Origin of the sequence: Microvirga sp. ACRRW (genome assembly GCF_022346925.1) — a bacterium.
Classification (GTDB): domain Bacteria; phylum Pseudomonadota; class Alphaproteobacteria; order Rhizobiales; family Beijerinckiaceae; genus Microvirga.
The window spans coordinates 54,904-112,327 of record NZ_JAKRNJ010000007.1; the positions used below are offsets into that span (position 1 = coordinate 54,904).

Sequence of the window (57,424 nt, forward strand, 5' to 3'; positions counted from 1 at the left end):
TGCAGGCTACTCGGCCTATGCGGATGCGGAAGAAGCTATTTCCGCACAGCAGCCCCGCCGCAAGAGCTTCTGGGCGAGCCTGTTCGGTCTGGAGGACGAGGAGGAGGATGCGGAGGAAATCCGCACCGCATCGCGTCCGAGCCGCACGATCATGGCATCGCGCAACAACTATGCGGACGATACCAACGCCACGCCTCTGGCAGCCCTGCAGCAATATGAGAACAGGAACGCGCCGGTTCAGCGCCAGGCTCCCGTGGCCGTGGCGCGTGCGCGGGTTGAGCAGCCTTCGCCGACCGTGGTGGCCGCCATGGCGCCTGCCCTGCGCGAGGATCTCTCGCCTCCTGCATCCGCGCCTCTGCCGCCGACGCGGATCAACGGCGCGCCTGGCACAGTCAACTCGCCGAGTGGCCCGACGCTCGCCTGGCAGCAGGGACCTGACGCGCAGGGCGACATGTCGATTGCCAGGGGCATGGCCTTCGCGCCGATGCCGCCGCGCCGTCCGGATGCGGAGGATGCGCCTGAGACCACCGCGCTCGCCTATGCTCCGCTGCCGCCCGCGCGCCCAGGCTCTCTCGCTGCGACGAACCCGATCCCAGTCCTGACCGAATTGCGCGGCGCTACGGACATCGTGGTGGCGAGCGCCGCTCCCCTGCCCCCGCCACGTCCCGACCGCGCCATCGTCGTGGCGTCCGCGAGCGCCGTCGACATTCCGGTCACGGGCTCAACGCCGAAGGCCCCCGAGAAGGACCTGCCGAAGGATGCCAAGCCGAAAACGGCAATTGCGCCCGAGGTAAAGTCTCCTCCAGCGAAGACCCCGCAGAAGCCCGCCACAGCGCTGAGCGCGCTGATGTCGGCGGAGCCCAGCGTCCATATGGGCTTCTCCAACAAACCTGTCGGCGATCTGGCCACGAACAAGTTCACAGGGCCGGCGGTGAAGCCGGTGCCGGTGGTGAGATAAGAAGAAGGGCCCCTCTCGGGGCCCTTTTCAATTTCAATCGCCGTGCCTGCGGCTGTAGCTGTTGCGCGGCGCCGGACTCCATCCTTCAGGCGCCGCCTTCGGCTTGTAGATCTCGACCAGCAACGGATGGCACATTGCCACATCGCTCGAATGCTCCGTGCTGCAATCGCCGCCGGGACAGGCCGAGAGAGCCCCAAGCAGGTCGATCTCCGCGAAGAACTCCAGATAATCGCCCGGCCGCACGGGGCTCGCCTTCATGAAATACTGACCCGTATCGCGGGTGAAGCCGGTGCACATGAAGACATTGAGCACATCATGCACCGCAGGCTCCACGGATTCGCGCGGGCGGTCGACATGCTCGGCGAGCGCGCGCGTGAGATTGGAGTGGCAGCAATGATGGTATTCGTGACCCGAGAGGAGCTTATGCGTGTAGGGATCGCAGCGCGTGCCGATCACATCGTGCACGGAACCCCCGAACTCGTCGAAGCCGTACCAGTCGAGCGTATCATGCGTGATCGTCGCCATGGGGCGCAGATAAGGCAGACATGACCAGAGCTGGTCGCCGGTGGAGAGATGCGTGCCGTGGAGCGCGCGGGTCTTGCCGGAGAAGAAGCGCTCGTTGAGGTCATCCGCCGCCCAGAGGTTCAGGTCTCCCACCTGAGGCCCTTCGATGCTCACGATGCGAAAGAAGGAACCGGCTGGCACCGAAAAAGTGCGCGCCTCGCGCGGCGGCACGACCACCTCATCCACCTTCTCCCAACCCTCGCGCGCCGCCTGGTAGGCGGCTAGGTTCGGACGCGGCAGCGTGTCGACGGGATAACAGATCACCGGACGGATCGCCCGGCGCGCCTCGGCATCCTGCGGTTCCGTGACTTCGTTACGCGCGCGCTTCATGTATCCCTCCAGCAAAACCGATATTCGCTGGTCCCGGTATAAGTGCGCGAGACAGGCGACGACAAGGCAGGAGTTCGAAGAAAGGCCTTTTGAAGAAGGGCCTTTTTCCGCCGCCATCAATGTTGTTTCATGGCGGATGTTCAAAGGACCGCATGATGCTCGACACGAATGCACAACGCGCTCTCGCCGCCTATCCTCACCGCACCTCCGCTGAGATCCGGTATGCCGATCTCGACCGGCAGGGTCATGTCAACAACGCCGTGTTCGCCACCTATTCGGAAATCGGACGGGTGGCCTTCATGTACGATCCCGAACGGCCCCTGGATCCCGAAGGCACGAGCTTTGTGATCGCGAGACTTCTGATCGACTTTAGGGCGGAGCTGTTCTGGCCCGGCACCGTCGATATCGGCACGGGCGTACTGAAAGTCGGCCGCAGCTCCTTCGCGCTTGCTCAGGGCATGTTCAACGATGGACGTCTGGTGGCGACGGCGGAGGCCACCATCGTCATGGTCGACAGGCAGACGCGCCGCTCAACGCCTCTTCCACCCGAAACAATGGCCATCCTGAACGGCCTCATGCTGCGTTGAGTGTGAGCCCGCATTACCTCGTCCGGGCCGTTTCCCGTCACGCATCCCTTTGGATAGCCTGCTTAAGGGCAGTCGCCTCGAAAAGGTTTCAACCGTTAGAAGTCACGCGGAATGCGTGGAGAAGGGCATGAACGACGAGGATGGCGACAGAGTTCTTGAAGTCCGGCCGCAATCGCCCGTGAACGACGATCTGGCGCGCGTGATGGATTGGGTCGGCCTGTCGGCAGCCATCGGCATGATCGCGGTCGCCGTCTTCCTCGCGTCGTGACCCGCGTTCGGGAAACCACATTCTCAGACGGCTTCTCGCATCACCGCTTCTCCGCCCGAGCCTCGAGCAATGCGGTGATATCCGATGCGTTCATGGGCTTCGCATAGAAATATCCCTGCGCACTGTGGCACCCCATTCTCCGCAACCTCTGCACCTGCCCTTCCGTTTCCACTCCTTCAGCGGTCACATGCAAGCCAAGACTGTGACCGAGGCCAATGACGGCCGCCACGATGGCGGCGTCGTCCTCATCCTGCTCCAGATCGGCGATGAAGCTGTGGTCGATCTTGATGTGGTCGACGGGGAAATGCTTGAGATGCGTCAGTGATGCGTAACCCGTTCCGAAATCATCCAGCGCAATCTGAACGCCCTGCCAGTGAAACTGCTCCAGCGTTTCCGCCACCAGGCCGAACTGCCCGTCGAGCAGCACCCGCTCCGTCACCTCGATCTCGAGATGCTTTGCAGGAACCTTCACGAGATTCAGAATACGCAGCACATCGTCCGCGAGGTTCGGCTGATTGAATTCCATAGATGAGAGATTGAACGCGACACGGCCGAAATCGTACCCGCCATCCAGCCAGCGGCGCATGTCGGATGCCATCCTGCCAATGAGTCTCTTCCCGAGCAGGGGGGCGAGTTCAGGATCGTCGAAGACCGCACCGAAGGTGGCGGGCGTGAGAATGCCTTTGTTCGGATGTTGCCATCGCGCAAGCGCCTCGAGGCCGACGATCCGGCCGGTCGCGAGACAGATCTTCGGCTGATAGAAGGGAACGAATTCGTTGCGCGAGATCGCCTCGCGCACATCTCGTCCCAGCGCGAGCCGCTGCTCGGTGACCTGCCTCATCTCCGGCGAATAGGTCACGACCCGTCCCCGCCCTTCCGCTTTGGCGCGGTACAAAGCGATGTCGGCATCCTTCAAAAGCTCCGCCGGCTCGGCGTCATGATCCGGGAAAGTCGCCACGCCGATGCTTGCCCGGCTCATGAGGGTTCGGCCCGCATACAGGAAAGGCTGACGCAATTTCTTGATGATGCTCTCGCCAAGGCCGACCGCATGATTCACCTTCGACGGCTCGACGAGCAGAACGGCGAACTCGTCTCCGCCGAGACGCACGACCGTATCCTGCTCGCGCATCATCTTCGTCAACCGGGCCGCCGTCTCTTTCAGAAGCATGTCGCCGGCATCATGCCCGAGCGTGTCGTTGACGTCCTTGAAGTCGTCGAGGTCGATCATCAGCAGGCTGACGCTGCCGCCGTTTCCTTTCGCATCCTTGAGGGCCTGCTCGAGACAGCGCTGAAACAAAACGCGGTTCGGCAGCCCCGTGAGAGCGTCGTGGTTTGCAGCGCGCCAGACCTCCTCTTCCGCCGCCTTGCGATCCGTGATGTCGAAGGTGACGCCGACCACTCGGTTCGGACCCGCGCTTTCACCGCGCGAGGCCAGCCACAGGGTCTTTCCGTTCTCAAGCCGATAACGGAACTCCATGGTGTCGCTGCCCGTCGCATGGATACGATCGATGAAACGGCCCCGCGCGATCTGGTCCTCGAGCGGAACTCTTTCGAAAAACTCGGGCAGAGGACCTGAATCGACGCCGAGCAATTCACGGGAATTGGCAGAGCGCGTAATATAATTCGTTTCGAGATCATGCTCCCAGGCGATCATGCGCCCCGCCTGCATGGCCAGCCGCAATCGCTCCTCGCTGGTCTTCAGTGCATCCTGCGCCTGTCGCCGATCATGAATGTCGGTGATCGTCCCGACCCACTCCCGAACCGATCCGTCGGCATTCGTCAGCGGGACAGCACGGGAGAGCACCCAGCGGTATTCGCCGTTTTTGTGCAGCACGCGGAACTCGGCTTCAATGGATCGTCCGGATGCCAGAGCCTCAGACCATATCTGCATGAGGGGCCCGCGATCCTCCATGTGTACAGCTTGCAGCCAACCATGCCCCTCATACTCTTCCGGCACCTGCCCGCTGAATTCCTCCCATCCCCAGCCTCTCTGGATCGATCCGTCGGGAGCGGCGCGCCAGACCATCTCCGTCATGGCTTTGACGAGCGCGCGATAACGCTGCTCGCTATCGGCGAGAGCCTGTTCGGCCTGCTTCCAGACATGAATATCGGTGTAGGTGCCGACCCAGCGCTCGACCTGGCCCTCCGCATCGCAGACCGGACTGGCGAGGCCCAGCACCCACCGATATTCGCCTGAACGATGAAGAAGCCGATGCTCTATCTTGCAGTCGGACCCGGCTTCGAGCGCATCCTTCCAGATCGCGAGAACCGTCTCCCGGTCGTCGGGGTGGACGAGATCGATCCACTCATCCCCCCTGCCCGAGTCCACGGCAATGCCGGTAAAGTCATGCCAGCGCTTGTTGTGATAATCGTTGTAGCCATCGGCGCGCGCGGACCACACCATCTGCGGCAGCGCATCGAGACCAATGTGAGGCGTGGCGCCGCTTTCGTGCGCAGCTGCATCGGCGCTCCCGCTCCGTTCTACGGGCATCGACGTGCGATCAGCATCGCCGCCTTCGGACGATGGTCCCGAGATCACGAAAAGCCCCCACGCAGAAAATAAAGCAACGTTATAAAAGCAGAAACCGTGTCCGCGAACTCGGACTTGTCACAGCTTCTTTTCAAAGTTGAAGCTCTTCTATGTCGAGCATGTCAACCTTGGCTGCAGAAAATACTTAAAAGCCTAATCGGTGAAGTAACCTCCTTACATTCGGCGGCGAATTGAACCATGAACTCTTGCTTGCCCTGCCGCAGGTCAAGACAACACCCCGCATGCAACATTAGGCGACGCTGAACCGCAGCCTGAGGTTTGCGCCCCTCCCACAGCCCAGAGGGAGAGTTGTCCCAAAATGCCAAGCCGCCGTCACGTCCGGTCAAGCGGCGATGAGGTATTTCTGTATGGTGGCTATCGATCGGTCTCCGCTGCGTACCGGGAATGATGCGCTCTTCGCTTCCGTACCTCGGAGCCTGCGGGACCACGAGCGTGACATTTCAAGAATGCGGTGCCGTCATGAAGGGCGAAGGGCTTCTGAAGAACGAGAGAGCCAGCATTGGCAAAGCAGTCGGCTCCGGCCGCCGGGAGAAAATGAAGCGGCAGGATTTCGAGGACGAGTTGAGACAGCTCCAGGTCGAGCTCGTTCGTCTGCAAAACTGGGTCAAGGCAACCGGAGCCAGGATCATCGTGATCTTCGAGGGCCGTGACACCGCGGGAAAGGGTGGGGTCATCAGCCGGATCACGCAACGCGTGAGCCCCCGGGTGTTCCGCCATGTTGCTCTGCCGGCGCCGACCGAGCGGGAGAAAAGCCAGCTCTATATCCAACGCTACATTGCGCACTTCCCCGCCGCCGGTGAGATCGTGCTGTTCGACCGCTCCTGGTACAACCGCGCCGGTGTCGAACGCGTGATGGGCTTCTGCACGGATGACGAGTACGAGCGGTTCATGCGCCTCGTGCCATCGTTCGAAAAAGAGATCGTCGACAACGGCATCATCCTGCTCAAGTATTTCCTCGACGTCAGCCAGGACGAGCAGCGCAAGCGTTTCGCCGACCGGATCGAGGATCCGATCAAGCATTGGAAGCTCAGCCCGATGGACACCGAATCCGTGCGCCGCTGGTGGGATTACACGCTGGCCTATCAAGACATGATGGAGGCCACGGATACGCCCGCCAATCCGTGGTTCATCGTGCCGTCCGACGACAAGCGCCGCGCGCGCCTGAACCTGATCGCGCATCTGCTCAATGCAATCCCTTACAAGAAGATCAAGGTCGATCTGCCGAAGGTACCCAAAGCCGAGCCGAAGCCCAAGGGTGTCAAGGACGGGCTACCGGCATCACACATCGTGCAGGCACCTTATTAAGACAAAGCCGATGAGGGTAACGCGATGGGCGTACGTGAGGCTGAAAGTCCCGCCGATCGAAACGGGATGTCAGTCGCCCGCATGACCCGCCATGAGATCGAATGGGTGCGCTGGGTTCCTGGATTCAACACGCTCCTTCGATATGAGATCGCATGGCTCGGTCATGATGTGATGGCCGGATTGGTGCTCGCGACCATGCTTGTCCCCGTCGGGATCGCCTATGCCGTAGCATCCGGCCTGCCAGGTATCTGCGGCCTTTACGCCACCATCGTCCCGCTGTTGGTCTATGCTGTGTTCGGGCCGAGCCGTATCCTCGTTCTCGGACCGGACTCCGCTCTTGCTGCCGTCATCCTGGGTGTCGTGCTCCCCTTGTCCGGCGGGGATCCGCAACGCGCTGTCGTCCTGGGCGGCATGATGGCGCTCGTGTCGGGTACGGTGCTGATCCTGGCCGGACTGGCGCGCCTAGGCTTCGTGACCGAGCTCCTGTCCAAGCCGATCCGCTACGGCTACATGAACGGCATCGCCCTAACTGTCCTGATCAGTCAGCTTCCCAAGCTCTTCGGCTTCTCGATCGAGGGTACGGGGCCATTGCGGGAACTGTGGTCGATCGGCGAAGCCGTCCTGGCAGGCAAGACGAATTGGGCGGCTCTTGCAATCGGCTTGGGAGCATTGGCGACCATTCTCTTGCTGCGAGGCAACAGGCGCGTGCCCGGCATCCTGGTCGCCGTCGTCGTCGCCGCTGTGCTTGTTGGCATGTTCGACCTCGCAGAGCGCCACGAGGTCTCGATCCTCGGTTCTCTTCCCCAAGGCCTGCCCCGTTTCGCGGTGCCATGGGTCGGAGCCGATGACGTCCTTCCCGTGCTGATCGGAGGCTGCGCCGTCGCCATGGTGTCCTTTGCCGACACCAGCGTGCTCTCCCGCGCATATGCCGCGCGAACGCGCACCTCGGTCGATCCCAACCAGGAGATGGTGGGACTCGGAGCCGCCAACTTTGCTGCCGGATTCTTTCAAGGCTTTCCGATCAGCAGCAGCAGTTCGCGCACGCCTGTAGCGGAGGCCGCAGGGGCCCGCACGCAACTGACCGGCATCGTCGGTGCTCTCGCCATCGTTCTCCTGCTGCTTCTGGCCCCCGATCTCCTGCAAAACCTGCCGACCTCCGCCCTCGCGGCTGTCGTCATCGCGTCGGCCATCGGGCTGTTTGAGTTTGCAGATCTCAAACGAATCTACCGGATCCAACGCTGGGAGTTTTGGCTCTCGATCGCCTGCTTCGTCGGAGTTGCGGTATTCGGCGCCATTCCGGGGATCGGGTTAGCGATCGTGATCGCCATCATCGAGTTCTTGTGGGACGGATGGCGTCCGTATTCCGCAATCCTTGGACGCCCAGCCGGCGTCGAGGGCTATCACGACATCACGCGTTATCCGGAGGCGCGTCGGATTCCCGGCCTTGTCCTGTTCCGTTGGGATGCGCCCCTGTTCTTCGCCAATGCGGAGCTGTTCCGCGAGCGCGTCCTCGCTGCGGTAGAGGAATCACCGACACCCGTGCGGTGTGTGATTGTCACGGCGGAACCCGTCACAAGCGTCGACGTGACCGCGGCCGATGCCCTCATGGAACTCGACGATGCTTTGCTGGCGCGCGGCATTGAATTGCGGTTCGCCGAACTGAAGGATCCGGTCAAGGACAAGCTGCGGCGCTTCGGATTGTTCGAGCGGTTCGATGAGACGCGGTTCTTCCCCACGATCGACTCAGCTGTCTCGCGCTATCTCGAAACGGCGTGAAGCTGCCTGGTTATCCTGGTCCGGCATTCACGATCCGCCCATGCGTTCATGACTGCGCACGGCCTGCCGCAGCACCTCGAAGATGACCGCCGTCGACCAGCCAAATAGCAATATGCCGTTCATGGCGGCCATCGGACCAAGCAAGCGCCAGCGCTCGACGGGAACAACGTCGCCGTAGCCGAGCGTCGTGTAGTTGACGAAAGCAAAGTACAGAACATCCGTCCCGCCAGGCACCACATCCAAGGCCGTATAGGCAAGCGACCAGGTCATCACCTCGGCGACATGCGCAACCATCAGCACCCCGACGGTTGCGACCATGACCGCGGCAAGCCAGGCCTGAGATCGCCTGCGATGCCACTTCAAGGCGTTACGAGCGGTTCCTACGACTGTCGTCATCACGATGGCATGAATGGCGATGTTGCCCAGGCTGACGATCCCGCCGAGAAGAAGCTGCCGCAACATTTTCAGCGTCCTAAGGCGTTGCCGGGATCAGGTAGAGAATGGCAGCGATGATGAGGTAGAGCGCGAGCAGTTGCGCCCCCCGGAACCAAGTGGAATGGCCCGTCGTGGTCACGGTCGCTCCGAGCAACACTGCCCCGAACAGCATCCACATCTCAGCCTGTGAGAAGGTCAGCTGGAATTGGGGTTGCCCCAGGATTGGCGCAACCAGCACAAGGATCGGCGCCACGAAAAGGGCGATCTGTACGCAGCTTCCCAGAGCGATGCCGATGCTGAGATCCGGACGGTTCGCTCGCCCCATGGCGATGGCCGATCCGGATTCGGCCGCGCCGCCGACGAGCGCGAGCACGATCACGCCCATGAACATCTGCGACATGCCGAGCGAATGCCCAGCCTGTTCGGCCACTCCGACGAGTAGTTCGCTCATCCAGGCTGCGCCGAGCGACGCGATCAGCAAGGTTGTGACGCCCCGTGCGAGGCTAGGATGCTCCTCGGCCTCTTCATGCGAAGCAGGCGCGTTCAGCTCAGTGAAGGTCTCCGGGTGGGTTCGCAGCGAGTAGAGCAGAAACAGCCCGTAGAGGCCCAACAGGACGACCGCCACGACCAGATCCAGGGTCGCGTGCACGCCGAGGTGGGGCTCCGTCTCAAGAGCGCGATGAAACGCGCTCGGAAGCGCCAGGCTGATCCACGCCAACACCATCGTCGAGGAATAGGTGCGGACGGCATTCGGGTTGTACTCCTGGCTGTGATAGCGCAGGCCGCCCAGCAAGAAGGACAGTCCGAGCGCCACCAGAAGATTGGCGAGCAGAGCCCCGACGATGGAGGCGCGCACCATCTCCAGCAGACCAGCCCGGAGGGCAGCCATGGCGATGATCAGCTCCGGCAGGTTCCCGAAGGTGGCGTTGAGCAGACCACCGATCGCGGAACCCGTGTGGGCCGCGACCTGCTCGGTTCCCTGGACGATGAGTTTTGCGAACGGCACGATCGCCAAGGCGGCACAGAAAAACACAACGCCGGCCGGGAGGGTGCCAATGCGGTCGAGAATAGCGGCAGCAGGCGCTAGAACCAGAAGCCACAGGAGAGACGGCCTGAACAGGGATGACCTGCCTAAAGGCGCCAAGGCCATGGATTGTCCGTTGGAATAGGGTTTTTGCGTCATGAGCCCATTATCCCCGTTCCAGCCTACGGCCAACAGATGCTCAACCCTAATCCGGCTTGGGCGCGGTGCTTGATCGGCGGGGACATTCCGTTGACGATTTGGGACACGCGCAACTTGACGCAATCCCGACACAGCCTCGATTCGTTCCCTGCACGAGCGGTGATCAACGATTAGCGGACTTTGATGAACTCAATGCGGTAGATGACATCTTCGCCCGTTGCAGGATCCTTCGATGGCGCGCCACTGATGATGAGATTGTCTCCGTCGAGTTTGAATGGGCGGTTCAGATCGGCTCCTGCCCAGGCTGGGTTCCATGCTGCATCGACATGATGGACAACCTTATCTCCTTCGAGAGTATAGGTCGCGGAATACGCCAGCATCGTATCGAAGAGCCTGATCTTTTCCTCGTCTGTCGGTGCGAGGCCCATGAGGGGCGGACGGTCGCGCTTCAGCACCAAGGCCATCATGCGACCATCGGCATGGTAGGCGATATAGCCGATCGGGTCAGATCCCATGGCGTCCGCGACTTCGCCCGTGGCGAGCACCTTCTTGCGCCAAGAGACCATCTGCCATGTGCCGAGCAGCGCCGAAGCCTCAGGCATAGTCGACCTCCCGGAATGCAGGCCCGATAGAATAGCAGATTTCTCATCACCCGCATTGCCCTAGTGGTCGATCGAGTTGCTCGCGCGAAGCTGTGCCGTCCTTGCGCGAGCGCGTTTCTTGGATTTCTACGGGTGAGATGCAGTCCTGCGCCACACCCTATGGCTACGTCTTCAGAGTTATTCAGTTTCGTCCGCAAGGATGTTAATCTTTGGAGACTGGACATTCCTATGGACGGAGTTTCAATGAAAAAGACGTATACCCACAGTGGGCAAGGATGGGTGCGGAGAGAGGCAGAAAAACATACGAATCCGATCAGTATTCGAAAACGAATTGCTCAGGAGCAAGAGCATCTTCGCGTCTTAACGGGAATGAGTCTCAGCGAAAACGTGGAGAGAGCTTTGCAGGCTCATGCCGAGTTGATTCATGTCCTATCCAAGCGATTGCACCTGCATGAATCTGCTGCCTTAAGGAATATAGCCTCCCACGCATCGACAGCTTGACGGACGTTGGAAGATGGTGGCGCTCCCCTAAGCGGGTTGTCGTTGCGGAGTAAAAAGGAAAGCCGAGAAAGAGGAGAGAAAACGCGAAGGCTCACACAGTTCATGGATAAACTGATCAGGTCGTTATCCGCCGTGAGCCAATCTCCATATTTTATGGTCTAGCGGCAATGGTTTTGCATCGAGGACTGACGAGATGGAAAAGATCATAGCGCTCTCAATTGTTCCGCTCATGATATCCGCATCATGTCTTGCAACCCCAGGCGTCACCACGAGCAGCGTCAATTTTCGCTCAGGGCCGGGCACGCAATTCTCCTCTCTTCGTACGCTTCCAGCCGGCACCGCCATCGACATCGGCGATTGCGAGGATGCTGGAAGCTGGTGTGCCGTCACCGTCGACGGACGCAACGGCTTCGTCAGTGGGCGCTACCTCCAGGAAAACAAGAATTCCGAGGATTGGCCGCGATCCTACGAAACCGGAAAAGGCCGCATGATCCTCTACCAACCGCAATTCACCGAGTGGACCGATTTCAAATCAATCGAGGCGCTGGCGGCGGCTCAGTTCCTGAAAACGCCAGAGGCTACTCCGGTTTTCGGCGTGATCGGGTTGAAGGGGACAACTTCCTATGACGAGGATTCGGACGAGGTCGTGATCACGAATATCACCGTGACCGATCTGAACTTCTCCGGTCTCGGCCGGGAGGATCTGACGACCCTGTCGGTCGAGACAGGAAAGCTTCTGCCGACAGGCCCGATTAAGGTGTCGGAGGCGCGCATAACGGCAAGTCTCGCAGAACAGAAGCGCATGACCGACGTGCAGGGTCTCAAGGCCGATGCTCCGCCGATTTTCGTGTCGACATCTCCCGCACTTCTTTTGCAGACCGATGGCGATCCTGCCTATGCTCCGGTCAAAGGTAAGTCCGGTCTTTCGTTCGTGGTCAATACGAACTGGGATCTCTTCCGTGTCGATGAGGGAGGCGCGCTCTATCTGCGCGATGATACGCATTGGCTGACGGCAGCTGCAATCACGGGACCCTGGACATCGGTATCCCAACTCCCTGACTTGCTGAAGGAGCTGCCTGACGACGGCAACTGGTCGGATGCACGCAGCGCCATGCCGCCCGAGCCCTATGCCGCTGACACCATGCCGAAAGTCATCACCGCGAATAAGCCCTCAGAGCTGATCCTGTTCAACGGCAAGGCTGCGCTCCAGGACGTTCCCGGGACGGCGCTCCAATGGGCATCGAACAGTGAGTCCGATGTCTTTTTCGACAAGAGCGGAAAGCACTGGTACGTGCTCCTGTCCGGGCGCTGGTTCCGCGCTACAACGCTTGATGGCCCATGGACATTCGCCACGCCGGATCTACCTGCGGATTTCCGCAACATCCCTGAAGATGCGCCCTATTATGCCGTGCGCTCATCCGTGCCGGGAACATCTGAGAGCGCCGAGGCGCGGCTGAAAGCCAGCATTCCCACAACGGCGCGTGTCGAGAACGGCTCGATCACTCCAACGATCGCCTATACCGGCGATGCTCAGTTCGCGTCGATCGAGACGACCGATCTTTCCTATGCGACGAACACGACCGAGACCGTAATCAAGGTCGGCGAGCGATACTTCCTGCTGCAGGATGGCGTTTGGTTCGTGGCAGACAATCCAAATGGCCCATGGCAGCTTTCTCGCGAGGTACCGGAAGCGATCTATCAGATCCCGCCATCCTCGCCCGTCTACAACGCCACCTATGTGCGCGTATACGACACCGAACCCGATGCGGTCTGGTACAGCTACACCATGGGTTATCTTTATGGTTTCCCTGCCTGGGGCACCTATGTGTACGGAACAGGCTGGCTCTATCCGCCCTATTGGTACAACTGGGCTGGCTACAATTATCCGATCTATTATCCGCGCCCCTTCACCTGGGGACTTGGGGCCTACTACAATCCTGTCCGTGGCATGTACGGCCGCTATGGCTATGCCTATGGTCCTTATCGGGGGATCGCGGGCGCACGGGCATGGAACCCGCGCACGGATACTTACGCCCGCGCCGGAGCCGCATGGGGACCGCGAGGTTCGGCAGGCTTCGTCGGCGCATACAACCCGCGCACGGATAGGGCTGGATTCGTGGCCGGCGGGCGCAACGTCTATGGCGCCTGGAAATCGGCTGGAGTGAAGCGCGGATCCGAATGGGCGCTCGCGACAGCTCGCGACAACCTGGCGGGTGGCTCATCGCTGCGCTGGAACACGTCCAACGGCCAGGGCTTCATTCGCGAAGGCCGTCGCGGCGACATCTATGCCGGGCGCGACGGTAATGTCTATCGCAATACCGGCGACGGATGGCAGCGCTTCGATGGCGGCTGGCAGGATGTAGGACGGCCGGAGCGCGGAGATCTGCTCCAGCGCGGTGAAGGGCGCGAAGCCCTCTCGCCTGAAGCGCGCGAGCGGTTTCAGGAACGGGGCGGAGGCGAAGCGCTCAGAGGTCTTGCCGGAGCCGGCGCCGCCGGTGCGGCGGGCGCCGCGATCGGTCAGCGCTTGAGCGGCGATAACCAGGCCCACAGGGATATTGCCAACACCAATGCCACCCGCGAGCGCGCACAGCAGCGTCAGACATCTCAGCAGCGCCCGGCGCCACAACAGCGACAAGCCGCGCAGCAGCGCGACACAACGCAGCAGCGCCGCGCAGCGCAGGACCGCCCGCAAGCTCAGCAACGGCCTGCATCGCAACAACGGCAGACAACGAAGCCACGCCCTGCTCAGACGCAACAACGCCCCGCCGCGCAACGCCCGTCGGTTCCGTCGAATGTCACGCATGATGCGCAGGCGCGCTACACCGGCAATCAGCGGCAGATGGCGAGCAGGCAGTACACCAGGCCACCGGCGCAGTTCTCTCCTTCGGCATCCTTCGGACCTTCACGAAGCATGGGACCACGAGGGGGCTTTGGAGGTGGCGGAGGAGGCGGATTCAGGGGCGGCGGCGGCAGAGGTGGTGGCCGCCGCTAAGGGATCGTGCAGACACGATTACTCCTGACGACCATCAGCAGAAGACCGTCCGTGATTGATGCATTCACGGCGCGAACAGGGAACACATCTCTGTGGCCCAAACTGACAAGAAAGTGTCCCAACCCGTCAAGCAAGAGACGGTCCGGTGCCTAAGCTGACTATCAATTGGAGAGGCAGGAGACTGAGATGCGGAAAGGAATGATCGGAGCCTTAGCGGCCCTGTTAATCGTTGGTGCGCCTGCAATCCATGCCCAGCAAACTCCTCCCGCCCCGGGCAGCAGGCCGGGTTCCGGACGACTAGGCCAAGCCGACTTCAAGATGCTGACAGACATTCGGGTCGGCGCCATCAAGGCCGCGCTGCAACTCACGCCGGATCAGGAGAAACTCTGGCCCGCCGTGGAAGAAGCGATCCGCGCCAGGGCAGAGACACGCTATCGTCGTCTCGCCACGCTCGGAGAGCGCATGAGCCAACCGGGAGACGTCGATCCGGTGCAGCTCTACCGCCAGCGCGCCGATGTCCTGACGGAGCGCGCGGCAGGCTTGAGAAAGCTCGCCGATGCCTGGCAACCGCTCTACCAGAGTCTAACGCCCGACCAGAAGACGCGGCTGCGTCTCGTGACAGTGCACGCCATCGAGGGATTCCGAGCCGCGATGGAAAATCGGCGCATGGATTCGGATGACGAAGAAGAGATCGATCTTTGGATTTTCGCTCACTAGGCGCATCGGCGGCGCTCCTAGTGAACCATTCGGATAGCCCAATTGCGGATCAAGGAGATACCATGCGGACGATGATTACTGTGCTTGCGGCAAGTCTTGTACTGACAGGCTGCGTCTCAAGCTCCGGTCCGGGTTCGGTCTCGCAGCCGCCGAACTATGTCTTGTCCCAGGCAACCCAATCACCGGGGATACGCAACGACACCTATGGAGGAGCCGCAATGCCGATGCGAGGCCAGCCTCGCTGACGTAGGCCATCTCTCGCCGGAGAGCTGAAAGCAAGGCGTTACCGACGTCTTCATCGTGCCGGGAGATCGCAGCTTTCCCATCGATTCATGGCCTTAATCTCCGGTTTCATATGCACTCCGTTGTTCCTTCGTTTTGATCGAGAGCAAGGAAAATCCCCATGGTGCGTCTCAACAATTCATGGCTTTGCCCGGGTCGAGGAAGAGAACCGCCAAGCTGCCGCATGCTGATCGAAATGTCCTGATTGACTTGAAACCAGCATCGCGCGGAAGAAGCCTAAAATCTGGAGCAACAGCGGAGGACGCCATGCAAGTCGATGTGCAGCACCCGCGTTTTGAAGAAACAGCAGCCAGGGATCGTGTGTATTCGCCCGACATTCTTCCCTGGATCCAATCACTCCTGGCCATCCTGGCTGATATTGATGTCGCCTATGAGCAGAAGATCGATGCCATCGAACGCAGCACAAGGGATGAACGCCTCAAGCGGGAAATGATCGCTGGGCTTCGGCAACGTCATCGGGAGCGCCGAGCGTTCTATCTAGCCGAGCTGGAAGCAATTCAGAACCAAGTCAGAGCCAGCTTTAGCTGATACGACGCGGTAGGGATCGCATGATTCCAAAAAGGGCGAGACCATGAAGGTGCTCGCGCACTTTGAGATCCCGGTCCTCGTGGTGAGGTAAATCCGGTTCTAGCCCTGGATGGACTGCAGATAGGCAAGCAGGTCGTTGATCTGCGCCGGATCGAGCTGGAATTGGGGCATGGAAGGATGTCCCGTCGTGATGCCTTCCGCAAAAGCTTCCGCCAAATCCTCGATGGGGTAGCGTGTGTGCAGTGTCCGGAATGGTGGCGCCTCGGGGATCGGGCTGTCGCCGAAGCGCCCGATGGCGTGGCATTGGGCGCAGTTCGTCTGCGCAAAGGTCAACCCGCGCTGCGCACGCCCAGACTGAGCCATGGCTGTGGACGCGCCGAGCGTGAGCGCAATGCCGACCAGAGCGAGGTGTTTCATGATCGATGCTCCTCTGCCTTTAAAGCCTCGGCCCGTTTCACGGACACGACCTGAAACGTGTAGGGTTTCTCGTCGTCATCCTGGATGGTGACGTACTCGCCTTGCGCAAAACGATGCTGGTTGAGCCGATAGCCGGCCTCCTCGTCGCCTGGACGATCCTGGTTGTAGTCGATCATCCAGGTCGCTCCGCCGGCTCCGCCCGGCCGGTGGATCAGAACACCGTTCCGCTCTCCCTCGTCGGCCCAGAAGCGGCGGACCCGGCAATAGGACCGTTTATCGGCCCACTCTTCCTGGTCCAGATGTCCCTGCGCATCGAGAGGCGCGGTGATCTCATAGCCGTAGCGCGGGCTGCCTTCGGGAAATTCTCTGCTGCGGGCCAAGTGAAGCGTGACATGATAAAGCACTTTTCCCTCCCAGTTTCGGGGCGCGTCTCAAGCAGACCTCGCTATTGTGGCAAAGCTTAGAGATGTGCCGTTCGACTGCCTTGATCCCGATCAATGTCGCCGGGATGGGATTCAGCCGGTCCTGCTCATTGGGGTTATGCTTCAAAGTCTCCCGGATCGCTGGAGTGCGGCCGCCTGGACCGCCGCGCAACTACGCCCGCGCGTTCCCGAATGCCGTCGATCCGGCGCTGCAAAAGTGCGGGATGGGGTCAGCCCGGTGTCGCGAATGGAGGCCAAACCATCTGACGGGGCCGTGCGTACACGAAGAGCCGTTCAGAACGCTTTTGGTGAGCTTAGTCAGCGCAGCCACCGATGCGGTTTTCCAAATAGCTGGATCCCATCTGCTCCTGTGAGCAGGCGGCCTTGGAAGACGGCTTGCATTGCAAGCCGAAACTTCCAAGATCCTTATCTGGCTGGCGATTTAAGCCGTCTCGTGTCTGTCGCGCATGAGGTATTTCAAGCGCAACACCCACGAAACTAGCCGATCATGCCGAGGGCCTGCATGTAGAGCTCGAGGATCGCCTCTTCTTCCTGGCGCTCGGCGTAATCGCGCTTACGCAGGGACACGATCTTGCGGAGGACCTTGGTGTCGAAGCCGTTGCCCTTGGCCTCGGCATAGACGTCCTTGATGTCGCCCGCGATGCCGGCCTTTTCCTCCTCGAGACGCTCGATGCGCTCGATGAAGGCCTTCAGCTGGTCGGCTGCGACGGATTCGGTATTGAAAGCTGCGTCATCCATGATGAAGCCCCTTGTCTTGATGGCGTTGGCGCCAGTGTTAATCTCAATTTGGTTGAAGCCGGTTTAATGCCCCGGCTTCGATTCCTCAAAGCTCTTCATTTGGACAGGGGACGCCTCTTTCTGGTGGCGCTCCTTCCATTCCTCGTAAGGCATGCCGTAGACGTATTCCCGGCTCTCGTCCTTGGAAAGCGTCACGCCCTTGGCATCGGCGGCGTCTTTCAACCAGTTCGACAGGCAGTTGCGGCAAAAGCCCGCAAGGTTCATGAGGTCGATGTTCTGCACATCCGTCCGCTCACGCAGGTGCTCCAGCAGCCTGCGGAAGGCCGCGGCTTCCAGTTCCGTGCGAGTTCCGGCATCGAGACCCTTCATGGCGCTCTCCTTTACTGCTGGCGCAGACGCTCGCGTGTCCGCGTGCCGAAGACGGCCGGCTTCCTCAAATCCGCTTGCGCAGCAAGGGGCTTGAGCAGCCGGGCGAAGCGCTCGGCCCATTCCTCCGCCCCCTCGTCCGAGGCGATCAGATCCTGCCTGATCTCGATGAGCGCATTGGCGAGGCCCCCGATCGTGGCATGGCGATCGATGGTATCGCCGGCGAGCGCTCCATCATAAGGCTCGTTGTCGCCGACCACGAGTCCTTCCTCGGCCATGAGGCCTTCGAGAAGCGGCTTGGCATAGCGCTCGTCCGCATCCCAAAGGATGCCCACGTGCCAGGGGCGCGGCCAGCCGCGCCAGACCGGCGTGTAGCTGTGCACGGTCACGATGGCCGGCGGATGACCCGCCGCCATAGCCTTGCGGATCGCGTCCGAGATCGCGGCATCGTAAGGATCGTAGAACCGCGCGATGCGGCGCTGCACTTCCCCCTCGTCCACCTTGGCATTGCCCGGCACCACGGCCCCATCCGAGAGGCGCATCACGAGGGTCGGGTCGTCCCGCCCCCGGTTGGGATCGATGATGAGGCGGGAGAATTGGGTGAGGATCGCCGGAGCGTTGAGGCGCCGCGCCAGCGAGCGGGTCACGGCGGCGGCCCCGATGTCATAGGCGATGTGGCGCTGGAATTCGCTTTCCGGCAGGCCGAGATCGCCCAAGTCGGGCGGTACCCCGTTGGAGGCGTGATCGCAGAGAAGGAGAATGCCGGATTCGAGAGCGCCTTCGACGATCTCGACAGGATGGGGCTCAAGGGCGGGTTCAGCGCGCTTGAGCGCAACGGAGGCGGACATGATGAAAGGCTGACAAACAGGACATTGATCGGTGGATGAAAATCCTTACCCTGCGCGCCGAACCGTGACAACGCGACCATCCGCGCAACACTCTCACGAAAGACGAGATGTCCTCCACATCCACACCCGCCAAGCCGGAAACCGGCTTCGCCGCCGCTTTTGCAGCCCTCTGCCTCGGTGCGGTCGCCATGGGCATATCGCCCATCTTCGTGCGCTTCGCCTCTTCGAGCATGGACGGGGCACCAGCCGATGTGGGCCCCTTCGCCAGCGCCTTCTGGCGCGTCACGCTCTGCCTGCCGCTGCTTTATGCCTGGATGCGGATCGAGGAGCGGAAGGCGTCCAAGGATGCGCCGTGCGTGCGGTTCTCTAAAGCCGCCATCCTGGCCGGCATTGTCTTTACCGGCGATCTGCTGTTCTGGCATCTCGCCATTCTCAAGACCACGGTGGCCAACGCCACCTTTTTCGCCACCATGGCCCCGCTTTTCGTGGTGCTGGTCGTGTGGCTCGTGTTCCGGCAGAAGGTCTCGCGCGGCACATTCATCGGCTTAAGCCTTTGCCTTCTCGGCGGTGCGGCTCTGATCGGCCAGAGCATGCAGGCGGACCCCGCCCGTCTGGCGGGCGATTTCTATGGGCTCGCCACGGCCTTCTTCTTCGGCCTCTACTTCATCGCCGCAAGCAAGGCGCGCCGGACGGCGGGCGCGGCGCGGGTCACGTTCGAGGCCAGCCTCATCACCTCGGTCCTTATCCTCATCGTCACGCTCGTCTTCGAGAGCCGCGTGATGCCACAGACCCTGCAGGGAGCGGCGGCGCTCTTCGCCATGTCCTATGTCAGCCACGCAGGGGGCCAGGGCCTGCTTTCCGTCGCATTGGGGAGCCTGCCTGCGGTCTTCTCGTCCCTGGTCATCTTCCTTGAGGCAGTGGCGGCGGCCCTTTTCGGTTGGGTGATTCTGGGCGAGCCGCTCAGTCTGGTCCAGTCGCTGGGCGGCGCCTTGATCCTGCTGGGGATCTGGGTGGCGCGGCCGGCCCCCTAGGAGGCCGGAGGAGCCTCTCCGTACGGATAGGGAAATTGCCGAGGAAGGGCGCCTTCAGGCCACGCCCAAAAATTTTTAGCAGGCTAAATGTCTGTTGTTGATTGTTTTGGCTTGATGCGGTCCGTCTTCTGACAGACAAGGAATCGACATAGTTCTCGAAGCATTGTGCGATTTCATTCCTGACTCTTTGACCGAACCGACATCCATGAAGGCCCTGACCCTCATATCGGCCCCCTGCCGGCAGCGAAGCCTTGCGCTGGCAGCTCTCCTTTTCGGTGGCTTCTTCCTCGCTGCGTCGCCTGCGCGCGCGGACCTGCGCCTGTGCAACATGACGCCCAGCCGCGTCGGCATCGCGCTCGGCTACCGCGATGCGCAGGGATGGGTGACGGAGGGCTGGTGGAACCTGAATGCTCGCGGCTGCGAAACCCTGCTGAAGGGTCAGCTCGGCGGCCGCTTCTATTACATCTATGCCATCGATTACGACCGGGGCGGTGAATGGAGCGGACGCTCCTTCATGTGCACCCGCGAGCGGGAATTCACGATCCGCGGCACGGAAGATTGCCTCGCCCGAGGCTTTGATCGCAGCGGCTTCTTCGAAGTCGATACCGGTGAACAAAAGAGCTGGACGATCCAGCTGACTGACACGAACCGTCCAGGGGGGACACAGCCATGAGACGCTCACGGCGCACGAAAATTCTTGCAACTCTCGGTCCAGCCTCCGAATCCCAGGAGATGATCGAGAAGCTCTTCCAGGCAGGCGCCGACGTCTTCCGCCTGAACATGAGCCATCTTCCGCGTGAAAAGCTGAAAGAGCGCGTGGCGATCCTCCGCGCCGTGGAAGCGAAGTTCAAGCGGCCCATCGCCATTCTTGCAGACCTGCAGGGCCCGAAGCTGCGCGTGGGCGCCTTCGAAGGCGACGGCGTGATGCTGGAGCCCGGCCAGACCTTCACGCTCGATGCGGACACGACGCTCGGCGGCAAGAATCGCGTGCATCTGCCCCATCCGGAAATTCTCTCGTCCCTTGAGCCCGGCCACACCGTTCTCATCGACGACGGCAAGCTGCGCCTTCGCGTCAAAAGCGTGAAGGAAGGCTCCGCCACGACGATTGTGGAAGTCGCGGGCAAGATCTCGAACCGCAAGGGCGTGAGCCTGCCGGACACGACGATCCCCGTCGCCGCCATGACGGACAAGGACCGTTCGGACCTCGAAGCCGCTCTCGATGCGGGCGTCGACTGGATCGCGCTGTCCTTCGTGCAGCGTCCCGAGGACGTCGCCGAGGTGAAGAAGGTGGCGCGGGGCCGCGCGCTCGTCATGTCCAAGCTCGAAAAGCCGCAGGCCATCACGCGTCTCGACGAGATCATGGAGATCTCCGACGCAGTCATGGTGGCCCGCGGCGATCTCGGCGTGGAAATGCCGCTCGAGAAAGTGCCCGGCATCCAGAAGCGCATCGTTCGCGCAGCGCGCCGCCTCGGCAAGCCCGTGGTGGTGGCGACCCAGATGCTCGAATCCATGATCACCTCGCCGGTGCCGACCCGCGCGGAAGTCTCCGACGTGGCGACCGCCGTCTATGACGGCGCGGATGCGGTAATGCTCTCGGCGGAAAGCGCGTCGGGCCAGTATCCCGTCGATGCCGTGGCGACCATGAGCAAGATCGCGGAAGAGGTGGAGCAGGATCAGAACTACTGGTCGATCATGCGCACGCTCAACACGGAACCGGAAGCAACCGGGTCCGACGCAATTGCAGCAGGCGCGCACCAGATCGCCGACACGCTGAACCTCAAGACCATGGCGGCCTGGACCTTCTCGGGCTCCACGGCCTTCCGCATCGCCCGCGAGCGTCCGAACTCCACGCTGATCGCCCTGACGCCGAGCCAGGATACGGCGCGCCGTCTCGCCCTCGTGTGGGGCGTGCACCCGATCCGCACCAAGGATGCGAGCGACATCGACGACATGGCGTTCCGCGCCTGCAAGTTCGCCGTGCGTGAAGGTTATTCGGATGTGGGCGAGCGCATCATCATCGTGGCGGGCATGCCCTTCGGCACGCCGGGCGCCACCAACATGGTGCGCATCGCTTTCATCAGCCAGGAGCACGCCGCTCAGGCGTAAGGCTCCGCAGACACCTCCCTCCCCTTGCGGGGAGGGATTGAGGGCGAGGGTCGCCAGTCAGAGTGTTTCGCTTCATCCTGTGCGTGCACTAGCTCTATCGCGTCATGGCCGCATCTGTTGCGGCCATCCCGTCTTTGAGCAGGCTCAAGGTATGGATGACCGGAACAAGTCCGAGACGGCTCGGATCACCTCAAGGGTGAGGATGCGGGCGCCGGCATCACGCAGCTAGGGCTTCAGGGCCACCAATGTCTTGGGTCTAACTTTCCGTCAATCGCCCCAGGGTCATACCCGCGTGCCAAGAGAGCGCGCTGGCTTGCCGACACGGTCACCTGGTCCTCGTGATTTGGCATGAAAAAGCCGCCCGAAGGCGGCTCTTGTTCGAGTGCTTTCAGCTTTCGCTAAACGACGATTTCGGCGAATTGGCTTTCGCTGTTGTTCCACTTGCCACCGAATGTCTCCGTTCGAAGGTGGCCGAGGGAGATGAACTCGTCATAAACCCGCTGGATCATCAGCGAGTGAGTATCGTCCATGATCAGATGGCAGCGCTTGGAGCGGCGGGCGATGTGGATGCAGTTTGAAATGTCTGTTCGGGCAATGCTCTCGCCGTGCCCGCCATCGACATGAAATACGTCGAACACATCATTCCGATGCGTCGCGATGTTGGGCAGGACCTCCAACGAATTGCCTTTAAGCATCTCAAAGCGGCTGCCGAAAACGCCAGCCAAATACTCGGCACACTTCTCGGTGTACGCATTGCTGCAAATGTCCACACCGACATAATGCAGGCGGGGATTAGCGGCTAACGCGAGGATGGCACTGTGTCCGGCGTTGAACCCGACTTCCAGCAATCGAGACTTGCCCCGCGTGGCTTGGATGAAATTACGCCGCTTGTGCGCTCGTGTCGGATCAGGCGGGCCGCTCAGATCCTGTGTTGCATGATGATAGCAGAGATTGCCCTCAAGCATCGCACCGCTGTCTCGCACAATCCGATTAACGGCCGCGATCCATTCGAGAACCTGCCCAGAAAACTCTTCTGCCCCATTATCGGAAAAGCCGTACATTTCGTCCCCTCATTAGTAATGGGGCTCTACTTACTAGCTTTTATTCGGCAGGGAAAGATCGTCACGAGGGGAGAATCCGCTCAGAAACAGCGCCAATACCTTGGAAGCGGTCGCGAACGATTTGCAATTTCCCGGAGCCGGTCAGCCCTCTCCGCAAGGAGGAGGTATTAAGGGCGGCGCATGGCGCGCCAATCCCTCGGTGAGAGGGTCATGTTTGGAGAACGGGTAAGGCAATCTCTTCCGCCAGTTCCTCGATAGCCGCAAGAATCCGCTGCCCATCCGCGTATTGCGGCATGTGCCCGATGCCCGGCATCAGGATCAGCCTCGCGCCGGGGACCGCATGCACGAAGGCGCGGCTGTGAAGGTCCGTCCAAACGATTTCGTCGCGATCTCCCGCAACCACCACGACCGGCATGCGGATCTCGTGATAGCGCGCGCTCTGCTTTGAGACCGCGTCGTACATGACGGCGAAGTCATGCATGTTGGCCTCATACGCGCGCGGCCTGAAGGCGAGCGGGATGAAGCCTTTTCGCACGATGCCCTTTGGGGCCGGTTGCGGCCAGAATGTCTTTCGCTTCATCCAGGGGCGCAGCACCAGTGTGATGGGCAGCGCCAATGTGCGCATGACGATTACACCAGCCCATGACGCGATGAATCGCTTGAACCAACCGGCATAACCACCCGGCCATGGCGTCGTAATGCCCGCGAGAACGAGGATCGCGCCGGTCACGTCCCGATGATCCAGCGCGAAATGCGGCACGATGGTTCCGGACCAGGAATGCCCGACGATCACGGCGTTCCGCACATCAAGCTTGCGCAGCGCTTCCGCGATGAGTGCTGCCTGCCGCGCAGGCTCAGCTTCGCTTAAACCCGGCTTGCGCTCGCTCCAGCCATGGCCCGGCCTGTCGAAAGCGAGCACCCGGTAGCGCCGCGCCAGATGCGCGCCGAGACCGAGCATGGATTCGACGAGATTGGACGAAGCGCCATGCAGAAGAACGATGGTGCCGTGGGGCGTGCCTTCGGGCCCCACATCCCGATAGTGCAGCCGGCAGCCATCGGCTTCGATGAAGCGGCCTGTGGGCGGATAGCGGCGCGCGATGATCCAGCCGTAAGCATGCGTGAAGATCGCTCCGGCCAAGGCAAGAAGGATGAAAGCTGCCGGAAGGCCGAAGGCGAAACTCATCGTGAACCGGGGGCTAGAGCATTTTTCGGTAGGGCGGATTCCGCAAACGTGGAAGCAGGCTTAGAGGTCCTGCCCGTCTACATCGGGGAGCAGGCGGTTCACAATGGTTTGGACGCTCGATTCCTGCGGGTTGATCTTCAGAACGCGCCGATAGGCTTCGAGCGCGCGCGCCTTGTCGTCGGAGGCCATGAGGATGTGACCCAGCCCAGTCCAGGCGTTGAAGTGACGCGGCTCGATCTTCAGGGCCCGGCTGAGATCGGCCATGGCGCCGACGGGATCGTCGATCTGGTAGAACACAGTCGCCCGGCGGTACCAGGCTTCCGCCCAGTTCGGTTGCAGCGCGAGCACCCGGTCGAGCAGCTCGATGGCGAGCGGGAAGTTTTTTTCCTGGAAAGCCTCAGCGGCACGGGACAGCAGCAGGTCCGCGGTGTCGGAGCCGGAGCGGGCGAAGCGCCGCTCGATCAGTTTGGTGATGCCCTCCGCTTGCTGCTCGGACCCAGCCTTGGACAGGCGTTCGAACAAAGTGTCCAAGGTCACGGGCTTGGGTGCGGGCGGCGGCTCCTTGGCTGGAGCCTCCCGGCCGGGAGCTTTGGGCCGAGCGCCATCCTGCGCATTCACGGAATACGCGGCCAAGCTCAGCGATGCTGTCAACAGGAACGCAAAAAAGCGCATGCCGGGATTTTAGGATCCCGGCATGCGCCGTCAATTCATAAACTTGTGCGCGGCGTTGCCGCAGCGAAAAGGCTCTAAGGCCGCATCGTCTTTTCGGGGAACCGGTGTCCACTTCCCCGGACGATGCTTTTTAGCCCTGACGAGCCTTGTAGCGCTTCTGGGTCTTGTTGATGATGTAGACCCGGCCCTTGCGACGAACCAGCTGGTTGTCGCGGTGACGGCCGCGGATCGACTTCAACGAGTTACGGATCTTCATATCCGGTCTCCTGCGGCCCTTCGGGAAGGCCGGAAAAAAGAAAATGGTGGGCGCGACAGGGATTGAACCTGTGACCCCTACGATGTCAACGTAGTGCTCTCCCGCTGAGCTACGCGCCCGGGAAACGGTGATGTTTGACGTCCCGTCTCGGCTGTGGGGGGCGATATACCCAGAACTGGGCATATGCGCAAGTCATGATTGGCAACCTTTTTAGAGCATCGTGCGGAAAAGTGGTTCCGGTTTTCACTGACGTGGCCCTTCGGGTCCGCACCAGACGATGCTCTCCTTCAAAGAGAAGGCATCGGACCGGTCCGATGCCTTAGGCTGCCATCATTTTCTCGACTTCACTCACCAGATCGCGCAGGTGGAAAGGCTTCGAGAGCACCTTCGCATCCTTCGGAGCCTGGGAATCCGGGTTGAGGGCCACGGCGGCAAAGCCGGTGATGAACATGACCTTCATGTCCGGATCGAGCTCGGTGGCCCGGCGGGCCAGCTCGATGCCGTCCATTTCCGGCATGACGATATCCGTCAGAAGAAGCTCGAAGGGCTCCTCGCGCAGGCGGTTATAGGCGGAAAGGCCGTTGTCGAACGGGGCTACCTCATAGCCTGCGTTCTCCAGCGCCTTCACCAGAAAGCGCCGCATGTCGTTATCGTCTTCAGCAAGGAGGATCTTCATCGGCTGCCAAGCCCCGAATCGTGGCGAATGAAATGATGCCTCTTCATGCCGCCTGAAGGGTAAATAACCCGTGAAAGAAGGACTGAAGCTCTCATGATATTGTCATGGACAGACGCCGCCCGTGCCTTACACTACCGGCAAACGCCGATTTCTTTCCAGAACGACTGATTTTCATGCGGCCAGCCATCGTCGACGAGTTCGATCCCCCCTTTGTCCTCAGCGAGCCCCCGGCGCAGACGATTCCCTTCGTCTTCAACGCTCCTCATGCGGGCGCCGTCTATCCCACCTCTTTCCTCGCCGCCTCGCGCCTCGATTCCGTGGCCCTACGCCGGTCGGAGGATGCCTATGTGGACGAGCTCTTCGCCGCGGTGACGGAGCTGGGCGCGCCCCTGATGGCCGCCCGCTTTCCCAGGGCCTATCTCGACCTCAACCGGGAGCCTTACGAGCTCGATTCCCGCATGTTCGACGGCAGGCTGCCGCCGTTTGCCAATACCCGCTCCATGCGGGTGGCGGGCGGCCTCGGCACGATCCCGCGCATCGTCGCCGATGGACAGGAGATCTATCATTCACGGCTCTCCGTGGATGAGGCGCTGCACCGGATCGAGTGGCTCTACAAGCCCTATCACCGGGCCCTGCGCCAGCTCCTGCGGCGCACGGGCGACCTGTTCGGCCATGCGATCCTCATCGATTGCCATTCCATGCCCTCCTCCAGCGTGAGCCGGGACGATGGGATCAAGGCCGACATCGTTCTGGGGGACCGCTACGGCACCTCCTGCCATCCCCTGCTCATCGACCTCGTGGAAGCGGCCTTGCGGGGACGCGGCTATACGGTGGTGCGCAACAAGCCCTATGCGGGCGGCTTCATCACCGAGCATTACGGGGAGCCCGCCCTTGGCCGGCATGCCTTGCAGGTGGAGATCAACCGGGCGCTCTACATGGACGAGCGCAGCATGGAGAAGAAACCGGGCTTCGAGGTGCTGGCGGACGATCTGGCCCAGGCCTTCATCCAGGTCATCGCCGATCTCGAAGGCGAATTCACGATCAAGCGCATCGCGGCGGAGTAGGCCTCGAAGTCGAGGCCCAGAAAAGAAAAAGGCCGCCGTTGCCAGCAGCCCGAAGTTTAGGGAGGAAACGCCCAAGAAGGGCAGCGAGACGGCGACGCCATCGCCATATCGCACTGCAATAATGACTTCGCGCTGCACAATTTGCAAGGGCAAAATCCAAAAGTGCTATGCCTTGGATGCATGTCTGCTCGGATGCGGATCGATAGCCTTGAAATAAAAGAACAAGCTTAGCAGAAGCCAGCTGCCCAGGGCCGTGAACACGAGACGGTATCCCTCGGGTGAGTAACCGCCCGAGCTTGAGCGTCCCATCATGTCGATGAGCACGCCGGTGATGCTCTGGGACAGGAAGGCTCCGCCCATGGTGCCGATATTCATGAGCGTGATGCCTCTTCCCGTCAGGTGGACGGGGAATAGGGACTTCCCGTGCGAGGTGAGGATCGGCGTGCAGGAGACGCTGAGGCCGAAGAGAACGAACCAGACCGAGATCAACGTGAGGTCCAGGGGCACGAAAACCAGGATCGCCATCATCAGGACGGCCATGGAGCCGCCGATGAGGACCGGCTTCCGATAGCTGCCCCAGAAACGGTCCATGGCGCCCCACAGGAACATGCCGCAGATCTGGGCCCCTGCCCCGAGGAACAGGATGCGCCCGCGCGTGGAAAGGTCCGCCCCATGCACATCTGTCAGCCAAGGCCCGCCCCAGAGACCGACGATGGAGACGAAGCAGGAATAGGTGGTGAGGTGCATGAAGAAGACCGACCGGAAGGACGGCACCTTCACGGCGGCGGCCACGCCCCGGAAGGCATCGGCCCAGCTCTCCCGCCCCTTGGCTGTGTCGGCATCCTTCGGCACCGCAACCACGATCACGAGGGCCAGAACCACGGTAATGGCGGCGACCGCCAGGAACGAGCCCCGCCAGCCGATGGCGGCGGCCGAGGCCGCCAAGGGCGCGGTGGCGGCAAGCGTCCCGAGATTGGCGCCGCCCATCTGAATGCTCGTGAGGCTGGCAAACCGCTCCGGCGGAAAGCGCCGCGCATAGATCACCAGCGGGGCCATGAAGAAGGTGGAGCAGCCTAAGCCCATGAGAGCGCGGGCGGCAATGAGCATCGAGGCAGAGGGAGCAAGCGCGAACAGCCCCGTTCCGATGACAGCGATCACGGCGGTCGCGAGCATGATGCGTTTAGGGCCATAACGGTCGATGAGGATGCCTATGGGAATCTGCACCGCCGCGAAGGCGAAGAAGAAGGCGCTCGACAGAAGTCCCGTCTGCGTGGCGGAAAGAGACAGCTCATGGGCAAGGTCGGTCGCGATGACGCCGATGGAATTGCGCAGGAATTGGCTGACCGCATAGAGCGCCACGAGCGAGGTGATGAGGAACAGAGCGGTCTCGGACCGGCTCGGGGCAACCTTGGCTGCAGAATCCATCGAACTCATGTCCCCCTCATGCCGCTGTTCACTTGCCGCGCGCACCACGCTTGATAAAAGCGAAGCGACAACAGGCCAAGGCCGCCTAAAGGTTAAAGAGGGACATCCGGGCATGGGGCTCATCGACTTCACGCATTTCGTCAACGAGCTTGCCACCTCGTCCGGCCAGGCGATCCTGCCATTCTTCCGCACGGCCATCGCGACGGAGGACAAGTCCCGCGGCGGCGCCTTCGACCCGGTAACGGAGGCCGACAGGGCCGCTGAAGTCACCATCCGTAATCTCATCAAGCGCAGCTTCCCCACCCACGGCATCATTGGCGAGGAGTTCGGCTCGGAGAACGAGAACGCGGATTACGTGTGGGTGCTCGATCCCATCGACGGCACCCGCGCCTTCATCGCGGGCCTGCCGACCTGGGGCACGCTGATCGGCCTCACCTACAAGGGCCAGCCTGTCTTCGGCATGATGCATCAGCCCTTCACCGGCGAGCGCTTCTTCGGCGATGGTGGCAGCGCCACCTATCGCGGCCCCGGCGGCGAGCGCAAGCTCATGACGCGCCGCTGCGCTTCGCTGAAAGACGCGGTGATTTCCACCACGAGCCCGCGCATTTTCTCAGGCGACGATCTGCGCGCCTACGACCGTGTGGAGAGCGTCGCGCGCCTCGCCCGCTATGGCTGCGATTGCTATGCCTATTGCATGCTGGCTGCAGGCCATATCGACTTGGTCGTGGAATCGGGCCTCAAGCCCTATGACATCGCCGCACTCGTTCCGATTATCGAAGGCGCGGGCGGCATCGTCACCACCTGGGACGGTGAATCAGCCGCCAATGGCGGGCGCATCGTCGCTGCGGGCGACCGCCGGGTCCACGCCGCCGCCGTCGAGCTGCTCAGCCGATAACCCGAGTGCTTCGAGATCGGGCTTCTGCTCGAACACCCGGTCAGGCGTTCCGGGAACGAACGCATCGAAGGCTGCCCAGAACTGCTCGCGCAATTCGTCGCGTTCCATGAGGATCTCGTGGCGCGCGCCGGGGATCACGATGGCATGGCCTGCTTTCAGCCGTGCCGCGAAGCGCTCGGTTGCTGGTGTCGCGCAGACCGGATCTTCCCCCGCCGCGATGATGAGCGTCGGCAGGCGAATTTTCAGCGCGTAGTTCGGCGCGGTGAAGCACTTCATGAAGCGGAAAGCGGCATCCATCCATGCCACCGTCGGCGCGCCGATGGCGCCCGGCCCGATGGCGGTCGCGGCATCGGCATTGCGGGCATAGCGCGCCGGATCACTCGTGAGGCGGTTGCCCTTGAACGGCAGTGTCGAGATCGACGTTTCGCCGCCGCCCGGCACGAACATCTTGCCGAACCCAAGCAGTCTCAAGAAGCGCGCAAGGAAAGTCGCGCCGCCCGTACGCTTGACGAGGGAGAGCGCGATCATCGGCGTGGTGGTCACCAGCCGGCGGAAGGGGAGCCAGCTTTCATAGGCCGCGTTCAGCGCAATCGCTCCGCCCATGGAATGCGCGAGCGCAAAGTGCGGCTCGGGCATATGCGGCATCAGAATCTGATCGCGCACGGCCTCGATGTCATGCCGGTAATCGGCGAAGCGCCGCACGTGGCCCTTGCGCGGGTTCTTCACCTGCCGCCCTGAGAGCCCCTGCCCGCGCCAGTCGAAGGTCACGACCGCAAAGCCACGCTTCAAGAGATCGCTCACCGTCTCGAAATATTTCTCGATGAACTCCGCGCGGCCGTGCAGCACGCAGACCGTGCCCTTGGGCTGATCGGTCTCAGGCATCCAATAGGCGACGCGCAGGGCGATGCCGTCGGCGGTGGTGATGCTGGTGAGCACCGGCTCGCCGGGCACGGGATTGTCGGGGGTGGGGAAGAATTCCACGGCAGGTCTCATGAGAAGGCTATTGCATTCATATAGGGCGCTTTCGCCCCATGAGGCGAGCCTCTTGAACGGAAACCTATCTATTCCCATTTCGTGGTTGTGGCGGCCAATCGGCGTCACGCTTCCCGGACCCAGCCTTTGAAAGGTGGGCCCACTGAAAACTGCATGTTGCTTCTAAGGAGAATATGCCATGCGTCAGTTCGATCTTGCTCCGCTTTACCGCAACACGGTCGGTTTCGACCGTCTCTTCTCGATGCTCGACCAGATGGTCGGCGTCGACGCGGCCCCGAGCTACCCGCCCTACAATATCGAGCGCACCGGCGAGAATGCCTATCGCATCTCTGTCGCGGTCGCCGGCTTTACCGAGCAGGACCTCACCATCGAGGTGAAGGAAAACACCCTCTCCGTGCGCGGCGAGAAGAAGCCCAACGAAGAGCGCAAGGCTGAAGTGCTCCATCAGGGCATCGCGGCCCGCAGCTTCGACCGGCGCTTCCAGCTGGCCGACGGCGTCCAGGTGACGGGGGCCAGCCTTGAGAACGGCCTGCTCCACCTCGACCTCGTGCGCGAGACCCCCGAGGCCAAGAAGCCGAAGCTCATCCCGATTTCGTCCAACGGCTCTCAGGCCATCGAGGCCAAACGGGCTGCTTGATAGCCCTCGCCAGAGCCCAGACATAAAAAGAGCGCCCCGGTTCGTCCGGGGCGCTTTCTTGTTTTGAAACCTGGTCCTGAATATCCCGCCGGGGCTGGAGGTGAATCCCCTTTGGTAAAAGGTCTCGTGAAGAGAGACATCGCGGGAGAATGCGGCAGGGTTAGGGCAAGGCGCGAAAGATCACTCCGCCGCCTGCCGGGACGACGCCGCGCGGGCGATGTCGAGCACCTTGCGCACGTCCTCCTCCTGGGTCGCGAAGGAGAGGACGAGGCGGATCAGCGCCTCGCCCTGCCCCACCTTTTCAGTCGCAGGCAGGCTGAGTTCCGTCCAGGGGTGATAGAGCACGCCCGCATCCCGCAGGGCCTTGTCCATGGCCGCTGGGATGATCGGGAAAACCTCATTGGCCTCAGTCGTCCAGGCCAGGCGCACGCCCGGCAGCTCGGCGAGCCCGTCCGAGAGGAGCTTCGCCAGCCGGTTGGCGTGGCGGGCATTGGCGTACCAATGGTCGCCGGCGAAATAGCCCTCGAACTGCGCCGAGATCAGGCGGCCCTTGGAGATGATCTGGCCCGCGCGCTTGGAGCGATAGTCCAGCGCCTCCGCGAGTTCAGGCTTGAACACCACGATGGCCTCGGCCATCAGGCAGCCGTTCTTGGTGCCGCCGAAGGAGAGGATGTCGACGCCCTGCTTCCAGGTCATTTCGGCGGGGGTGCAGCCGAGCGAGACGAGGGCATTCACGAAGCGCGCGCCGTCCATGTGGAAGGCGAGGCCATGCTCGCGGCAGACATCGCCCAGAGCCTTGATCTCATCGCGGTTGTAGACGAGGCCGCACTCGCTCACCTGCGAGATCGAGAGCGCCTTGGGCGGCATCTGCTTCACGGCCTTCGGCAGGCTCTTGAGATAGGCCGAGACGCTCTCAGCCGTGAGCTTGGCGCCGACGCCGGGAAGCCCCGCGAGCTTCGCCCCGTGCATGAAGAATTCCGGCGCGCCGCATTCATCGTCGATCACATGCGCCTCGCGATGGCAGACGCAGAGGCCGTAGGGCGGCACGGCGGAGGAGAGCGCCAGTGCGTTGGCCGCCGTGCCCGTGGTCACGAAGAACACCGAAACCTCGCGCTCGAAGATCTCGTTGAAGCGCGCCTTCACCCGCTTGGTGATCTCGTCGCCCCCATAGGCCGCCATTGCCCCGGCATTGGCCCCTGCGAGGGACTGCAGAACCTGAGGGCTGGCGCCCACGATGTTGTCGCTTGCGAAATTCATGAACCTCTCCTCGAAGGGGGAAACCTCCCCATCGGAGCCGACATGTCAAGGTCGTTGACCCTTCGGCTAAGACTTTCGTTTGGGCTTTCCAAAAATTACTTTTGTTACATTCCGAGTCGGCTGCTTGTAACTTTTGTCTAAAATTTTTCTAAACCCTCTTGTGCGGTGCCATGAACTCTGGCACGTTGACCCCATTAGGACAGCCATGCTGTCCCATTTCGGGTGCCTGCACCCTCCCGCCTGAGGTTTTCTTGATGCTTCGCCAGACGCGAACGAAACGAGATACCACGAAAGCCGCCCGCAAAACGTGGGCGGGACGGGCGACTCTGGGCTGAAGACAGCCCAAAGGTGCCCGCGAGGTGCGGGCTCCCCTGCCGGACCCACCCCTCGACAACCCCGACAAGCGGCGGGCACTCCGGACGATCCTCTTATTCATCCGGCGGCCCGAAAACCGCCCTGAAGACTATTACAAGACGTTCGGATGTGAGGATCTGAGATGAGTGACGAGCCGATGAAGAGCCTGGAAACCCGAGTGCCAAGCCGCACGGCCGTCAAAACGGATCCGAGAACGGTGCGCGATCCCGGCCTGCCCGTCGCTCAGGGGCTCTACGACCCGTCCAACGAACAGGATTCCTGCGGCGTCGGCTTCATCGCCGACATGAAGAACCGCAAGACGCACGAGATCGTCGAGCAGGGCCTCTCCATCCTGCACAATCTCGACCATCGCGGCGCGGTAGGCGCGGACCCGAAGATGGGCGACGGCTGCGGCATCCTCGTCCAGATCCCGCACAAGTTCTTCGCGGCTGAGTGCGCCAAGGTCGGCATCTGGTTGCCGGAAGAAGGCCATTACGGCGTCGGCCACCTGTTCATGCCGCGCAATCCCGAAGGCTTTAAGCTCGTCGAGGAGATCGTCACGAAGGCGATCACTGACGAGGGCCTGCAGGTGCTCGGCTGGCGCGAGGTGCCGGTGGATTCCAGCGATCTCGGCGAGAGCGTGAAGGCCACCGAGCCGCAGCACCGCCAGATCTTCATCGGCAAGGGCAAGGGAATGGACGATCAGGAGACGTTCGAGCGTCGCCTGTTCCTCGCCCGCAAGGTGATCTCCAACGCCGTCTACGACATGAAGGACGAGCGCACCGCCGGTTACTACCCGGTGAGCCTGTCCTCGCGCACCATCGTCTACAAGGGCATGGTGCTGGTCACGCAGCTGCGCGACTATTACCTCGACCTTCAGGACCCGCGTTTCGAGAGCGCCATCGCCCTCGTGCACCAGCGCTTCGCGACGAACACCTTCCCCACCTGGCAGCTCGCGCACCCGTACCGCATGGTCGCCCATAACGGCGAGATCAACACGCTGCGCGGCAACGTGAACTGGATGGCCGCGCGCCAGGCCTCCGTGGACTCCGAGCTCTTCGGCAACGACATCTCGAAGATCTGGCCGATCTCCTACGAGGGCCAGTCCGACACCGCCTGCTTCGACAACGCGCTCGAATTCCTCGTCCGCGGCGGCTACTCGCTGTCGCACGCGATGATGATGTTGATTCCGGAAGCATGGGCCGGCAACCCGCTCATGAACGACGACCGCCGCGCGTTCTATGAATATCACGCCGCCCTCATGGAGCCATGGGACGGCCCCGCCGCCGTGTGCTTCACCGACGGCAAGCAGATCGGCGCGACGCTCGACCGCAACGGCCTGCGCCCCGCGCGCTATCTCGTCACCGATGACGGCCTCGTGGTGCTTGCCTCCGAAATGGGCGTGCTGCCGATTCCGGAAGAGAAGATCGTCGAGAAGTGGCGTTTGCAGCCGGGCAAGATGCTGCTTATCGATCTGGAGGAAGGCCGCATCGTCTCCGACGACGAGATCAAGCAGCAGCTCGCGCAGGCAAATCCCTATAAGGATTGGCTGAAGCGCACGCAGATCGTGCTGGAGGACCTGAAGCCCGTGCAGGCGCGCGAGTCGCGCACCGATGTGTCGCTCCTCGACCGTCAGCAGGCCTTCGGCTACACCTCGGAAGACCTGAAGCTGCTCATGCAGCCCATGGCCGTCACAGGCCAGGAAGCCGTCGGCTCCATGGGATCGGACACGCCGATCTCCGCGCTCTCCGACAAGTCGAAGCTGCTCTACACCTATTTCAAGCAGAACTTCGCGCAGGTCACGAACCCGCCGATCGATCCGATCCGCGAAGAGCTCGTGATGAGCCTCGTGTCGTTCATCGGCCCGCGTCCGAACATTCTGGATCTTGAGGGCACCTCGCGCCGCAAGCGTCTCGAAGTGCGCCAGCCCATTCTCACCAATGAGGACCTGGAGAAGATCCGCTGCATCGGTCATTTCGAGGACCGTTTCGACACGAAGACCCTCGACATCACCTATGATGCCGAACTCGGCGCATCGGCGCTGGACGGCGCGCTCGACCGTCTCTGCGACCGCGCGGAAGCTGCCGTCCACGGCGGCTACAACATCATCATCCTGACCGACCGCATGGTGGGGCCGGACCGCATTCCGATCCCGGCGCTGCTCGCCACCGCCGCCGTGCACAACTACCTGATCCGCAAGGGCCTGCGCACCTCTGTCGGCCTCGTGCTCGAATCCGGTGAGCCGCGCGAGATCCATCACTTTGCCTGCCTTGCGGGCTACGGCGCGGAAGCAATCAACCCATATCTCGCCTTCGAGACCATTGCCGACATGCATGCGAAGGGCGAGCTGCCGGACGAAGTGGATGCCGATGAAGCGGTGAAGCGCTACATCAAGTCCATCGGCAAGGGCCTTTTGAAGGTGATGTCCAAGATGGGCATCTCCACCTATCAATCCTATTGCGGCGCGCAGATCTTCGATGCGGTTGGCCTCAAGTCCGATTTCGTGGCGCGCGATTTCTTCGGCACCGCGACCTCCATCGAGGGCATCGGCATGGACGAGGTGGCGGAAGAGAACGTTCGCCGCCACCGCGACGCTTTCGGCGACGCGCCGATCTACCGCAACGCGCTCGACGTGGGCGGCGAATACGCCTTCCGCCAACGCGGCGAGGTGCATGCCTGGAACACGGACACGGTCGCCACGCTCCAGCACGCTGTTCGCCTCAACGCGCAGGATCGCTACCGCGAATATGCGCGCCTCGTGAACGAGCAGGACAACGAACTGAAGACCATCCGCGGCCTCTTCCGCATCAAGAAGGCGGAAGAAGCCGGACGTGCTCCGGTTGAACTGAACGAAGTCGAGCCCGCGCAGGAGATCGTGAAGCGCTTCTCCACCGGCGCCATGTCCTACGGCTCGATTTCCAAGGAAGCGCACGAGACGCTGGCAATCGCCATGAACGCCATCGGCGGCAAGTCGAACACCGGCGAAGGCGGAGAGGAACCGGAGCGTTTCCGTCCGCTTTCCGACGGACGCTCCAAGCGTTCCGCCATCAAGCAGGTGGCGTCCGGCCGCTTCGGCGTGACGACGGAATATCTCGTCAATGCGGACATGATGCAGATCAAGGTGGCGCAGGGCGCGAAGCCCGGCGAGGGCGGGCAGCTGCCCGGCCACAAGGTCGATGCCAAGATCGCCCGCGTGCGTCACTCGACCCCGGGCGTGGGCCTCATCTCCCCGCCGCCGCATCACGACATCTATTCGATTGAAGATCTCGCGCAGCTGATCTTCGATTTGAAGAACGTGAATCCGTCAGCGGATGTGTCCGTGAAGCTCGTGGCCGAAGTCGGCGTCGGCACCGTGGCGGCAGGCGTTGCCAAGGCGCGCGCCGATCACATCACGATCTCCGGCTTCGAGGGCGGCACGGGAGCCTCTCCCCTCACCTCGTTGAAGCATGCGGGTTCGCCGTGGGAAATCGGTTTGGCCGAGACGCAGCAGACGCTGGTGCTCAACCGCCTGCGCGGCCGCGTTGCGCTACAAGCTGACGGCGGTCTGCGCACGGGCCGTGACGTGGTGATCGCCGCGTTGCTCGGCGCCGACGAATACGGCTTCTCCACCGCGCCGCTGATTGCTGCCGGCTGCATCATGATGCGCAAGTGCCATCTGAACACTTGCCCTGTCGGCGTCGCGACGCAGGACCCTGTGTTGCGCAAGCGCTTCAAGGGACTGCCGGAGCATGTCATCAACTACTTCTTCTTCATCGCCGAGGAAGTGCGCGAGCTGATGGCGGAGATGGGCTTTACCTCCATCGACGAGATGATCGGCCAGTCGGATCTTCTCGACAAGAACGTCGCCATCGATCACTGGAAGGCGAAGGGTCTCGACTTCACGAAGCTCTTCCACAAGCCTGACGTACCTGCGAACGTCGCAATCCGCCACCAGGAGCGTCAGGAACACCCCATCGCGAAGGTGCTCGACCGTGAGCTCATCGCACAGGCCGGTTCTGCTCTCGAGAACGGCGAGGCCGTCACCATCGAAGCGACGATCCGCAGCTCCGACCGCTCGGCGGGCGCGATGCTCTCCGGCGAAGTGGCGAAGCGCTACGGCCATGAGGGACTGCCCGACGACACGATCAAGGTGAAGCTGAAGGGCACCGCAGGCCAGAGCTTCGGCGCATGGCTCGCCGCAGGCGTGACCGTCGAACTCGAAGGCGTCGCGAACGACTATGTCGGCAAGGGTCTTTCGGGTGGCAAGCTCATCGTCAAGCCGTCGCCGAATACGAAAGCCGTGCCTGAGTGTTCGATCATCGCCGGCAACACGGTGATGTACGGCGCGATTGCGGGTGAGGCCTATTTCCGTGGTGTCGCGGGCGAGCGTTTCGCCGTGCGCAATTCCGGCGCCATCGCGGTTGTCGAAGGAACCGGCGATCACGGCTGCGAATACATGACCGGCGGTCTCGTCGTCGTGCTGGGTCAAACCGGCCGCAACTTCGCGGCGGGCATGTCGGGCGGCATCGCCTATGTGCTCGACGAGGACGGCACGTTCTCGAAGCGCTGCAACCTCTCCATGGTCGATCTCGAACCCGTCGAGGAGGAGGAGGACCTGATGCGCCGCCTCCACCATCACGGCGGCGATCTGGAGACCAAGGGGCGCATCGACATCATGGCCAACATGTCCGGCCCCGATGAAGAGCGCCTGATGCAGCTCATCACCAATCACCACACCTATACGGGCTCGGCCCGCGCGAAGGAGATCCTCGACAACTGGTCGACCTTCCGCACCAAGTTCGTGAAGGTGATGCCGGTCGAATATCGCCGCGCGCTCCAGGAGATGGATCGTCTCCGGAACCTGCAGGCGGCGGAATAAGGAATTAAGGGGCAAACGATGGGTAAGGTCACAGGCTTTCTCGAATACGACCGGCAGGAGCAGAAGTATCAGCTCGCCGGTGAGCGCGTGCGCCACTTCCGCGAATTCACGCTGCCGCTCGACGACAACGATCTGAAGAAGCAGGCGGGGCGCTGCATGGATTGCGGCATTCCCTTCTGCCACGGGCCGACAGGCTGTCCGGTGCACAACCAGATTCCCGATTGGAACGATCTGGTCTGGCAGGGCGATTGGGCGGAGGCTGCCGCCAACCTCCACACGACCAACAACTTCCCGGAATTCACGGGACGCGTATGCCCCGCTCCGTGCGAGGAGGCGTGCACGCTGAACCTCGAGAACCAGCCTGTCACCATCAAGACCATCGAGCAGGCCATTGCCGACAAGGCGTGGGAGATGGGCTTCATCAAGCCCGAGCCCGCAGGCTTCTCGACGGGCAAGCGCGTCGCCATCATCGGCTCAGGGCCAGCGGGTCTCGCCGCCGCTCAGCAGCTCGCGCGTGCCGGTCACGACGTGCATGTGTTCGAGCGCCAGGCGAAGGCAGGCGGATTGCTGCGCTACGGCATTCCGGACTTCAAGATGGAGAAGTACCACATCGACCGTCGCGTGAAGCAGATGGAAGCCGAAGGCGTCACCTTCCATTGCGGCGTGAATATCGGCGTGGATCGCAGCTTCGCCTCGCTCCACAACGAATACGATGCGGTGCTGTTTGCTGGCGGCGCGGAAGATCCGCGCGATCCGAACCTGCCGGGGCAGGATCTCAAGGGCGTGCATAATGCGATGCCCTATCTCACCCAGGCGAACCAGCGTGTCGGCGGTGAGGAAGTCACGGTTGAGCCGATCCTCGCAAACGGCAAGCACGTGGTCGTTATCGGCGGCGGCGACACGGCGTCGGACTGCGTCGGCACCGCGTTCCGCCAGGGCGCGCTTTCCGTCACGCAGCTCGACATTCGCCCCAAGCCTCCCGAGCGCGAGGACAAGCTCACCGTGTGGCCTTATTGGCCGACGAAGATGCGTACCTCCTCTTCGCAGGCCGAAGGCGCGGAGCGTGAGTTCCAGGCGGCGACGCTCGGCATCGTCGGCAAGAACGGCAAGGCTGTCGGCGTGCAATGCGCCCGTGTCGACGAAAAGCGCCAGCCGATTGCCGGTAGCGAGTTCGTGCTCAAAGCCGATCTCGTGTTCATCGCCATCGGTTTCGCAGGCTCGGTGAAGGAAGGTCTGCTGGAGCAATCCGGCGTCGCGATGGATCGGCGCGGCAATGTGGTTGCCGACGACAAGAGCTACAAGACCTCCAACGACAAGGTCTTCGTGGCGGGTGACATGCGCCGTGGCCAGTCGCTCGTGGTGTGGGCGATCCGCGAAGGCCGTCAGGCTGCGCGCGCCATCGACACATATCTCATGGGCGAGAGCACATTGCCGGTCTAATCATCTTGCGTGGTTAAACAAAAAGGCGGCCGATCCATCGGATCAGACCGCCTTTTTTATTTTGTAGAATTCGCTCAGCTGCGCGGCCAGCGGAAATCGTCCGCGCGTCCTGGCCGTGAACTCGGCGCGACGCCGTTGCGCAACGCGCGCTGCACGGGATAGGCGCTGTCACCTGTGAGTTTCGGTGGGCTGGAAACCAATGTGCCGCCGGGCGTCACATCCTGGCGCGTCAGCGGCAGCACGGGACCGACGATGGGCTTTGCGGGAAGCACGACCGGCACGGCAGGGTCGGGCGGCGCAGGAATGGCCGCCTCGATGTTCGCAGGCTGTCCATCGGGCGTCGTTGCAGCAGCCGGCGCGCCGGTGCCCGCCGATTCAAGGATCTTCTTGATCTCCACATCCGCGAAATATGCGATCTTGCGGGCGCCCGCCTTGGTGAAGGACACGCCGTCATCGGTGCGCAACCGTGCAGGCTCGCCATCCACATCGGGGCCGAAGGAGGTATAGCGGTTCTCGTCGTCGACGAAGCCGGGGAAGATGTCCACGTAGGCGCCGCCGTTGCGCTGCACGCTTTCCTGATAGACGGCGTTCATGGCGAGCAAATCCTCGGACAACCGGCTGCTCTTCATAGGCGGCAGACCGATCCAGACCACGGGAATGTTGCGCTCCTTGAAGGTTCGCATGATCCCGTCGATCCTCTGGGTATAGAGGTCCTTCCAGCGGTCGGAGCGAAGCTCCACTCGGTCCTCGCCCTCCTGCAAGGACTGCCGGTCGCTCAAACCCAGCATGACGACGGCAATCGTCGCCTTCTGACCTGAATCGAGGGTCGCCTTGATGAAGTTCGGCCATTCCGATGGATCGCTGCGCACGATGTTACTGCCGTTCCTGATCTTGCCGACGATGGCGACATCCTGATTCTCGGCATAACCCGCTTCGAGACCCTGGCGCGCGAACTCCGCGAGCGAGTCTCCGAAAACGACCACATAGGTGGAAGGATCGACCTTGGGCTTTTCAGGACGTGCCGCGACGGCCGGCGCGGGAGCCTTGCGCGGCTTGGCGACAGGCGCACGGGCGGGCGGCGGCGGGTCATCGGGAACACCGAAGAAGCGGCGCAGGCTGAAACCCTGCTGCGGTTGGGGCTGTGCCGGCTGAACGAGCTTTCCCGGATAATAGCCGGGCGGATAAGCCCGTGGGTCGCGGTATCCCTGCCGCTGCTGCGGCTGCTGCTGATAAGCGCCCTGCGCCAGCACGTGAGAGCCGCTTCCCAAGGCGAGAAGCAGGCTTAAAAGCATCAGGCGAAGGATCGTCAGCAAGCGCATCGGCGGTTCCACGTTGGTCCGGACCACCTCTGTTATAGAGCCTCGGCCGGACCTGTCAGCGGGCTGTGCGCAACTCGCGCAGGACAGCGTAGTCGGCGTAGCCGTCGGGAATCAAGCCACGGCGGAGCTGGAAGTTCCGCACGGCCTCCCGGGTCTTGGAGCCGAACTTGCCGTCCGTCTCGCCCTCATAGAACCCAAGCCGCAACAGGCGCTGCTGCAATTCCTGCCGCTCCTCCTTGGCCATCATGGGCTGGTCCTTGGGCCATGCGCCCTGGATCTGCAGGCCGCCCATGACCCGGTCGCCGAGATGGGCCACACCCATGGCGTAGGCGTCCGAGGAATTATAGGCCTTGATCACGTCGTAGTTGCTCGTGACCAGGAAGGCGGGGCCGTTCGCCCCACCCGGCAGGAACAGGCTTGCCTCGCCCGCCTGCGGCATGGGATTCCCGTCGGCGCGGCGCACGCCCACATACTGCCATTGAGGGAAAGTCCCGCTCAGGTAGCTGAAGTCGAAGCCTTTCGGCAGCTTGACCTCGAAGCCCCAGGGCAGCCCTGGCTTCCATCCGTGCTGGCGCAGATAATTGGCGGTGGAGGCCATGGCATCCGGCACCGAGGACCAGATATCGCGCACGCCGTCCCGGTTGCCGTCGACGGCGTATTTCATGAAGCTCGAAGGCATGAACTGGGTCTGGCCCATGGCGCCGGCCCAGGAGCCCAGCATCTTGTCGCGGCTGATATGCTCCCCTTCCAGGATCTGGAGCGCGATGAGCAGCTCCTCCTTGAAGAAGTCGCCGCGATAGCCCGTATAGGCCAGGGTCGAGAGCGCCCGCACCGCATAGATCGAGCCGGTGAAGCTGCCGAAATTGGTTTCCATGCCCCAGACGCCGAGCACCACGGAACGCGGCACGCCATAGGTCTTCTCGATGGCAGTCAGGGTCTTCGACCATTCAGCGCTCATCTGCTGCCCGCGCTGCAGGCGCTGAGCCGAGATGGAGCCGTTGATGTATTCCCAGATCGGGCGGACGAACTCGGATTGCTTTTTGGTGAGCGCGATGATCTTCGGATCGGGCTGAACGCCCCGGAAGGCGTCGTCGAAGGTGGCGCGGGAGACGCCGCGCGCCTTGGCCGCCGGCCAGAGGCCCTGCACGAAGCGCTGGAACCCTGCTTCCGAGACCTCCTGGGCCTGGGCCGGGCGCGTCCATCCTTCCACACCGACGGTGAGGGTCAGACCGAGAAGGAGGGCGCCGCAGACGCGGCGGACCAGAACAAGCGGCTGATGCATGAGTGTCGCTCACGGAAACAGGGCAGAAATTGCCCTGCCAATGCGACACTAAGAGAGTTAACAGCCGGTTGACACCTAGCCTTATAGGGAGGGTCTATGCGGCTTTCCGTCCCATCAGGGTCCGCTCCCAGCGCAGGGCCTGATCGACGATTTCCGTCAGACTGTCATGCTGCGGCTGCCATCCGAGGCTGCGGATTCGATCGACCTTGGCCACGAGCTGAGCCGGATCGCCGGGCCGACGCGGACTGAGACGCACCTCGAAATCGACGCCGGAAACCTTCTTCACCACGTCCACGACCTCCAGCACCGAAGCGCCATGGCCGTAGCCACAGTTCATGACCGCGCATTCGCCGCCCTCGCGCAGGGATTTGAGCGCCACCAGATGGGCACGGGCGAGATCGTTGACTTGGATGTAGTCGCGCACGCAGGTGCCGTCGGGCGTGGCGTAATCCGTGCCGAACACGTCGAGATGGGGCCGTTGGCCGAGTGCCGCCTGGGCTGCCACCTTGATGAGATGGGTGGCCTGGGGCGTCGATTGGCCCGAGCGGCCTTTAGGGTCGGCACCTGCCACGTTGAAATACCGCAGGATCGCATAGCGCAGGCCATGGGCGACATGAGCATCCTGGAGCATCCATTCGCTCATGAGCTTGCTGCGCCCATACGGGTTGATGGGCAAGAGCGGCATGTCCTCGGAGAGGAGCGGCGCTTCCGCGTTGCCGTAGACGGCGGCGGTCGAGGAGAAGACGAAATTCTTGATGCCCGTCTGGACCGCAGTCTCGATCAGGGCTCGCGTTTTGACCGTGTTGTTGAAGTAATAGCCGAGCGGATCGGTAACGGATTCCGGCACCACGATCTTGGCGGCATAATGCAGGATGCTGTCGATCCCATGCTCGGCAATGACCTTGGACACGAGATCCCGGTCGCCCACATCGCCGACAACGAGAGTGACGCCCTCAGGGACAGCCCAGCGGAAGCCCGTGGAGAGATTGTCGAGAACGACTACCCGCTCGCCCGCATCGAGGAGCTCGAGCACCATATGGCTGCCGATATAGCCCGCACCGCCCGTGACCAGAACCGTCATTGTCGATCCTCCTCGCAACCTGCCTGTCCCGGCGGTTTAACCAAAACGCTTCAGCTTCAATTCAGGTCCAGCCCTCTACCAGAGGAGGCAACACCGATGCAAAAGGCAAATATCAATCGCCATGGGAACTTAAGCTTAACAGTCAGCGGTTTTCTTTTGCCCTGCCTGCCTTAGATTGTCCCCCTCTCTTCCCTGCTCAAACACGGCTCGTTCAATGAAGCGCATTCGCAAAGCAGTCCTTCCCGTTGCCGGTCTCGGCACCCGTTTCCTTCCCGCCACCAAGGCGGTGCCGAAGGAGATGCTGTGCGTGGTCGACCGGCCCGTGGTGCAGCACGTGGTGGATGAGGCCCGGGCTGCGGGAATCGAGCATTTCATTTTCGTCACCGGGCGCGGCAAGGCCGTGATCGAGGACCATTTCGACATTGCCTACGAGCTGAACAAGACGCTCGAGGCACGCGGCAAGACCAAGGAACTGGAGCTTCTCGCCAAGGACCAGCCCCAGGCTGGCCAGACGAGCTTCACCCGCCAGCAGGAACCCCTCGGCCTCGGCCATGCGGTGTGGTGCGCCCGAGAACTCGTGGGCGACGAGCCCTTCGCCGTCATCCTCCCCGACATGCTCAGCCGGGGCTCCATGGAGCAGATGATCGCCGCCTACGACAAGCATGGCGGCAACATCATCGCCGTGGAAGAGGTGCCGGAAGACCAGACCCATCAATACGGCATCGTCTCGGTCGGCCAGGAATTCGGCCAGACCTTCGAGATCACCGGCATGGTGGAGAAGCCGCCGAAGGGCACGGCTCCGTCGAACTACATCATTTCCGGCCGCTACATCCTGCAGCCCGAGATCTTCGACCTTCTCTCCAACCAGGAGCGCGGGGCGGGCAACGAGATCCAGCTGACCGATTCGATGATCCGCCTGATGAAGAACCAGCAGTTCTTCGGCATGAAGTACGAAGGCAAGACCTACGATACGGGCTCCAAGATCGGCTTCCTCATGGCGAACGTGGCTTATGCCCTGGAGCGCGGCGACCTCGGCCCGGCCTTCCGCGAGGAGCTGGAAGCCTTGCTGCGCCAAAAGTAACCGGGGCTTCAGGGTTCCTCGTGGCCGCTCCCATGTGCTAAAGGGGCGGCCATGGCACTCGCACAGACCAAATCCGCTTCGCCCGACCAAGCTGTCGCCTCGGCCCTGCGCACGCTCGAAACCGAGCGCGAGGGCCTGACCATCCTCATGGACGCCATCGGCAATGGCCTCGGCCCCCTCTTCACGGCTGCGGTCGAGACGATTGCGTCCTCCAAAGGCCGGGTCATCGTGACCGGCATGGGCAAATCGGGCCATATCGGCCGCAAGATCGTCGCCACCATGGCCTCGACCGGCACGCCCGCCCATTACGTTCACCCGGCCGAAGCCAGCCACGGCGATCTCGGCATGATCCAGCCTGAGGACGTGATTATCGCTCTCTCCTGGTCCGGCGAGACGGCGGAGCTGGCCGACATCGTCGGCTATTCGCGCCGCTTCCGGGTGCCGCTGATTGCCTTCACGTCGAATGCGGATTCGACTCTCGGCCAGGCCGCCGATATCTGCCTGGCGCTGCCCAAGGCGAAGGAGGCCTGCCCCAACGGATTGGCGCCCACCACCTCCACGACGATCCAGCTGGCTTTAGGCGATGCGCTCGCAATCGCGCTGCTGGAGAGGCGGGGCTTCACGGCAGAAAACTTCCGCGTGTTTCATCCGGGCGGGAAGCTCGGCGCGCAGCTCAAGCTCGTGCGGGACATCATGCACAAGGACGAGCGCCTGCCGCTGGTGGGCATCGACGCGCGCATGGATCAGGCCATCGAGGAAATCGGCCGCAAGGGCTTCGGTTCGGTGATCGTGGTGAATGCGGACGGCACGCTCGCCGGCATCGTCACCGACGGTGATCTGCGCCGCAACCTTCGCCCCGATCTAGTCACCTTGCCAGTGACCGCCATCATGACGCGCACGCCGCGCACCATCGCACCGGATGCGCTGCTTGCCACCGCGCTCGAGGTCGAGGAAACCGCGCGCATCACGTCCTTGATCGTGGTCGACAACAACAAGCCCGTCGGGCTCGTGCACTATCTCGACCTGCTGCGCGCGGGCGTGGCTTAACTCCTTTTCGTCAATCGCGGTCGGGAGCACCGAGCGGGAAGTACTGACGGTAGGGCCGCGCCTCGTCCACCGCTCTTGCGAATGACGGACGCGCGAGCAGGCGCTTGCGATAGGCGTGCACGTTGGCATGCTCCGCGCTGATCGGGTGCGCCCAATCCGCATAGAACAACGATGGAGCGGCCGCGCAATCGGCCATGCTGAAGGCATCGCCTGCCGCCCATTCACGCCCGGCCATCGCATAATCGAGCCATGCATAAGCCGTGTCGAGCATGCGCCGTGCCTCGATGACGCCGTGAGAATCGCGATCCGGTTCCGAACGGATGCGGTCGGCCACGATCTTCTGCATGGGCGTCATGATGTAGTTGTCGAAGAAGCGATCCATCATCCGCACATCGAGCGCCGCGCGCGGATCTTCGGGAACGAGTTTCACGGGTCCGGGATGGAAGAGCCCGAGATGCTCGATGATGATGCTCGCTTCGAGCACGGTTCGCTCGCCATCGATCAGAACGGGGAATTTCCTGATCGGCCACAGGGCTGCCAACTCGGCATTCGCGGCCTCATCGCCAAGCATGCGGTATTCAAAGGGAATGCCGTTCTCGTAAAGCGCGGTGAGAACCTTCTGGCAGTAGGACGAGAAGGGATGTGCGTAGAGTTTCAAGGTCATGCGTTATCCCTCCTCATCTTCAAGGATCGTCCACCACCAGGGTCGAGCCTTCGACGCGCACGACTCGGACCTTGGCGCCCTTGAGGCGATCCGCGCCGGTGACGCGCCATGAGCTGTCGTCGACGCGAATGCGGCCTTCCCCGTCCTTGATCGGCGTCTCCAGCGTGAACACGCGACCGACGAGCGCCTGTCCCCGCTGATTGAGATGAGATGCAGGTGCCTCCGCCTGATCTTTCGCGCGCGTGACGTAGCGCCCCAAAATCACCGCCGCGACTGAGAGCAGCGCAAAGATGATGAAGGCTGTCTGCCAGGACAGATCGAATGCAGCATCGAGCAGGCCTGTGGCGATAGCGGCCAACCCCAGCCAAAGGAAGAAGATACCGGGCGCCATCAGCTCGACACCGATCAGAACGAGACCAAGGATGATCCAGCTCCAGGCGCCGAGACTGATGAATGCATCGCGGATCATGAGCGCTCCGTTCCCTTCGTCACGGCAGGCACACTTCGCGGAGATTTGGGAGCAGCGCTGCCATCACCACCGAACACGGATTTCGTAAGCTCCGCGATGCCGCCGAGCGTGCCGGCAAGGCCCGCCGCTTCGATCGGCACGATCACCACCTTCTGGTTCGGTGCCGTCGCAAGAGAGCGGATGGCGTCGATGTACTTTTCCGCCACGATAAAGTTGGCGGCGGCAAGATCGCCGCTCGTGATCGCATCGCTCACCATGGATGTCGCCTTGGCTTCAGCCTCGGCCAGACGCTCGCGCGCTTCGGCATCTCGGAAGGCTGCTTCCCTGCGGCCCTCTGCCGAGAGGATCTGCGATTGCTTCTCGCCTTCGGCGCGCAGGATTTCCGCCTGCCGCAATCCTTCGGCCTCAAGCACGGCGGCGCGCTTCTCGCGCTCGGCCTTCATCTGCCGCGCCATGGCGCCGGCAAGATCCTGCGGCGGGAGAATGTCCTTGATCTCGACGCGGGTGACCTTCGCGCCCCAGGGCGAAGCGGCGGCATCCATGACCCGCAGCAAGCGTTCGTTGATCTCGTCGCGATGCGAGAGAAGCTGGTCGAGATCCATCGAGCCGACCACCGTGCGGATGTTCGTCATGGTCAAAACCAGAAGAGCCTGACTCAAGTCAGAAACCTCATAGGAGGCGCGGGCCGGGTCGAGCACCTGATAGAACGCCGCCGCATCGATGGTGACGCCTGCGTTATCCCTGGTGAAGGCTTCCTGGCTCGGAATATCGAGCACCTGCTCCATGACATTCACGCGCTTCCCGATCTGATCCATATACGGAACGATGAGGCCGAGGCCTGGAGTGAGAGTGCGCGAGTAGCGACCGAAGCGCTCTACCGTATAGGCATAGCCCTGCGGCACCGTTCTCACTCCCATCGCGATCGTCACCACGACCACGAGCACGAGAACGATCACGAAGATGTCGAAACCGCTGAAACCGCTAAAAGCACCGAACTGCATTCATTCCCCCAGGCAACGGAGTTGCATTGGTCACAGGCTACCCGATAGGAGGAAAAACTCCTAGAGGGGCCACACGGAGCTGTTATTCTCCATCCATGATATCCGAAAGCCCCGCCATGCCGCGATACTTCTGCCAGAACAATCCCGATCAACTCGAACTGGAAGTCCAAGTGCTTGACGCACGACCGGGCGCGGTTTTGCTTGGGCAATCGCCATTCTTTCCAGGCGGGGGCGGGCAGCTCGCCGACCGGGGCGTGATCGAGTGGTCGAGCGGCGTTCTGCCTGTCGAAAGAATTGAGCCCGATCCCAGAGGTCTTTGGCATGTGCTGACTGAGCCGGTCATCGTTCAGGGATCAGTCCTGGCCAAGGTCGATCCGGAATTCCGGCACCTCATGTGCGAGCTTCACACGATGGCGCATGTTCTCAACAGCATCGTCTATCGGGATTTCGGCGGGGCGCTGCTGACGGGCGCGCAACTGGCAGCCGACGGCACATTCCGCGTCGATTTCGATATGCCCGGAGTTTATCCTGACTGGCTGCGAGCCTTGGACGCCCCGCTCAACGATGTCATCCGCCAGGACTTGCCAATCCGCACCTTTGACATGCCTTGGATAGAAGCCGAGGCAGAGGCGGGACTATTCCGCAGCAAATCCGTCTCACCACCGCAACAGGAGGACGGATCGGTGCGCATCGTCGAGATCACCGGACTCGATCGGCAAGCCTGCGGTGGAACGCACCTCACCTCCACAGGCCAGGCACGTCCCGTTCGCATTTTGAAAGTAGACAACAAAGGCAAGCAGAACCGACGCATCCGCGTCGGCTTCGTCAGTTAAAGCGGCGCATCGTTTCCTGCGAAAAACCGGGACCACTTTTTCGCACGATGCGCTGGATCAGATCCAACCCTGGAGTTCGCGCTCCACGATGTGGTTGATCACGCGCATGCCCTCATTGCTGTCGTTGAGGCACGGCAGATAGGCGAATTCCTCGCCGCCGTTGTGCATGAAGATCTCGCGGTTCTCGCCGTCGAGTTCCTCCAGCGTTTCCAGGCAATCCGCCGAGAAGCCCGGAGCCACGATGGCCATGCGCTTCACGCCGCTCTTCGCGAGCGCTTCCACGGTCTTGTCCGTGTAGGGCTGGAGCCATTCGGCCTTGCCGAAGCGAGATTGGAAGCTCATGCGGAATTTGTCCGCCGGCCAGCCGAAGGCCTCGCGCATCAGGCGCCAGGTCTTCACGCACTGGCAGTGATAAGGATCGCCCTTGAGCAGGTATTCCTTCGGCACGCCGTGGAAGGAGACGAGAACCACTTCCGGCTCGAAGGTGAGCTTGGCGAGCTCCTGCTTCATCGAGGCGACGACGGCTTCGATGTAAACCGGATCGTCGTGATAGGGCGGCGAGACGCGAACAGACGGCTGCCAGCGCATGTCCATGAGCGCGCGGAACGCCTGATCGCAGGCGGTGGCGGAGGTGGCCGCCGCGTATTGCGGATAGAGCGGAACGAGAAGGATGCGGTCGCAGCCCTGATCGAGCAGCGCCTGGATGCGCTCGCGCACCTCCGGCTTGCCGTAGCGCATGGCCCAATCGACGGTGACCTTGTCGCCTGCGATACTTTTAATATGCGCCGCGACCTTCTCCGCCTGGTTGCGGGTGATAGTCTTGAGCGGGCCCTCATCGAGCTCGTTGTTCCAGATCGTGGCGTAATCGCGCCCCTTAGGCGCAGGACGCTTGGTGAGGATGATCAGGTTGAGGATCGGCCACCAGAGAAGGCGCGGCGTCTCGATCACACGCCGGTCGGACAGGAACTCCTTGAGATACCGGCGCATGGGCCAGTAGGAGGTGCCTTCCGGCGTTCCGAGATTCATCAGAAGCACGCCAATCCGCCCCGACCGGGCCGGCGGATGGTCCACAGGGCGCACGCCTGGCTGCATCTCGGTCACGCTCACACGTTCATTCATGGACAGAATTTCCTTCACAGCAGGCTCCCGCGCGGAGCCCGCACATTGATGGCGTTCTAAATAGTGGCTTTTTGTCTGTTACGCCAATGTGTTCGTATTTCACTTTGACGTGGGTCAACCGGCCATCAGATCTCTTGGCCTTCGCTCGTCCGCCGTCAGATCGGCGGGCTCAGGTTCGCGGTGGACTTGAGCGGCGCGTCGATGGCCACGTGCAGGCCTTCAGGGTCGTAATTGACCTCAACCTTGGCATTGAGCTGCGTGGTCAGAACCCGATGCAGAAGGCGCGAGCCGAAGCCCTGGCGTTCCGGTTGGGAGACAATGGGGCCGCCCAGCTCCTCCCAGGTCATGATGAGCCGCTTCCCGTCGCCTTCGCCATGTACGCTCCAGATCACCGAGACCCTGCCGTTGCGCACGGAGAGAGCGCCGTATTTCGCGGCATTCGTCGTCAGTTCGTGAACGGCCATGCCGATGGGAACCGCGATCTCGGACGGCAGCTCGACGGCAGGGCCTTCGAGCGTGATCCGCTCGCCCCGCACATCGTTGTAGGGCTTGAGTTCCTTCTCCAGGATCTCACGCAAGGGAGCCGTCTGCCACACGGCTTCGGTCAGCAGCGAATGCGTGTTGGCAAGCGAAACGATGCGGCCCACGAAGGCTTTATAGAACTCGTCGATACTCGAGGTCGAACGCGCTGTCGCGCCCACTACCGCCTGCACGGTGGCAAGCGTGTTCTTCACCCGGTGATGCAGCTCGCGGATGAGGAAGGATTGCTGGCTCTGTGCCTGCTTGCGTTCCTCGATCTCATGCTGCGCCTCGCTGTAGAGGCGCCCGTTCTCGATCGCGACGGCGGCCTGCGCGGCAAGACCGGTCACGAGACGCTCGGCGCGCTCCGTGAACGCGCCCGCCCGTTCATGGGCGAAGAGAAGCAGGCCCTGGATCTGCCCGTTGCGCGACGAGACGGGAATGGCCATGACACTGCGGGCTCTGGCCCGATCATGCGAATGGGCATCGTCGGAGAAAGCCCCGAACTCCGGGTCTTCCGCGATGTCGTTGAACCGGATCGCCCTGCCCTGCTCGAAAACGGCCTTGCAGATCCTGTCGCTGGGGAGTTTCGCAAATGCCGTGCGGGCGCCGCCAGTGGTATAGAGGCCGTATTCCTCCGCGCGCAGTTCACCATCCGGCGCATCGTCCCGGTTCGAGAAATAGGCGCCGGCCTGCGCGCCGGTGAGCAGAACCGCCGCCTCGACCACGCTCTCGATGAGCCGGTCCACGTCGAGCTCGGCCGCGAGCGCCCGGCCTGTCCGGTTGAGCACTTCGAGCGCCGCCGTTTCCGCCTGCAGCTCGCTGGTGCGCAGCGCAACTTCCTTCTGGAGGAAAGCCTCGTTGGCGGCCTGTTCCCGGAACTGCTGGGCTGCGAGAGATGTCAGCGCGGCGAGGGCCAGAAGAGCAATCAGCGCGAAGGCTCCGTAGACCCTCATTTGGACGGTCCAAGGACCCCAATAGGCATTGTTGGGAATGCTGACATTGATGTAGATCGGCTTTTCGCCGACCCGGTAATAAGCTCCGGTCCGATCCTGTCCGTTGCTCTGGAAGGCATAGGTGCCCGCCTGGGAGTGCGTCCTGATCGCCGCGTCCAAGGCGTCCTTATCGATGGGTGCGAAGGACAGGCCGTCCGCAGGCAGGGGAAGCTGCGCGATGATCTTGCCATCGGCCGCGCGCACCAGCGAGACCCGGCTGCCCTTCGGCAGGCGAAGCTTGCCCCAATAGCTCTCGAAATAGGACAGGGCCACCGTGGCCGTGACGATGCCGTCGAAGGCATTGTTCGGGCCGTTGAGGCGGCGGCTGATCATGAAGGTCGGCTCTTTAGTGACCCGTCCGATGATCGGCTCCCCGACGAAGAGCCCCTGGTCCATCCTCACCTGAATGCGGAAGGCGTCCCGGTCCGCCACATTCGCGGGAGGCGTCGGGAATTCCCTTGTCGTCAGGCGCAGTCGCCCGGTGGAATCGTTGAGCCATAGATCGTCGAAATAGGGCAAGGTCTCCTTGATCGTGGCGAGGTAGTGCCACAGGGGCCTGGAGGTCTCGACCTCGTCCCAATTCCTGCCGCCGACGGAGGCCGCCACCTGCTTCAGGGTCAGGTCCGTGACCTCGAGAAGGCGGGCCGTGTGATCCGCCAGGAAATAAGCGTTTCCGGCGATCTCCTCCTCATTGCGCTGGATCAGGCGATTGCGCTGCTCCCAGGCGATGTAGCCGAAGGTGATGAGGATGAAGACAACGCCGAACAGACCCATGATCAGGGTCAAGCGGCCCCGCGCCAGCCGCTGCCGGCGGCGTTTACTGGATAGGCGTGACTGCTCTGGGCGTGGTGAAAATTGCAATGAAACAGGTCGTATTGTTGCTGCGATTCGCCTTGAGGTGGCAACCATGGCACAGCAATGAGGAGAGATGGAGGGTAAATACACCCTTCTCCCCCTCGAAAAAAAGAAACGCCGGAGCCTTAAGGCCCCGGCGCATGGCGGACCGGCAATGCGATCAACGGATGACGACGCGTCCCTCGACCTTCGGCGCGACCTTGCCGGCCTTGGTCACATAATCGATCACCTGGCTCGCCATGAGCTGGCTGGCCGAGGGGTCGATCAGGTTCTTGTTGCCGGCGAATGCGCTGTAGCCGTCGCCGCCGCGGGCCATGAAGTCGTTGGTGGCGAGCTTGTAGGTCTTGGCGGGATCGAGATCCTGGCCGTTGACCTTCAAGGCTTTGACGCGGCTGCCCGGGGGCTCCTTCATATCGACTTCGAAGGTGAGGCCGGAAACCTGCGGGAAGCGTCCGCCGAGTTCACGCACCTGGCTCACGCCGTTCTCGAGACCGGCCTTCAGCTTGGCTCCGGTGATCTCCATGAGGACGGTGGTGTTGCCGAAGGGCATTTCGGCCTGGAAGTGCCGGCGGGTCAGCTTGGTGCCTGCCGGATATTCCTTGTCGGCGCGAAGCCCACCGCCATTGGTCACGGCCACATCGGCACCCACCGCGGCTTTCAGAGCATCGGCCACGAGGTTGCCCATGGCGGCCTCGCCTCCGCGCACGGTGGCGCGGCGGCTGTCGAGCGGCGTTTCTGTCACGCCGATCTCCACGTCGAGTTCCTTGGAGAGCTTGTCCTCATAGCCCTTCACCACGGCCTCGATCTCGGGATCGGCCTTCACGGAGGCAGTGTCGACGATGCGGAAGTTCGGAGACCAGCTCACCGTGGTCTTGCCGTCTTTGGTGGCCTTGTTCACGGTAAGCTCCGTGACGACCACGTAATTGGCCTGCGACTCGGATTCGCTGAGCGCCACCTTGCCGTCGTAGAAGGCGAGCAGGTGCTCGTCATGGCCGCCGATGATCACGTCGACGCCTGCGGAGCGGGCGATGATCATGTCCACTTCGAGCGGCGTGTGGGCTACGGCCACCACGATGTCGACGCCCTTCGCGCGCAGATCCTTGGCCTTGGCGCGGGCCGCGTCGATGGTGGAGGAGAACTTGATGGTGCCGGGGCTCGACGCAATCGGCGTCTCCTCGGTGGTGAGGCCGAAGAAGCCGACCTTCACGCCCTGCACGTCCACGATCTTCTCGGGCTTGGTGTTGGCGGGTGCGCCTGCGCCGTCGACGATGTTGGAGGTGAGGATATCGAACTTGGCGTCGGCCAGGCGGGCGCGGAACACCGCGTCGCCGAGGTCGAATTCGTGGTTGCCCGGCGTCATGGCATCGACGCCCATGCGGTTCAGGATGTCGATGACGTGCGCGCCCTTGTCGAACCCGGACAGGAGCGAGGGCGAGATGGTGTCGCCCGCATGGACGAAGAAGGCATTGCCCTTCGCCTTCTCTTCCTTGACGACCGTCGCGAGCTTGGCGAAGCCGCCGCGGCCCTTCTCAGGGCTCATGCGGTCGATGTCGTTGGTCTGGACGAAACGGATGGTCACGGCCTCCTGGGCCAGCGCCGTGCCGGACAGAAGCAGGGAAAATCCAAGGAAACCGGCGCGCAGGGCAGCGGAGGGTCGGCTGGTCAACATCGTCAAAGGTCCTCGATTTCGGGCGGCGCCCATTTTTACCCGCTGGGAGCCTTAAGGCCGAAACGTGTCACAGAAGTAACAGCCTGTCGATCACTTCGGCGCCTCAATCACCGGCAGAGAGTGATGCCATTTGCGGCCGCTTGGGCTAGAGACCGGGCAGGCAACTCCAAGAGCATCGCTTTATGACCGGCCCCATCGCCCAAGCCCTCGCCGCGTTCCGTAGCAACAAGCAGACGGCTTCCTGGCTCACGCTCCCCTTCTTTCAGGACGGCAGCGCCGACCGGGTGGCGGCCAAAGTCGATGCGGTGACCGCCTCTGGCGGCCATGTGCTGCCCCCGCCTGAGGCGGTGTTCACGAGCATCACCCTGACACCGCTCGACAAGGTCAAGGTGGTCATCCTGGGCCAGGACCCCTACCCGACCCCCGGCGATTCCCATGGCCTCGCCTTTTCCTATCGCGGCACGCGCCGCCTGCCCGCATCGCTTCGCACGATTCTGGCCGAGATGGCGGCGGATCTCGATGTGCCCATGCCGAAATCCGGCGACCTCACGAAATGGGCCAAGCAGGGCGTGCTGCTCATCAACACGGCGCTCACGGTGGAAGCGGGCCAGTCCGGTGCGCATATGAAGTTCGGCTGGTCGGATCTGGTCGATCAGGCGATGGCCGCCATCTCCGCGCAGCAGCCCGCCGTGGTGTTCCTGCTCTGGGGCGGACCGGCCCGCAAGCGAGCCGCGCTCATCGACCGCACCAAGCACCTCGTGATCGAAGCGGGGCACCCCTCCCCGCTCAATCGGCTCCAGGACTTCAAGGGCACGAGGCCTTTCAGCCGCGCCAATGCCTGGCTTGCGGAGAAGGGACTGGAGCCCATCGACTGGCGGCTCGACACCTGAAGATCCTTGCCGAGAAACCGGCCCGGGAGTAGGTCTCTCGCAGCCAATGACCTGACACGTGTGGAGATCAGCATGACGGAACCCCTGTTCGGACAAGTCGAGGCCTTCGCGGGCGATCCGATCCTGTCCCTCAACGACAGCTTCAAGGCCGATCCCCGTGCTGAGAAGGTCAATCTCAGCATCGGCGTCTACACGGACGAGAAGGGCCGCCTTCCCGCACTCGGCTCGGTTCGCGCTGCTTACGAGCGCATCGGCTTCGCGGAGCGCCCCTATCTGCCCATGGATGGCCATGCCGGTTATCGCGAGGGCGTGCAGAAGCTGATTTTCGGCGACAAGCATCCCGCCCGCGCGGAAAAGCGCATCGCCACGATCCAGACCATCGGCGGCACGGGCGCGGTCGGCATCGCCGCCGACTTCCTCGCCAAACACACGCCGGGCCGCACGGTTCTCGTCAGTGATCCGACCTGGGAAAACCATCACGGCCTGTTCCAGCGCGCAGGCTTCAAGACGACGACTTATCCCTATTGGAACAGCGCCACCAAGTCCGTCGATTTCGACGGCATGGCGAAGGCGTTGGAGGCCGCAGCCCCCGGCTCCATCGTGATCCTCCAGCCCGTCTGCCACAACCCGACCGGCGTCGATCTCGACGAGAAGCAGCAGGCTGCCATCACTGAGGTGATGGTCGCCAAGGGCCACATTGCCGTGTTCGACATGGCCTATCAGGGTTTCGGTGAAAGCCTGGAGGCCGATGCCGCCTTCGTGCGCCGCTATGCGGAGCGCGCGAGCTGCCTCGTGGCGAATTCCTTCTCCAAGAACTTCTCGCTCTACGGCGAGCGCGTCGGCGGCTTGAGCGTGGTTTGCCGCGATGCGGACGAGGCCGAGCGCGTGCTGGGCCAGTTGAAGCTTGCCGTGCGCCGCAGCTATTCGAGCCCGCCGATGACCGGCGGCCTTCTCGTCGCCACCGTCCTCAGCAACGACGATCTTCGCGCGCAGTGGACCCGCGAGGTCGACGAGATGCGCACACGCATGGATTCCGTGCGCAAGCTTCTCGCCAAGCACATCAGCGCCCTGTCGAACGAGATCGATGTCGGTTTTCTCACCAACCAGCGCGGCATGTTCAGCTACACAGGACTGACCGCGCAGCAGGTGCGCACCATGCGCGAGCGCGACGGGGTGTATCTCGTGGAATCGGGCCGCATGTGCGTGGCAGGTCTCAACGAGGAGAACGCCGCGAAGGTCGCGAAGAGCTTCGTGGACGCGAGCCAAGGGTGATAACAAGCTGTCATCCCGGACACGGCAAAGCCGCGATCCGGGATCGCAAGACGATTAAAGCGCCTTATTCTGAAGACGATCCCGGATCGGCTTACGCCGTCCGGGATGACGCTTTCTTGAGAGTTACTCCGCCGCAATCGGCAGCGTCGGTTGCTGCTCGGCGCGGAACTTGGCGAGGAGATCCGCCTCTTCCTTCTTGGCAACCTCCAGGTTCCGTTCCTTGATGTGGCCGAAGCCGCGGATCTTCTGCGGGATGTTGGCAAGCCCTACGGCAACCGCGTGATTGTCCGCATTGAGCTTTGCCACGATCTCGCCGATCCGCCCCTCGAATTCTCGAATGAGCTCGCGCTCGGTGCGGCGCTCGTGCGTGTAGCCGAACACGTCGAGCGGCGTGCCCCGTAGAGCTTTGAACTTCGCGAGAACGCGGAAGGCCTTCATCATCCACGGACCGAAGCTCATCTTCTTCGGAACGCCGGTGACAGGATCCTTCTTGGCGAGCATCGGCGGCGCGAGGTGGAACTCGTAGCGCAGGTTCTCACCCTCGAAGGTAGACGCAACCTGACGCTCGAAATGTCCGTCCGTGTAGAGACGGGCCACCTCGTACTCATCCTTGTAAGCCATGAGCTTGAAGAGCGAACGCGCCACCGCATCGGTGAGCGCGGTCGAACCCGGAACCACATTTGCTTCCGCCTCGCGCACGCGCTGCACCTGGGCGCGATAACGCTGACCGTAGCGCTTGTTCTGATAGGCGCTGAGGAATTCCACGCGCCGGTCGATCACCTCGTCCAGCGTTTCGGAAATCTTCAGCTCGTCGTTGGGCGCCTTCAGCGCGTTCATCATGGCCGCGATGACACCAGGCTCAGCCGCCGCGCGGCGCCCCCAGGTGAAGGCGGAGAGGTTCATCTTCACCGCTTCGCCGTTGAGCTCGATAGCCTTCTCGATGGCAGCAGATGAGAGCGGCACGCTGCCAATCTGATAGGCATAGCCCAGCATGAACATGTTCGCCGCAATAGAATTGCCGAGGAGCGCGGTGGCAATCGCCGTCGCATCGACGAAGGCCACACCGTTCTCGCCTGCTGCGCCCTTGATCGTCCGCTTCAGGCGCTCGGTGGGGAGAGAGAAATCGGCATTGCGCGTGAACTCGCCGGGCATGACCTCCGCCGTGTTCACCACGAGCGCGGTCTGTCCCTGCTTCACGGATGCGAGCACCTTCTTCGTGCCCGTCACCACGAGATCGCAACCGAGCACCAGATGCGCCGATTCCGCGCTCACACGGATGGCATGGATGTCTTCCTGACGGTTGGCAAGACGCACGTGGCTGTAGACCGCACCGCCCTTTTGCGCGAGGCCGGCCATGTCGATCATGCCCATGCCCTTGCCTTCGAGATGCGCCGCCATGCCGAGAATCGCGCCGATGGTGACGACACCCGTGCCGCCCACGCCCGTGATGATCACGTTGAAGGTGCGGTCGATGGCGGGGATCGCCGGATCGGGCAATGGCTTGAAGGTCATGCCGTCCGTGGAGGCGGTTTCCGGCACGGCCTTCTTCACCTTGGCGCCATGCACCGTGACGAAGGAGGGGCAGAAGCCCTTCACGCAGGAGAAGTCCTTGTTGCAGTTCGACTGGTCGATCTGGCGCTTGCGGCCGAACTCGGTCTGAACCGGCTGCACGGCGACACAGTTCGACTGCACGGAGCAATCGCCGCAGGCTTCGCAGACGAGATCGTTGATGATGACGCGCTTGTCCGGATCCGGGAACTCGCCGCGCTTGCGGCGGCGGCGCTTCTCGGAAGCGCAGGTCTGATCGTAGATCATCACCGTCACGCCAGGAATTTCCGCCAGATCTCGCTGCACCGCATCCAGCTCGTCGCGATGATGGATCGTCATGCCGGACGGCCAACGGATCGTCTTGGGATACTTGTGCGGTTCGTCGGTGACGAGAGCAATGCGCTCCACGCCTTCCTCGCGCACCTGCCGCGCGATCATGTCGACGGTGAGCTTACCCTCATGTGGCTGGCCGCCCGTCATGGCGACCGCATCGTTGAAGAGGATCTTGTAGGTGACGTTGGTCTTGGTATCGACAGACCAGCGCAGCGCCAAAATGCCGGAATGGTTGTAGGTGCCATCACCGAGATTCTGGAATACGTGGCCGCGCTTGGAGAAGGACGACTCGCCAATCCAGTTCGCGCCCTCGCCGCCCATCTGCGTGAAGCCGTCCGTGGAGCGGTCCATCCACTGCACCATGTAATGGCAGCCGATGCCCGCATAGGCGCGCATGCCTTCCGGCACCTTGGTGGACGAGTTGTGCGGGCAGCCGGAGCAGAAATGCGGCACGCGGGTCGCCACATCGTTGGTGAGCTTGAGCACTTCCTGCGCATTATGCAACCGCGCCACGCGGCCACGCAAATCGTCGTTGTTGTGATACTGCAGAAGGCGTTCGCCGATGACGATGGCGATGTCGTTGGGATCGAGCGCGCCTTTCACGGGGAAGAGCCAGTTGCCGCCCTCGTCCTTCTTGCCGATGCAGAGCGGCTGGTTGGCGGTGCCGTAAAGCTCCTCGCGCAGCTGCACTTCGATCAGTGAGCGCTTCTCCTCAACGACGATGACCTTGTCGAGCCCTTGCGCGAATTCCAAAAGCTCGCGCTGCGAGAGCGGCCAAGGGCAGGCCACCTTGTAGAGGCGAAGGCCCATGTCGTTCGCCTTCACCTCGTCGAGGCCAAGCTCGTCGAGGGCTTGGCGCACGTCGAGATAGGACTTGCCGACGGTGATGATGCCGATCTTCGGATTGCGCCCGCCAGAGAGCACGATGCGGTTGAGGTTGTTGGCGCGGACAAACGCCAGCATCGCGTCGCGCTTGTAGTCCTGAAGGCGCGCTTCCTGATCGAGCACGCCGTCGCGGTTGCGGATGTTGAGGCCGCCGGGCGGCATGATGAAGTCGTCGGGCATGACGATCTTCACGCGGTCCAGAGAGCCATCCACGGAGGCGGTGGACTCGATGTTGTCCTTCA

Annotated in this window: 49 protein-coding genes and 1 tRNA gene (2 of these 50 running past the window's edge); 21 read left to right on the forward strand and 29 right to left on the reverse strand. The window is 62.4% G+C overall.

What is annotated here, in order from left to right; translation table 11 throughout:
* Positions 1-958, forward strand: the 3' portion of a protein-coding gene (locus tag MHY87_RS15810; protein ID WP_239353409.1) for a DUF882 domain-containing protein. 692 nt of this gene lie to the left of the window's left edge; only the last 958 of its 1,650 coding nucleotides appear in the window; the start codon falls outside the window, past its left edge; the stop codon is at positions 956-958.
* Between the two features lie 33 nt (positions 959-991).
* Here the strand turns inward: MHY87_RS15810 and MHY87_RS15815 are convergent, their stop codons facing one another.
* Positions 992-1,852: a DUF1989 domain-containing protein gene (locus tag MHY87_RS15815; RefSeq protein ID WP_239353411.1), complete on the reverse strand. Its 861-nt coding sequence runs from the start codon at positions 1,850-1,852 to the stop codon at positions 992-994.
* Positions 1,853-2,004: 152 nt separating this feature from the next.
* On the opposite strand from MHY87_RS15815, the gene MHY87_RS15820 reads away from it, so the two are divergent.
* A complete protein-coding gene (locus MHY87_RS15820; protein ID WP_239353413.1) occupies positions 2,005-2,439 on the forward strand; it encodes a thioesterase family protein in 435 nt (144 codons plus the stop codon).
* A gap of 127 nt (positions 2,440-2,566) precedes the next feature.
* Positions 2,567-2,707 carry a hypothetical protein gene (locus MHY87_RS15825; protein ID WP_239353415.1) on the forward strand — a complete coding sequence of 47 codons (141 nt, stop codon included), beginning with the start codon at positions 2,567-2,569 and terminating at the stop codon, positions 2,705-2,707.
* 40 nt (positions 2,708-2,747) lie between these two features.
* On the opposite strand, the gene MHY87_RS15830 is transcribed toward MHY87_RS15825, so the two are convergent.
* A complete protein-coding gene (locus MHY87_RS15830) occupies positions 2,748-5,246 on the reverse strand; it encodes an EAL domain-containing protein (protein WP_239353417.1) in 2,499 nt (832 codons plus the stop codon).
* A 546-nt stretch (positions 5,247-5,792) separates the two neighbouring features.
* Here MHY87_RS15830 and ppk2 point away from each other — a divergent pair.
* On the forward strand, positions 5,793-6,563 hold the full coding sequence (gene ppk2 / locus MHY87_RS15835; RefSeq protein WP_239353546.1) for a polyphosphate kinase 2: 771 nt from the start codon (positions 5,793-5,795) through the stop codon (positions 6,561-6,563).
* A 66-nt stretch (positions 6,564-6,629) separates the two neighbouring features.
* Positions 6,630-8,339 (forward strand): SulP family inorganic anion transporter, encoded by a 1,710-nt coding sequence (locus MHY87_RS15840; protein WP_239353419.1) that lies wholly within the window; start codon positions 6,630-6,632, stop codon positions 8,337-8,339.
* Between the two features lie 27 nt (positions 8,340-8,366).
* Here MHY87_RS15840 and MHY87_RS15845 read toward each other — a convergent pair whose 3' ends face one another.
* The 3 genes from MHY87_RS15845 to MHY87_RS15855 all read right to left on the reverse strand — a co-directional run bounded on the left by MHY87_RS15845 (position 8,367) and on the right by MHY87_RS15855 (position 10,559).
* Entirely contained in the window at positions 8,367-8,801 is a 435-nt protein-coding gene (locus MHY87_RS15845; RefSeq protein WP_239353421.1) for a potassium channel family protein, read from the reverse strand.
* A gap of 10 nt (positions 8,802-8,811) precedes the next feature.
* Positions 8,812-9,957 (reverse strand): calcium/proton exchanger, encoded by a 1,146-nt coding sequence (gene cax / locus MHY87_RS15850; protein ID WP_239353423.1) that lies wholly within the window; start codon positions 9,955-9,957, stop codon positions 8,812-8,814.
* Positions 9,958-10,127: 170 nt separating this feature from the next.
* Positions 10,128-10,559, reverse strand: a complete 432-nt coding sequence (locus tag MHY87_RS15855; protein ID WP_239353425.1) for a lipocalin-like domain-containing protein — start codon at positions 10,557-10,559, stop codon at positions 10,128-10,130.
* A 694-nt stretch (positions 10,560-11,253) separates the two neighbouring features.
* Here MHY87_RS15855 and MHY87_RS15860 point away from each other — a divergent pair.
* From MHY87_RS15860 to MHY87_RS15870, 3 genes are all read left to right on the forward strand, one after another.
* Positions 11,254-14,052 (forward strand): SH3 domain-containing protein, encoded by a 2,799-nt coding sequence (locus tag MHY87_RS15860; protein WP_239353427.1) that lies wholly within the window; start codon positions 11,254-11,256, stop codon positions 14,050-14,052.
* A 318-nt stretch (positions 14,053-14,370) separates the two neighbouring features.
* Positions 14,371-14,769 carry a Spy/CpxP family protein refolding chaperone gene (locus MHY87_RS15865; protein WP_239353429.1) on the forward strand — a complete coding sequence of 133 codons (399 nt, stop codon included), beginning with the start codon at positions 14,371-14,373 and terminating at the stop codon, positions 14,767-14,769.
* A 549-nt stretch (positions 14,770-15,318) separates the two neighbouring features.
* Entirely contained in the window at positions 15,319-15,600 is a 282-nt protein-coding gene (locus tag MHY87_RS15870) for a hypothetical protein (RefSeq protein WP_239353431.1), read from the forward strand.
* Between the two features lie 99 nt (positions 15,601-15,699).
* Here MHY87_RS15870 and MHY87_RS15875 read toward each other — a convergent pair whose 3' ends face one another.
* From MHY87_RS15875 to MHY87_RS15895, 5 genes are all read right to left on the reverse strand, one after another.
* Complete coding sequence (locus MHY87_RS15875) at positions 15,700-16,017, reverse strand: cytochrome c (RefSeq protein WP_239353433.1); 318 nt, start codon at positions 16,015-16,017, stop codon at positions 15,700-15,702.
* Entirely contained in the window at positions 16,014-16,421 is a 408-nt protein-coding gene (locus MHY87_RS15880; protein ID WP_239353434.1) for a hypothetical protein, read from the reverse strand. The genes MHY87_RS15875 and MHY87_RS15880 overlap by 4 nt, the downstream gene beginning before the upstream one ends.
* Before the next feature lie 516 nt (positions 16,422-16,937).
* Positions 16,938-17,198, reverse strand: coding sequence for a DUF2312 domain-containing protein (locus MHY87_RS15885; RefSeq protein ID WP_239353435.1), 261 nt, complete (start codon positions 17,196-17,198; stop codon positions 16,938-16,940).
* A gap of 63 nt (positions 17,199-17,261) precedes the next feature.
* Positions 17,262-17,567: a DUF1244 domain-containing protein gene (locus MHY87_RS15890; RefSeq protein ID WP_239353436.1), complete on the reverse strand. Its 306-nt coding sequence runs from the start codon at positions 17,565-17,567 to the stop codon at positions 17,262-17,264.
* Between the two features lie 11 nt (positions 17,568-17,578).
* Positions 17,579-18,412, reverse strand: coding sequence for an N-formylglutamate amidohydrolase (locus tag MHY87_RS15895; protein WP_239353437.1), 834 nt, complete (start codon positions 18,410-18,412; stop codon positions 17,579-17,581).
* Positions 18,413-18,519: 107 nt separating this feature from the next.
* Between MHY87_RS15895 and MHY87_RS15900 the strand changes: the two genes are divergently transcribed.
* From MHY87_RS15900 to pyk, 3 genes are all read left to right on the forward strand, one after another.
* Positions 18,520-19,443: a DMT family transporter gene (locus MHY87_RS15900; RefSeq protein WP_239353438.1), complete on the forward strand. Its 924-nt coding sequence runs from the start codon at positions 18,520-18,522 to the stop codon at positions 19,441-19,443.
* Positions 19,444-19,648: 205 nt separating this feature from the next.
* Entirely contained in the window at positions 19,649-20,116 is a 468-nt protein-coding gene (locus MHY87_RS15905; RefSeq protein WP_239353439.1) for a DUF1036 domain-containing protein, read from the forward strand.
* Positions 20,113-21,549 (forward strand): pyruvate kinase, encoded by a 1,437-nt coding sequence (gene pyk / locus MHY87_RS15910; RefSeq protein WP_239353440.1) that lies wholly within the window; start codon positions 20,113-20,115, stop codon positions 21,547-21,549. Before MHY87_RS15905 ends, pyk begins: the two co-directional genes overlap by 4 nt.
* A 398-nt stretch (positions 21,550-21,947) precedes the next feature.
* Here pyk and MHY87_RS15915 read toward each other — a convergent pair whose 3' ends face one another.
* The 6 genes from MHY87_RS15915 to cpdR form a co-directional block, all read right to left on the reverse strand.
* Positions 21,948-22,610, reverse strand: a complete 663-nt coding sequence (locus MHY87_RS15915; protein ID WP_239353441.1) for a class I SAM-dependent methyltransferase — start codon at positions 22,608-22,610, stop codon at positions 21,948-21,950.
* Between the two features lie 208 nt (positions 22,611-22,818).
* Positions 22,819-23,793 (reverse strand): alpha/beta fold hydrolase, encoded by a 975-nt coding sequence (locus MHY87_RS15920; RefSeq protein WP_239353442.1) that lies wholly within the window; start codon positions 23,791-23,793, stop codon positions 22,819-22,821.
* A 60-nt stretch (positions 23,794-23,853) separates the two neighbouring features.
* The gene (locus MHY87_RS15925) at positions 23,854-24,465 is read right to left on the reverse strand and encodes a tetratricopeptide repeat protein (RefSeq protein WP_239353444.1); all 612 of its coding nucleotides are present in this window, start codon (positions 24,463-24,465) and stop codon (positions 23,854-23,856) included.
* A 130-nt stretch (positions 24,466-24,595) separates the two neighbouring features.
* Complete coding sequence (gene ykgO, locus MHY87_RS15930) at positions 24,596-24,721, reverse strand: type B 50S ribosomal protein L36 (RefSeq protein ID WP_009763379.1); 126 nt, start codon at positions 24,719-24,721, stop codon at positions 24,596-24,598.
* A gap of 44 nt (positions 24,722-24,765) precedes the next feature.
* Positions 24,766-24,840 (reverse strand) — tRNA-Val (locus MHY87_RS15935).
* Positions 24,841-25,040: 200 nt separating this feature from the next.
* Entirely contained in the window at positions 25,041-25,397 is a 357-nt protein-coding gene (cpdR, locus tag MHY87_RS15940) for a cell cycle two-component system response regulator CpdR (protein WP_091137443.1), read from the reverse strand.
* Positions 25,398-25,570: 173 nt separating this feature from the next.
* Here cpdR and MHY87_RS15945 point away from each other — a divergent pair, with 173 nt between their 5' ends.
* On the forward strand, positions 25,571-26,461 hold the full coding sequence (locus MHY87_RS15945) for an N-formylglutamate amidohydrolase (protein ID WP_239353446.1): 891 nt from the start codon (positions 25,571-25,573) through the stop codon (positions 26,459-26,461).
* A 165-nt stretch (positions 26,462-26,626) separates the two neighbouring features.
* Here MHY87_RS15945 and MHY87_RS15950 read toward each other — a convergent pair whose 3' ends face one another.
* A complete protein-coding gene (locus tag MHY87_RS15950; RefSeq protein ID WP_239353448.1) occupies positions 26,627-27,895 on the reverse strand; it encodes an MFS transporter in 1,269 nt (422 codons plus the stop codon).
* 103 nt (positions 27,896-27,998) lie between these two features.
* On the opposite strand from MHY87_RS15950, the gene hisN reads away from it, so the two are divergent.
* Positions 27,999-28,781 carry a histidinol-phosphatase gene (hisN, locus tag MHY87_RS15955; protein ID WP_239353450.1) on the forward strand — a complete coding sequence of 261 codons (783 nt, stop codon included), beginning with the start codon at positions 27,999-28,001 and terminating at the stop codon, positions 28,779-28,781.
* Here the strand turns inward: hisN and MHY87_RS15960 are convergent.
* The gene (locus tag MHY87_RS15960; protein WP_370644957.1) at positions 28,701-29,774 is read right to left on the reverse strand and encodes an alpha/beta fold hydrolase; all 1,074 of its coding nucleotides are present in this window, start codon (positions 29,772-29,774) and stop codon (positions 28,701-28,703) included. The genes hisN and MHY87_RS15960 overlap by 81 nt on opposite strands.
* Before the next feature lie 178 nt (positions 29,775-29,952).
* Between MHY87_RS15960 and MHY87_RS15965 the strand changes: the two genes are divergently transcribed.
* Positions 29,953-30,411 (forward strand): Hsp20 family protein, encoded by a 459-nt coding sequence (locus tag MHY87_RS15965; protein WP_239353454.1) that lies wholly within the window; start codon positions 29,953-29,955, stop codon positions 30,409-30,411.
* Between the two features lie 180 nt (positions 30,412-30,591).
* On the opposite strand, the gene MHY87_RS15970 is transcribed toward MHY87_RS15965, so the two are convergent.
* The gene (locus MHY87_RS15970) at positions 30,592-31,668 is read right to left on the reverse strand and encodes a low specificity L-threonine aldolase (protein WP_239353456.1); all 1,077 of its coding nucleotides are present in this window, start codon (positions 31,666-31,668) and stop codon (positions 30,592-30,594) included.
* 511 nt (positions 31,669-32,179) lie between these two features.
* Here MHY87_RS15970 and gltB point away from each other — a divergent pair.
* Positions 32,180-36,880, forward strand: a complete 4,701-nt coding sequence (gltB, locus tag MHY87_RS15975) for a glutamate synthase large subunit (RefSeq protein ID WP_239353548.1) — start codon at positions 32,180-32,182, stop codon at positions 36,878-36,880.
* 18 nt (positions 36,881-36,898) lie between these two features.
* Positions 36,899-38,320, forward strand: coding sequence for a glutamate synthase subunit beta (locus tag MHY87_RS15980; protein WP_239353458.1), 1,422 nt, complete (start codon positions 36,899-36,901; stop codon positions 38,318-38,320).
* A 74-nt stretch (positions 38,321-38,394) separates the two neighbouring features.
* Here MHY87_RS15980 and MHY87_RS15985 read toward each other — a convergent pair whose 3' ends face one another.
* From MHY87_RS15985 to galE, 3 genes are all read right to left on the reverse strand, one after another.
* Positions 38,395-39,639, reverse strand: coding sequence for a DUF459 domain-containing protein (locus MHY87_RS15985; RefSeq protein WP_239353459.1), 1,245 nt, complete (start codon positions 39,637-39,639; stop codon positions 38,395-38,397).
* 55 nt (positions 39,640-39,694) lie between these two features.
* The gene (locus MHY87_RS15990; protein WP_239353460.1) at positions 39,695-40,921 is read right to left on the reverse strand and encodes a lytic murein transglycosylase; all 1,227 of its coding nucleotides are present in this window, start codon (positions 40,919-40,921) and stop codon (positions 39,695-39,697) included.
* Between the two features lie 94 nt (positions 40,922-41,015).
* Entirely contained in the window at positions 41,016-42,002 is a 987-nt protein-coding gene (gene galE, locus MHY87_RS15995; RefSeq protein WP_239353461.1) for a UDP-glucose 4-epimerase GalE, read from the reverse strand.
* Between the two features lie 214 nt (positions 42,003-42,216).
* Between galE and galU the strand changes: the two genes are divergently transcribed.
* Both galU and MHY87_RS16005 read left to right on the forward strand, forming a co-directional pair.
* On the forward strand, positions 42,217-43,083 hold the full coding sequence (galU, locus tag MHY87_RS16000; RefSeq protein ID WP_239353463.1) for a UTP--glucose-1-phosphate uridylyltransferase GalU: 867 nt from the start codon (positions 42,217-42,219) through the stop codon (positions 43,081-43,083).
* 51 nt (positions 43,084-43,134) lie between these two features.
* On the forward strand, positions 43,135-44,130 hold the full coding sequence (locus MHY87_RS16005) for an SIS domain-containing protein (RefSeq protein ID WP_239353465.1): 996 nt from the start codon (positions 43,135-43,137) through the stop codon (positions 44,128-44,130).
* A gap of 10 nt (positions 44,131-44,140) precedes the next feature.
* Here the strand turns inward: MHY87_RS16005 and MHY87_RS16010 are convergent, their stop codons facing one another.
* The 3 genes from MHY87_RS16010 to MHY87_RS16020 are packed head-to-tail and all read right to left on the reverse strand — an operon-like array spanning position 44,141 to position 46,264.
* Positions 44,141-44,794, reverse strand: a complete 654-nt coding sequence (locus MHY87_RS16010; RefSeq protein ID WP_239353467.1) for a glutathione S-transferase family protein — start codon at positions 44,792-44,794, stop codon at positions 44,141-44,143.
* A gap of 19 nt (positions 44,795-44,813) precedes the next feature.
* Positions 44,814-45,263 carry an NfeD family protein gene (locus MHY87_RS16015; RefSeq protein ID WP_239353469.1) on the reverse strand — a complete coding sequence of 150 codons (450 nt, stop codon included), beginning with the start codon at positions 45,261-45,263 and terminating at the stop codon, positions 44,814-44,816.
* On the reverse strand, positions 45,260-46,264 hold the full coding sequence (locus tag MHY87_RS16020; RefSeq protein WP_239353471.1) for an SPFH domain-containing protein: 1,005 nt from the start codon (positions 46,262-46,264) through the stop codon (positions 45,260-45,262). The genes MHY87_RS16015 and MHY87_RS16020 overlap by 4 nt, the downstream gene beginning before the upstream one ends.
* A 95-nt stretch (positions 46,265-46,359) precedes the next feature.
* Between MHY87_RS16020 and MHY87_RS16025 the strand changes: the two genes are divergently transcribed.
* Positions 46,360-47,097, forward strand: a complete 738-nt coding sequence (locus tag MHY87_RS16025) for an alanyl-tRNA editing protein (protein WP_239353473.1) — start codon at positions 46,360-46,362, stop codon at positions 47,095-47,097.
* Positions 47,098-47,154: 57 nt separating this feature from the next.
* Here MHY87_RS16025 and hemH read toward each other — a convergent pair whose 3' ends face one another.
* The 3 genes from hemH to MHY87_RS16040 form a co-directional block, all read right to left on the reverse strand.
* On the reverse strand, positions 47,155-48,216 hold the full coding sequence (gene hemH / locus MHY87_RS16030) for a ferrochelatase (RefSeq protein ID WP_370644958.1): 1,062 nt from the start codon (positions 48,214-48,216) through the stop codon (positions 47,155-47,157).
* A 155-nt stretch (positions 48,217-48,371) separates the two neighbouring features.
* Entirely contained in the window at positions 48,372-50,516 is a 2,145-nt protein-coding gene (locus MHY87_RS16035; protein WP_239353475.1) for an HWE histidine kinase domain-containing protein, read from the reverse strand.
* Positions 50,517-50,745: 229 nt separating this feature from the next.
* Positions 50,746-52,254, reverse strand: a complete 1,509-nt coding sequence (locus MHY87_RS16040) for a bifunctional UDP-sugar hydrolase/5'-nucleotidase (RefSeq protein WP_239353477.1) — start codon at positions 52,252-52,254, stop codon at positions 50,746-50,748.
* A 182-nt stretch (positions 52,255-52,436) separates the two neighbouring features.
* On the opposite strand from MHY87_RS16040, the gene ung reads away from it, so the two are divergent.
* Together ung and MHY87_RS16050 are read left to right on the forward strand one after the other, a co-directional pair.
* Positions 52,437-53,144 (forward strand): uracil-DNA glycosylase, encoded by a 708-nt coding sequence (gene ung, locus MHY87_RS16045; RefSeq protein WP_239353479.1) that lies wholly within the window; start codon positions 52,437-52,439, stop codon positions 53,142-53,144.
* 72 nt (positions 53,145-53,216) lie between these two features.
* Positions 53,217-54,416: an amino acid aminotransferase gene (locus MHY87_RS16050; RefSeq protein ID WP_239353481.1), complete on the forward strand. Its 1,200-nt coding sequence runs from the start codon at positions 53,217-53,219 to the stop codon at positions 54,414-54,416.
* A 123-nt stretch (positions 54,417-54,539) separates the two neighbouring features.
* Here MHY87_RS16050 and MHY87_RS16055 read toward each other — a convergent pair whose 3' ends face one another.
* A protein-coding gene (locus MHY87_RS16055; RefSeq protein WP_239353483.1) for an indolepyruvate ferredoxin oxidoreductase family protein crosses the window boundary here: on the reverse strand, positions 54,540-57,424 show its 3' portion. Its footprint extends 619 nt past the window's final position; the window shows 2,885 of its 3,504 coding nt (coding positions 620-3,504); the start codon falls outside the window, past its right edge; it ends in the stop codon at positions 54,540-54,542.

Excerpts from the sequence above, each read along its gene's own strand:
- MHY87_RS15815 (WP_239353411.1), bottom strand. The coding sequence starts at position 1,852 with ATGAAGCGCGCGCGTAACGAAGTCACGGAACCGCAGGATGCCGAGGCG.
- MHY87_RS15820 (WP_239353413.1), top strand. The coding sequence starts at position 2,005 with ATGATGCTCGACACGAATGCACAACGCGCTCTCGCCGCCTATCCTCAC.
- MHY87_RS15825 (WP_239353415.1), top strand. The coding sequence starts at position 2,567 with ATGAACGACGAGGATGGCGACAGAGTTCTTGAAGTCCGGCCGCAATCG.
- ppk2 (WP_239353546.1), top strand. The coding sequence starts at position 5,793 with ATGAAGCGGCAGGATTTCGAGGACGAGTTGAGACAGCTCCAGGTCGAG.
- MHY87_RS15840 (WP_239353419.1), top strand. The coding sequence starts at position 6,630 with ATGTCAGTCGCCCGCATGACCCGCCATGAGATCGAATGGGTGCGCTGG.
- MHY87_RS15845 (WP_239353421.1), bottom strand. The coding sequence starts at position 8,801 with ATGTTGCGGCAGCTTCTTCTCGGCGGGATCGTCAGCCTGGGCAACATC.
- cax (WP_239353423.1), bottom strand. The coding sequence starts at position 9,957 with ATGACGCAAAAACCCTATTCCAACGGACAATCCATGGCCTTGGCGCCT.
- MHY87_RS15855 (WP_239353425.1), bottom strand. The coding sequence starts at position 10,559 with ATGCCTGAGGCTTCGGCGCTGCTCGGCACATGGCAGATGGTCTCTTGG.
- MHY87_RS15860 (WP_239353427.1), top strand. The coding sequence starts at position 11,254 with ATGGAAAAGATCATAGCGCTCTCAATTGTTCCGCTCATGATATCCGCA.
- MHY87_RS15865 (WP_239353429.1), top strand. The coding sequence starts at position 14,371 with ATGCTGACAGACATTCGGGTCGGCGCCATCAAGGCCGCGCTGCAACTC.
- MHY87_RS15870 (WP_239353431.1), top strand. The coding sequence starts at position 15,319 with ATGCAAGTCGATGTGCAGCACCCGCGTTTTGAAGAAACAGCAGCCAGG.
- MHY87_RS15875 (WP_239353433.1), bottom strand. The coding sequence starts at position 16,017 with ATGAAACACCTCGCTCTGGTCGGCATTGCGCTCACGCTCGGCGCGTCC.
- MHY87_RS15885 (WP_239353435.1), bottom strand. The coding sequence starts at position 17,198 with ATGGATGACGCAGCTTTCAATACCGAATCCGTCGCAGCCGACCAGCTG.
- MHY87_RS15890 (WP_239353436.1), bottom strand. The coding sequence starts at position 17,567 with ATGAAGGGTCTCGATGCCGGAACTCGCACGGAACTGGAAGCCGCGGCC.
- MHY87_RS15895 (WP_239353437.1), bottom strand. The coding sequence starts at position 18,412 with ATGTCCGCCTCCGTTGCGCTCAAGCGCGCTGAACCCGCCCTTGAGCCC.
- MHY87_RS15900 (WP_239353438.1), top strand. The coding sequence starts at position 18,520 with ATGTCCTCCACATCCACACCCGCCAAGCCGGAAACCGGCTTCGCCGCC.
- MHY87_RS15905 (WP_239353439.1), top strand. The coding sequence starts at position 19,649 with ATGAAGGCCCTGACCCTCATATCGGCCCCCTGCCGGCAGCGAAGCCTT.
- pyk (WP_239353440.1), top strand. The coding sequence starts at position 20,113 with ATGAGACGCTCACGGCGCACGAAAATTCTTGCAACTCTCGGTCCAGCC.
- MHY87_RS15915 (WP_239353441.1), bottom strand. The coding sequence starts at position 22,610 with ATGTACGGCTTTTCCGATAATGGGGCAGAAGAGTTTTCTGGGCAGGTT.
- MHY87_RS15920 (WP_239353442.1), bottom strand. The coding sequence starts at position 23,793 with ATGAGTTTCGCCTTCGGCCTTCCGGCAGCTTTCATCCTTCTTGCCTTG.
- MHY87_RS15925 (WP_239353444.1), bottom strand. The coding sequence starts at position 24,465 with ATGCGCTTTTTTGCGTTCCTGTTGACAGCATCGCTGAGCTTGGCCGCG.
- ykgO (WP_009763379.1), bottom strand. The coding sequence starts at position 24,721 with ATGAAGATCCGTAACTCGTTGAAGTCGATCCGCGGCCGTCACCGCGAC.
- cpdR (WP_091137443.1), bottom strand. The coding sequence starts at position 25,397 with ATGAAGATCCTCCTTGCTGAAGACGATAACGACATGCGGCGCTTTCTG.
- MHY87_RS15945 (WP_239353446.1), top strand. The coding sequence starts at position 25,571 with ATGCGGCCAGCCATCGTCGACGAGTTCGATCCCCCCTTTGTCCTCAGC.
- MHY87_RS15950 (WP_239353448.1), bottom strand. The coding sequence starts at position 27,895 with ATGAGTTCGATGGATTCTGCAGCCAAGGTTGCCCCGAGCCGGTCCGAG.
- hisN (WP_239353450.1), top strand. The coding sequence starts at position 27,999 with ATGGGGCTCATCGACTTCACGCATTTCGTCAACGAGCTTGCCACCTCG.
- MHY87_RS15960 (WP_370644957.1), bottom strand. The coding sequence starts at position 29,774 with ATGAGACCTGCCGTGGAATTCTTCCCCACCCCCGACAATCCCGTGCCC.
- MHY87_RS15965 (WP_239353454.1), top strand. The coding sequence starts at position 29,953 with ATGCGTCAGTTCGATCTTGCTCCGCTTTACCGCAACACGGTCGGTTTC.
- MHY87_RS15970 (WP_239353456.1), bottom strand. The coding sequence starts at position 31,668 with ATGAATTTCGCAAGCGACAACATCGTGGGCGCCAGCCCTCAGGTTCTG.
- gltB (WP_239353548.1), top strand. The coding sequence starts at position 32,180 with ATGAAGAGCCTGGAAACCCGAGTGCCAAGCCGCACGGCCGTCAAAACG.
- MHY87_RS15980 (WP_239353458.1), top strand. The coding sequence starts at position 36,899 with ATGGGTAAGGTCACAGGCTTTCTCGAATACGACCGGCAGGAGCAGAAG.
- MHY87_RS15985 (WP_239353459.1), bottom strand. The coding sequence starts at position 39,639 with ATGCGCTTGCTGACGATCCTTCGCCTGATGCTTTTAAGCCTGCTTCTC.
- MHY87_RS15990 (WP_239353460.1), bottom strand. The coding sequence starts at position 40,921 with ATGCATCAGCCGCTTGTTCTGGTCCGCCGCGTCTGCGGCGCCCTCCTT.
- galE (WP_239353461.1), bottom strand. The coding sequence starts at position 42,002 with ATGACGGTTCTGGTCACGGGCGGTGCGGGCTATATCGGCAGCCATATG.
- galU (WP_239353463.1), top strand. The coding sequence starts at position 42,217 with ATGAAGCGCATTCGCAAAGCAGTCCTTCCCGTTGCCGGTCTCGGCACC.
- MHY87_RS16005 (WP_239353465.1), top strand. The coding sequence starts at position 43,135 with ATGGCACTCGCACAGACCAAATCCGCTTCGCCCGACCAAGCTGTCGCC.
- MHY87_RS16010 (WP_239353467.1), bottom strand. The coding sequence starts at position 44,794 with ATGACCTTGAAACTCTACGCACATCCCTTCTCGTCCTACTGCCAGAAG.
- MHY87_RS16015 (WP_239353469.1), bottom strand. The coding sequence starts at position 45,263 with ATGATCCGCGATGCATTCATCAGTCTCGGCGCCTGGAGCTGGATCATC.
- MHY87_RS16020 (WP_239353471.1), bottom strand. The coding sequence starts at position 46,264 with ATGCAGTTCGGTGCTTTTAGCGGTTTCAGCGGTTTCGACATCTTCGTG.
- MHY87_RS16025 (WP_239353473.1), top strand. The coding sequence starts at position 46,360 with ATGATATCCGAAAGCCCCGCCATGCCGCGATACTTCTGCCAGAACAAT.
- hemH (WP_370644958.1), bottom strand. The coding sequence starts at position 48,216 with ATGAATGAACGTGTGAGCGTGACCGAGATGCAGCCAGGCGTGCGCCCT.
- MHY87_RS16040 (WP_239353477.1), bottom strand. The coding sequence starts at position 52,254 with ATGTTGACCAGCCGACCCTCCGCTGCCCTGCGCGCCGGTTTCCTTGGA.
- ung (WP_239353479.1), top strand. The coding sequence starts at position 52,437 with ATGACCGGCCCCATCGCCCAAGCCCTCGCCGCGTTCCGTAGCAACAAG.
- MHY87_RS16050 (WP_239353481.1), top strand. The coding sequence starts at position 53,217 with ATGACGGAACCCCTGTTCGGACAAGTCGAGGCCTTCGCGGGCGATCCG.